The 54,668-nt window shown below is 56.4% G+C and carries 55 protein-coding genes; 12 read left to right on the plus strand and 43 right to left on the minus strand.

What is annotated here, in order from left to right; all coding sequences use genetic code 11:
* The 13 genes from uvrC to orn all read right to left on the minus strand — a co-directional run.
* On the minus strand, positions 1-1,397 hold a 1,397-nt coding region (uvrC, locus tag N879_RS07260; RefSeq protein ID WP_022983269.1), incomplete at its 3' end, for an excinuclease ABC subunit UvrC.
* On the minus strand, positions 1,360-2,415 hold the full coding sequence (gene nagZ, locus N879_RS07265) for a beta-N-acetylhexosaminidase (protein ID WP_009455966.1): 1,056 nt from the start codon (positions 2,413-2,415) through the stop codon (positions 1,360-1,362). The genes uvrC and nagZ, both read right to left, overlap by 38 nt.
* Positions 2,412-2,870, minus strand: coding sequence for a holo-ACP synthase (acpS, locus tag N879_RS07270; RefSeq protein ID WP_022983270.1), 459 nt, complete (start codon positions 2,868-2,870; stop codon positions 2,412-2,414). The genes nagZ and acpS overlap by 4 nt, the downstream gene beginning before the upstream one ends.
* A 131-nt stretch (positions 2,871-3,001) precedes the next feature.
* Complete coding sequence (paaK, locus tag N879_RS07275) at positions 3,002-4,315, minus strand: phenylacetate--CoA ligase PaaK (RefSeq protein ID WP_009455971.1); 1,314 nt, start codon at positions 4,313-4,315, stop codon at positions 3,002-3,004.
* Positions 4,316-4,389: 74 nt separating this feature from the next.
* Positions 4,390-4,851: a hydroxyphenylacetyl-CoA thioesterase PaaI gene (gene paaI, locus N879_RS07280; RefSeq protein ID WP_009455979.1), complete on the minus strand. Its 462-nt coding sequence runs from the start codon at positions 4,849-4,851 to the stop codon at positions 4,390-4,392.
* Positions 4,851-5,642, minus strand: coding sequence for a 2-(1,2-epoxy-1,2-dihydrophenyl)acetyl-CoA isomerase PaaG (gene paaG, locus N879_RS07285; RefSeq protein ID WP_009455980.1), 792 nt, complete (start codon positions 5,640-5,642; stop codon positions 4,851-4,853). Before paaG ends, paaI begins: the two co-directional genes overlap by 1 nt.
* A 14-nt stretch (positions 5,643-5,656) precedes the next feature.
* Entirely contained in the window at positions 5,657-7,321 is a 1,665-nt protein-coding gene (gene paaN / locus N879_RS07290; RefSeq protein ID WP_022983271.1) for a phenylacetic acid degradation protein PaaN, read from the minus strand.
* Between the two features lie 83 nt (positions 7,322-7,404).
* A complete protein-coding gene (paaE, locus tag N879_RS07295) occupies positions 7,405-8,487 on the minus strand; it encodes a 1,2-phenylacetyl-CoA epoxidase subunit PaaE (RefSeq protein WP_009455981.1) in 1,083 nt (360 codons plus the stop codon).
* 4 nt (positions 8,488-8,491) lie between these two features.
* Positions 8,492-8,992 (minus strand): 1,2-phenylacetyl-CoA epoxidase subunit PaaD, encoded by a 501-nt coding sequence (paaD, locus tag N879_RS07300; RefSeq protein WP_009455982.1) that lies wholly within the window; start codon positions 8,990-8,992, stop codon positions 8,492-8,494.
* Between the two features lie 5 nt (positions 8,993-8,997).
* Entirely contained in the window at positions 8,998-9,762 is a 765-nt protein-coding gene (gene paaC, locus N879_RS07305) for a 1,2-phenylacetyl-CoA epoxidase subunit PaaC (protein ID WP_009455983.1), read from the minus strand.
* 8 nt (positions 9,763-9,770) lie between these two features.
* A complete protein-coding gene (paaB, locus tag N879_RS07310; RefSeq protein WP_003799192.1) occupies positions 9,771-10,055 on the minus strand; it encodes a 1,2-phenylacetyl-CoA epoxidase subunit PaaB in 285 nt (94 codons plus the stop codon).
* 94 nt (positions 10,056-10,149) lie between these two features.
* Positions 10,150-11,142, minus strand: a complete 993-nt coding sequence (gene paaA, locus N879_RS07315) for a 1,2-phenylacetyl-CoA epoxidase subunit PaaA (RefSeq protein ID WP_009455984.1) — start codon at positions 11,140-11,142, stop codon at positions 10,150-10,152.
* Positions 11,143-11,428: 286 nt separating this feature from the next.
* Positions 11,429-11,974, minus strand: coding sequence for an oligoribonuclease (gene orn / locus N879_RS07320; RefSeq protein ID WP_009455985.1), 546 nt, complete (start codon positions 11,972-11,974; stop codon positions 11,429-11,431).
* 43 nt (positions 11,975-12,017) lie between these two features.
* On the opposite strand from orn, the gene N879_RS07325 reads away from it, so the two are divergent.
* On the plus strand, positions 12,018-13,265 hold the full coding sequence (locus tag N879_RS07325) for a M48 family metallopeptidase (RefSeq protein ID WP_009455986.1): 1,248 nt from the start codon (positions 12,018-12,020) through the stop codon (positions 13,263-13,265).
* Positions 13,262-14,161, plus strand: a complete 900-nt coding sequence (gene rsgA, locus N879_RS07330) for a ribosome small subunit-dependent GTPase A (protein WP_009455987.1) — start codon at positions 13,262-13,264, stop codon at positions 14,159-14,161. Before N879_RS07325 ends, rsgA begins: the two co-directional genes overlap by 4 nt.
* A gap of 78 nt (positions 14,162-14,239) precedes the next feature.
* On the opposite strand, the gene N879_RS07335 is transcribed toward rsgA, so the two are convergent.
* Complete coding sequence (locus N879_RS07335; protein WP_009455988.1) at positions 14,240-14,911, minus strand: NUDIX hydrolase; 672 nt, start codon at positions 14,909-14,911, stop codon at positions 14,240-14,242.
* A 153-nt stretch (positions 14,912-15,064) separates the two neighbouring features.
* A complete protein-coding gene (gene rplS, locus N879_RS07340; RefSeq protein WP_003799181.1) occupies positions 15,065-15,439 on the minus strand; it encodes a 50S ribosomal protein L19 in 375 nt (124 codons plus the stop codon).
* A 272-nt stretch (positions 15,440-15,711) separates the two neighbouring features.
* On the opposite strand from rplS, the gene N879_RS07345 reads away from it, so the two are divergent.
* Together N879_RS07345 and N879_RS07350 are read left to right on the plus strand one after the other, a co-directional pair.
* Positions 15,712-15,987, plus strand: a complete 276-nt coding sequence (locus tag N879_RS07345) for a biotin/lipoate A/B protein ligase (protein ID WP_022983275.1) — start codon at positions 15,712-15,714, stop codon at positions 15,985-15,987.
* Positions 15,984-16,754: a lipoate--protein ligase family protein gene (locus N879_RS07350; RefSeq protein WP_035272697.1), complete on the plus strand. Its 771-nt coding sequence runs from the start codon at positions 15,984-15,986 to the stop codon at positions 16,752-16,754. Before N879_RS07345 ends, N879_RS07350 begins: the two co-directional genes overlap by 4 nt.
* 31 nt (positions 16,755-16,785) lie before the next feature.
* Here the strand turns inward: N879_RS07350 and N879_RS07355 are convergent, their stop codons facing one another.
* The 6 genes from N879_RS07355 to N879_RS07380 form a co-directional block, all read right to left on the minus strand.
* Positions 16,786-16,980, minus strand: coding sequence for a hypothetical protein (locus N879_RS07355; RefSeq protein ID WP_009455992.1), 195 nt, complete (start codon positions 16,978-16,980; stop codon positions 16,786-16,788).
* Between the two features lie 375 nt (positions 16,981-17,355).
* Positions 17,356-17,997: a peroxiredoxin gene (locus tag N879_RS07360; protein WP_009455994.1), complete on the minus strand. Its 642-nt coding sequence runs from the start codon at positions 17,995-17,997 to the stop codon at positions 17,356-17,358.
* A gap of 186 nt (positions 17,998-18,183) precedes the next feature.
* The gene (locus N879_RS07365) at positions 18,184-20,001 is read right to left on the minus strand and encodes an acyl-CoA dehydrogenase (protein WP_022983277.1); all 1,818 of its coding nucleotides are present in this window, start codon (positions 19,999-20,001) and stop codon (positions 18,184-18,186) included.
* A 108-nt stretch (positions 20,002-20,109) separates the two neighbouring features.
* Positions 20,110-21,039: an electron transfer flavoprotein subunit alpha/FixB family protein gene (locus N879_RS07370; RefSeq protein ID WP_009455998.1), complete on the minus strand. Its 930-nt coding sequence runs from the start codon at positions 21,037-21,039 to the stop codon at positions 20,110-20,112.
* A complete protein-coding gene (locus tag N879_RS07375) occupies positions 21,040-21,789 on the minus strand; it encodes an electron transfer flavoprotein subunit beta/FixA family protein (protein WP_009456000.1) in 750 nt (249 codons plus the stop codon). It lies immediately after the preceding gene.
* Between the two features lie 85 nt (positions 21,790-21,874).
* Positions 21,875-22,798 (minus strand): histone deacetylase family protein, encoded by a 924-nt coding sequence (locus tag N879_RS07380; protein WP_026482964.1) that lies wholly within the window; start codon positions 22,796-22,798, stop codon positions 21,875-21,877.
* Between the two features lie 11 nt (positions 22,799-22,809).
* Here N879_RS07380 and mltB point away from each other — a divergent pair, with 11 nt between their 5' ends.
* Complete coding sequence (gene mltB, locus N879_RS07385) at positions 22,810-24,003, plus strand: lytic murein transglycosylase B (protein ID WP_009456004.1); 1,194 nt, start codon at positions 22,810-22,812, stop codon at positions 24,001-24,003.
* Here the strand turns inward: mltB and cysM are convergent.
* The 14 genes from cysM to gyrA form a co-directional block, all read right to left on the minus strand.
* A complete protein-coding gene (gene cysM, locus N879_RS07390) occupies positions 24,000-24,905 on the minus strand; it encodes a cysteine synthase CysM (protein WP_009456005.1) in 906 nt (301 codons plus the stop codon). The genes mltB and cysM overlap by 4 nt on opposite strands.
* 99 nt (positions 24,906-25,004) lie before the next feature.
* Positions 25,005-25,391 carry a ComEA family DNA-binding protein gene (locus N879_RS07395; RefSeq protein ID WP_009456007.1) on the minus strand — a complete coding sequence of 129 codons (387 nt, stop codon included), beginning with the start codon at positions 25,389-25,391 and terminating at the stop codon, positions 25,005-25,007.
* A 116-nt stretch (positions 25,392-25,507) separates the two neighbouring features.
* Positions 25,508-26,506 (minus strand): ADP-glyceromanno-heptose 6-epimerase, encoded by a 999-nt coding sequence (gene rfaD, locus N879_RS07400; RefSeq protein WP_009456008.1) that lies wholly within the window; start codon positions 26,504-26,506, stop codon positions 25,508-25,510.
* Complete coding sequence (gene rfaE1, locus N879_RS07405; RefSeq protein WP_022983278.1) at positions 26,503-27,432, minus strand: D-glycero-beta-D-manno-heptose-7-phosphate kinase; 930 nt, start codon at positions 27,430-27,432, stop codon at positions 26,503-26,505. Before rfaE1 ends, rfaD begins: the two co-directional genes overlap by 4 nt.
* The gene (gene lapB / locus N879_RS07410) at positions 27,429-28,676 is read right to left on the minus strand and encodes a lipopolysaccharide assembly protein LapB (RefSeq protein ID WP_009456011.1); all 1,248 of its coding nucleotides are present in this window, start codon (positions 28,674-28,676) and stop codon (positions 27,429-27,431) included. Before lapB ends, rfaE1 begins: the two co-directional genes overlap by 4 nt.
* A gap of 16 nt (positions 28,677-28,692) precedes the next feature.
* Positions 28,693-29,025 (minus strand): lipopolysaccharide assembly protein LapA domain-containing protein, encoded by a 333-nt coding sequence (locus N879_RS07415; protein ID WP_009456012.1) that lies wholly within the window; start codon positions 29,023-29,025, stop codon positions 28,693-28,695.
* 114 nt (positions 29,026-29,139) lie between these two features.
* The gene (locus N879_RS07420) at positions 29,140-29,499 is read right to left on the minus strand and encodes an integration host factor subunit beta (protein WP_009456025.1); all 360 of its coding nucleotides are present in this window, start codon (positions 29,497-29,499) and stop codon (positions 29,140-29,142) included.
* A 5-nt stretch (positions 29,500-29,504) separates the two neighbouring features.
* Positions 29,505-31,223: a 30S ribosomal protein S1 gene (rpsA, locus tag N879_RS07425; RefSeq protein ID WP_022983279.1), complete on the minus strand. Its 1,719-nt coding sequence runs from the start codon at positions 31,221-31,223 to the stop codon at positions 29,505-29,507.
* Positions 31,224-31,307: 84 nt separating this feature from the next.
* The gene (gene cmk, locus N879_RS07430; RefSeq protein ID WP_009463907.1) at positions 31,308-31,985 is read right to left on the minus strand and encodes a (d)CMP kinase; all 678 of its coding nucleotides are present in this window, start codon (positions 31,983-31,985) and stop codon (positions 31,308-31,310) included.
* On the minus strand, positions 31,982-33,304 hold the full coding sequence (gene aroA, locus N879_RS07435; protein ID WP_009463909.1) for a 3-phosphoshikimate 1-carboxyvinyltransferase: 1,323 nt from the start codon (positions 33,302-33,304) through the stop codon (positions 31,982-31,984). Before aroA ends, cmk begins: the two co-directional genes overlap by 4 nt.
* The gene (locus tag N879_RS07440) at positions 33,301-34,185 is read right to left on the minus strand and encodes a prephenate dehydrogenase (RefSeq protein ID WP_009463910.1); all 885 of its coding nucleotides are present in this window, start codon (positions 34,183-34,185) and stop codon (positions 33,301-33,303) included. Before N879_RS07440 ends, aroA begins: the two co-directional genes overlap by 4 nt.
* 386 nt (positions 34,186-34,571) lie before the next feature.
* Positions 34,572-35,663, minus strand: a complete 1,092-nt coding sequence (pheA, locus tag N879_RS07450; protein ID WP_009463912.1) for a prephenate dehydratase — start codon at positions 35,661-35,663, stop codon at positions 34,572-34,574.
* The gene (gene serC, locus N879_RS07455; protein WP_009463913.1) at positions 35,656-36,765 is read right to left on the minus strand and encodes a 3-phosphoserine/phosphohydroxythreonine transaminase; all 1,110 of its coding nucleotides are present in this window, start codon (positions 36,763-36,765) and stop codon (positions 35,656-35,658) included. Before serC ends, pheA begins: the two co-directional genes overlap by 8 nt.
* Positions 36,765-39,449 carry a DNA gyrase subunit A gene (gyrA, locus tag N879_RS07460; protein WP_022983282.1) on the minus strand — a complete coding sequence of 895 codons (2,685 nt, stop codon included), beginning with the start codon at positions 39,447-39,449 and terminating at the stop codon, positions 36,765-36,767. The genes serC and gyrA overlap by 1 nt, the downstream gene beginning before the upstream one ends.
* A gap of 440 nt (positions 39,450-39,889) precedes the next feature.
* Here gyrA and ompA point away from each other — a divergent pair, with 440 nt between their 5' ends.
* The 3 genes from ompA to gph all read left to right on the plus strand — a co-directional run bounded on the left by ompA (position 39,890) and on the right by gph (position 41,994).
* On the plus strand, positions 39,890-40,486 hold the full coding sequence (ompA, locus tag N879_RS07465) for an outer membrane protein OmpA (protein ID WP_009464175.1): 597 nt from the start codon (positions 39,890-39,892) through the stop codon (positions 40,484-40,486).
* Positions 40,487-40,569: 83 nt separating this feature from the next.
* Entirely contained in the window at positions 40,570-41,292 is a 723-nt protein-coding gene (ubiG, locus tag N879_RS07470) for a bifunctional 2-polyprenyl-6-hydroxyphenol methylase/3-demethylubiquinol 3-O-methyltransferase UbiG (RefSeq protein ID WP_009464176.1), read from the plus strand.
* 6 nt (positions 41,293-41,298) lie between these two features.
* On the plus strand, positions 41,299-41,994 hold the full coding sequence (gene gph, locus N879_RS07475; RefSeq protein WP_022983283.1) for a phosphoglycolate phosphatase: 696 nt from the start codon (positions 41,299-41,301) through the stop codon (positions 41,992-41,994).
* 6 nt (positions 41,995-42,000) lie between these two features.
* On the opposite strand, the gene N879_RS07480 is transcribed toward gph, so the two are convergent.
* Positions 42,001-42,867, minus strand: coding sequence for a LysR family transcriptional regulator (locus tag N879_RS07480; protein ID WP_022983284.1), 867 nt, complete (start codon positions 42,865-42,867; stop codon positions 42,001-42,003).
* Between the two features lie 84 nt (positions 42,868-42,951).
* On the opposite strand from N879_RS07480, the gene N879_RS07485 reads away from it, so the two are divergent.
* Positions 42,952-44,487, plus strand: a complete 1,536-nt coding sequence (locus tag N879_RS07485) for an MFS transporter (protein WP_022983285.1) — start codon at positions 42,952-42,954, stop codon at positions 44,485-44,487.
* Here N879_RS07485 and fdxA read toward each other — a convergent pair.
* The 3 genes from fdxA to N879_RS07500 all read right to left on the minus strand — a co-directional run bounded on the left by fdxA (position 44,484) and on the right by N879_RS07500 (position 46,884).
* The gene (gene fdxA, locus N879_RS07490) at positions 44,484-44,816 is read right to left on the minus strand and encodes a ferredoxin FdxA (RefSeq protein ID WP_009464181.1); all 333 of its coding nucleotides are present in this window, start codon (positions 44,814-44,816) and stop codon (positions 44,484-44,486) included. The genes N879_RS07485 and fdxA overlap by 4 nt on opposite strands.
* A gap of 121 nt (positions 44,817-44,937) precedes the next feature.
* The gene (locus N879_RS07495) at positions 44,938-46,011 is read right to left on the minus strand and encodes a linear amide C-N hydrolase (RefSeq protein ID WP_022983286.1); all 1,074 of its coding nucleotides are present in this window, start codon (positions 46,009-46,011) and stop codon (positions 44,938-44,940) included.
* A gap of 543 nt (positions 46,012-46,554) precedes the next feature.
* Complete coding sequence (locus tag N879_RS07500; RefSeq protein ID WP_009456315.1) at positions 46,555-46,884, minus strand: hypothetical protein; 330 nt, start codon at positions 46,882-46,884, stop codon at positions 46,555-46,557.
* Between the two features lie 100 nt (positions 46,885-46,984).
* Here N879_RS07500 and N879_RS07505 point away from each other — a divergent pair, with 100 nt between their 5' ends.
* Positions 46,985-47,794, plus strand: coding sequence for a hypothetical protein (locus tag N879_RS07505; protein WP_022983287.1), 810 nt, complete (start codon positions 46,985-46,987; stop codon positions 47,792-47,794).
* 43 nt (positions 47,795-47,837) lie between these two features.
* Here the strand turns inward: N879_RS07505 and N879_RS07510 are convergent, their stop codons facing one another.
* Entirely contained in the window at positions 47,838-49,913 is a 2,076-nt protein-coding gene (locus tag N879_RS07510; protein ID WP_022983288.1) for a catalase, read from the minus strand.
* Positions 49,914-50,162: 249 nt separating this feature from the next.
* Between N879_RS07510 and N879_RS07515 the strand changes: the two genes are divergently transcribed.
* Positions 50,163-51,287: a metallophosphoesterase gene (locus N879_RS07515; protein WP_009456311.1), complete on the plus strand. Its 1,125-nt coding sequence runs from the start codon at positions 50,163-50,165 to the stop codon at positions 51,285-51,287.
* A gap of 22 nt (positions 51,288-51,309) precedes the next feature.
* On the opposite strand, the gene N879_RS07520 is transcribed toward N879_RS07515, so the two are convergent.
* Together N879_RS07520 and N879_RS07525 are read right to left on the minus strand one after the other, a co-directional pair.
* Positions 51,310-52,086: a DNA alkylation repair protein gene (locus N879_RS07520; protein WP_009456309.1), complete on the minus strand. Its 777-nt coding sequence runs from the start codon at positions 52,084-52,086 to the stop codon at positions 51,310-51,312.
* Entirely contained in the window at positions 52,083-52,571 is a 489-nt protein-coding gene (locus N879_RS07525) for a MarR family winged helix-turn-helix transcriptional regulator (RefSeq protein WP_022983289.1), read from the minus strand. The genes N879_RS07520 and N879_RS07525 overlap by 4 nt, the downstream gene beginning before the upstream one ends.
* Positions 52,572-52,881: 310 nt before the next feature.
* Between N879_RS07525 and N879_RS07530 the strand changes: the two genes are divergently transcribed.
* Positions 52,882-54,165 carry a pyridoxal phosphate-dependent aminotransferase gene (locus tag N879_RS07530; protein WP_009456304.1) on the plus strand — a complete coding sequence of 428 codons (1,284 nt, stop codon included), beginning with the start codon at positions 52,882-52,884 and terminating at the stop codon, positions 54,163-54,165.
* A gap of 58 nt (positions 54,166-54,223) precedes the next feature.
* Here N879_RS07530 and N879_RS07535 read toward each other — a convergent pair.
* Positions 54,224-54,668, minus strand: a 445-nt coding sequence (locus tag N879_RS07535) for a LysR substrate-binding domain-containing protein (protein WP_022983290.1), incomplete at its 5' end; no start/stop codon positions are given.

A 54,668-nucleotide genomic window follows, 5' to 3' on the forward strand; every position in this document is an offset into this window, starting at 1 on the left:
AACACAATGTCGGGCAAAGGCGCCAAACCTTCGGCAACCCGCGAGAAACGTCGGTTCAGCACTTGGCGCATGGCCGCATAATCATCGCCGGGCGTGATGCCTGCAATGTTGTAGCGGCGATAAAGCGAGTTCTGCATCTCGTGGTGTTTATAAACCACACACGAGGCTTGGGTGGCCTCCCCTGCTGTATGGCTGATATCGAAACATTCGATGTGCAGGGTATCAAGCTGGGCCTCATCCAGGTCCAGTTGCAGTGCTTCGGCCAGGGCTCGGGTACGGTCAGCGCGAGCGGTGGATTCGCTCAGCACACGGGCCAAGGCCAGGCCGGCATTCTTGGTGGCCTGCTCCAGCCAGATCTTGCGTACCCCTTGGGGGCGCACCACCACACGCGCCTTCACACCGGTTTGCTCAGCCAGCAATGGCATCAGGTCTGCATCGGGCAAAGCGTGCGAACAGACCAGAACCGGCGGCATGCGGCGCTCCAGATAGTGCTGGGCGATAAACGCGGCCAGCACATCGCTAGGGGTGTCATCGTTGATTTGGGTGGGGAAGAAAGCACGGTCACCCAAGTGACGGCCGCCACGCACCATGGCCAGGTTCACACAGAACTTACCACCGGCGTTCAGCACCACAATAATGTCTACGTCTTCCTTGCCTACCTGCTCCATGCTTTGCTGCTGCAGTACGGCGGACAGGGCTTTCATCTGGTCGCGCAAAATCGCTGCCTGCTCGAAATCCAGCGAGTCCGAAGCCTGCATCATGCGCTCTTGCAGCTCGCCCAGAATTTCAGAGGTATTCCCGTCCAGAAAGCTGATGGCGCGCTGCACATCCAGCTGATACTGCTCGGGCGCGATCAAGTTCACACAGGGGGCCGAACAGCGCCCGATCTGATGCAGCAAACAGGGACGGCTACGGTTGGCGTACACGCTGTCTTCACAGGTCCGCAAACGAAACACCCGTTGCAGGATCTGAATGGTTTCACGCACTGCCCAGGAGTTGGGATAAGGGCCGAAAAAATGCCCTTTTCCGCTGGTACTGCCCCGGTAATAGGCAATACGCGGCGCCTGGTGGGCGCTGATCATCAGGTAGGGGTAGGACTTGTCGTCCCGGAAAAGAATGTTGTAGCGCGGCCGCAGGCGCTTGATAAGGTTGTTTTCCAGCAGCAAGGCCTCGGCCTCGCTGCGGGTAACGGTTACCTCGATGCGCGCGACGCGCGCCACCATATGGGCAATACGGGGACTGCTCAGCGTTTTCTGGAAGTACGAGCTGACACGGCGCTTGAGATCACGCGCCTTGCCCACATACAGTACCTCGCCCTGTTCGTCGATGTGCCGGTACACGCCCGGCAGATTCGGCAAATCAGACAGATAGGATTTTAGATTGAAGTCCGCGGGCATATTGATAGTGTTCATCCGCTTGCAAAGCGTCCCAATCCAGGGCTGGCGTCGTCGGCATCAAACGACGAATGCGGTTTTGCGATTCCTCGGAAATCGTGAAATCCAGGCGCGAGAGCAAGTCGTCGGCCAGATCAGGACGATTGCATACCAGCACCATGTCGCAACCGGCCCCCAAGGCGGCCTGAGCACGTGCCAGGATATCGCCCACGACAGTGGCGCCTTCCATGGTCAGGTCGTCGGAAAAAATCACGCCGTCATAAGCCAGGGCCTTGCGCAGCACACGCTGAATCCAGTATGACGAAAAGCCGGCTGGCAGCGGGTCCACTTTGGAATAAATCACGTGAGCAGGCATCACCGAAGGTAGCTGCAAGGTGCCCAGCCAGCCGTAAGGAGCAGCATCCTCGTCCAGAATCTCTTCCAGCGTACGATCGTCAACGGGAATCTCGTGATGCGAATCTGCCTCTACACCGCCATGGCCAGGAAAGTGCTTGCCGCAGGCAGCCATACCGGCCTTGTTCAAACCACGGATCAAGCCGGCTGCCAACATGGAGACGGCACGGGGATTACGGTGGAAAGAGCGATCACCAATCACCTTGCTGACACCCCAGTCCAGATCCAGTACCGGCGTAAAGCTCATGTCCACGCCGCAAGCGCGCAGCTCGGCCGCCAGCACATAGCCCGTATCGGCGGCAACAGCAGCGGCCTTGACCGCATCGCGCGTCCACAGTTGACCCAACTGGCTCATGGCGGGCAGCGTGGTAAAGCCATCCTCGCGGAAACGCTGTACCCGCCCCCCCTCGTGGTCCACGGCGATCAGCAAAGGCTCATCCCGCGCTTCGTGAATGGACTGGCACAGGGCGGTCAGCTGAGCACGATTTTCAAAGTTGCGGCTGAACAGGATCACGCCACCGACCAGAGGGTGGCGCAGGCGCTCACGCTCCTGATCCGTCAGGACCATGCCCTGCACGTCCACCATGACCGGGCCCGGAGGCAGCACTGCTTGCGAGGAAGAACTCATTTAGTATCAGACTCAGCTAAGGATAAGGAAGGAATGGCAGGCGCTTTGGCTTCCAGCACCACAAAGGCCATGGCCATATCGGATTCATCTGTCAGGGAAATATGAACGGCCCCGAAGCGGGCGTCAAACCAGTCTTGCAACTCAGCAGACAGGCGCACTACCGGGCGGCCACCAGGCGCGTTCAAAGTTTGCATGCGTGACCAGGCCATAGGCATGCGCATGCCCAGCCCCACCGCTTTGGAAAAAGCTTCCTTGGCTGCGAAACGGGTGGCCAGATAGCGCAGGCCGCGCACCGGGTCGCGTGCCTGACGGCGGGCATAGACCTCTCGCTCCTGCTCGCCCAGAATGCGCTTTACAAAGCGATCACCATGACGAGCCAAGGCGCGCTCGATCCGCTCGATACGGATCAGGTCGGTGCCGATGCCGGCAATCAAACCGGACGGTATTGGGGGCATGATGTCATCAGAAAAAATACTGCAAAAGCGGCCTGAGCCGCCTACCAGCTTGCAATGATACCGTGAGAGCGCGGAATACAAAAACGGCCCTGCCAGAGCAGAGCCGTTTTTTTGACGTCAATCCGCCAGACTTAGAACGCGCGCTTGTCGATCACACGTTTGGCTTTGCCCGTCACAGTACGCTCGACCATGCCGGAGGACTGCACACGAATTCGTGCGCTGACACCGATAAAGGTCTTGATGGAGTGGCTCAGACGACGGGCCATTTGCTCGCGCTCGGCGTCGTTCAGGTGATTGAACTCGGGACGCACTTCAACCAGAATTTCCAGTTCGTCCATATTGCCGTTACGGCTCAATACCAACTGATACTGGGCGGCCAGCTCGGGCATCTTCAGAACCAGTTCTTCGACCTGGGTCGGGAACAGGTTCACGCCACGCACAATGACCATATCGTCGCTGCGGCCCGTAATCTTGCCAATACGGCGCATGCTGCGCGAAGTGGGCGGCAACAGTTGTGTCAGGTCGCGAGTGCGGTAGCGAATGACGGGCATGGCTTCCTTGCTCAGCGAGGTAAAGACCAGTTCACCACTTTCACCCTCAGCCACAGGCTCGCCGGTTTCAGGGTTGATGATTTCGGGGTAGAAATGGTCTTCCCATACCACTGGGCCGTCCTTGCTTTCCACACACTCCATGGCCACGCCCGGGCCCATCACTTCGGACAGACCGTAGATGTCCACGGCGTCAATGCCAGCGCGCTGCTCAATATCCAGACGCATCTGGCCGGTCCAGGGCTCGGCACCAAAAATACCGATACGCAAGGAAGTGTCGCGTGGGTCCATCCCCTGACGCTCGATCTCTTCGACGATATTGCAGAAGTACGAAGGGGTAACCAGAATCACGTCGGGACGGAAATCCTGAATCAACTGAACTTGTTTTTCAGTCTGACCACCGGACATGGGAACCACAGTACAACCCAGGCGCTCGGCACCGTAGTGCGCACCCAGACCGCCAGTGAACAGGCCGTAGCCGTAAGCCACGTGGGCAATATCACCGGGGCGGGCACCGGCCGCCCACATGGAACGGGCAAACAGATCGGCCCAGGTGGAGATGTCATTGGCGGTATAGCCCACCACGGTTGGCTTGCCCGTGGTGCCACTGGAAGCATGCACGCGTGCTACCTGTTCACGGGGAACCGCAAACATCTTGAAGGGGTAGTTGTCACGCAGGTCCTGCTTGGTCGTGAAAGGGAACTTGGAAATGTCCGACAACTGCTTCAAATCGTCGGGGTGCACGCCCGCTTCGTCAAATTTCTGCCGATAGTGCGGCACATTCTCGTAAGCATGCTTTAGCGTCCATTTCAGACGCTCCAGCTGCAAGTTGCGGATTTCGTCAACACTTGCATGCTCAATGGCATCGCGGCCAACCTGTTCTTTAATTGCTGTCATGGTGTACTCCTGCCCTGCCGCTGGTGTGGTACTTCCGACCCCCCCGGGTCTACAGGGTATGTATCGTCAAAAAATTATTTTTTTTCAATCCCGCCCAGTACCGTGCCATTCAGCCGGTACGAGCGCCCACGGAACAAGGCAACGCGCTTGTTGTTCTGGTTGACCACCTCGATGTCATACACCCCGGTGCGACCGGCCAGGGAGGCCTCGACCGCACGAGCGGTCAGGACGTCCCCTTCAAAGGCAGGAGCCAGGTAATCGATAGTGCAGCCGGACGCAACAGTCGGTGCATTGCGAGAATTGCAGGCAAACGCAAAGGTGCTGTCAGCCAACGCAAAAATGAAACCACCGTGACAGGTCTTGTGCCCGTTGAGCATGTCGGCGCGCACCGTCATGCTCATGTCGGCCTTGCCCGGTGCCACGCTATCCAGGCTCAGGCCCAAAGCCTGAGATGCCTGGTCATTGCCATACATATGGTCACTGACCTGCTCGGCCAGTGCTTGTGGGTCTTCAACAGCCATTGCGTTGCTTTGCATTACTTTCCTTTAAATTGGGGGGCACGCTTGCCCAGGAATGCATTAACACCCTCGCGGTAATCCTCGGATGCACCCAGTTCACGCATCAAGTCGCGCTCCAGATCCAACTGTTGATCAAGCGAATGGGCATCACTGGCATAAATCGCTTTCTTGGCGTATGCCAGACCTTTGGTCGGTGCCTGCGCAAAATGGGCAGCCAGTTCGTTCAGGCGAGCCTGGAAAGCGTCATCGTCCACGCATTCCCAGATCAGGCCCCACTGCGCTGCCTGCTCGGCCGAGAGCTTGTCACCCAGCAAAGACAGGCCCATCGCGCGTGCCGTGCCCACCAGACGAGGCAGGAAGAAGGTACCGCCAGTGTCAGGCAGCAAGCCCAGGCGGCAGAATGGCTGGATGAAGCTGGCCGAACGAGTGGCGATCACGATGTCGCCGGCCAGAGCCAGGTTCGCGCCAGCACCGGCGGCCACACCATTGACACCCACCACCACAGGGGCCGCCAGCGCACGCAGACGGCGCACCAGCGGTGCGTAGAATTTTTCAATGGTGGCACCCAGATCCACGGGGGCATCGCCCGCGCTCATCTGACGCTCGGACAGGTCCTGGCCGGCGCAAAAGCCACGGCCATTACCGGTCAGAATCAGCACACGCAGATCCGCGCACTGTTCTACTTTATCCAGAGCCTGAGCCAGCTCGCCGTGCATATCGGCCGTGAAGCTGTTGAGCTTGTCGGGACGATTCAAGGTAATGCGTGCTACGCCATTTTCCAGCTGAAATTGAATACTTTGGTCAGTCACCTGGCCACCCTCCTTTAGAAATGCCAGCGAGTCTGAACGACGCGGAAGCGGTTAGCAACGTAGGCCGAATCCGACAGAGATGCGTTGGCAGCCGGGTTGGCGCCGGTGCCGTGGAAGTCGCTATAGGCTGCGGTCTGGTTGATGAACACAGCGCCGGTCAGGTTCAGGGACAGGGATACGCCGGAACGCTCGGCCATGCGCTGAATCTTGGCGGTCACGGCATCGTCGGTGCTGTAAGCCGACAAGGTCAGTGCGCCGTGCTCGATCACGTTGCGACCTGCCACTTCAATGCTTTGCTCGGTCGAATCGGTTTGCACCACAAAAACGATGGGGCCGAACCATTCTTGTTGAATCTCGGGCTGATCCACACGGGCCTGCAAGACCAGCGGTGTACGTACGCGGGCACCGGGGAATGCGGGGTGTTCCAGCGTCTGGCTATCAGCCAGGATAGGCATGCCCAATTGGCGAGCCTGATCAATACGCTGTGCGCAGGCTTCGTTTTGCACGGCACCCGTAATTTCAACGGCACGGGCCGGATCGGACACCAGCTTTTGCACTGCCTGGGCCAGACCTTGAGCCACTTCGTCAAAGCTCATCACGCCATCGGCAGTACGGATACCGTCACGAGGCACGTAAATGTTTTGAGGGGCGGTACACATCTGGCCGGAGTACAGCGCAAAGGAGAACGCCAGGTTGCGGGCAACCGCCTTGAAATCCTCAACCGAATCAATAATGACCTGGTTCACACCGGCTTTTTCGGTGTAGACCAAGGCATGGCGAGCATTTTCTTCCAACCAGTTACCGTTCTGGCTGCTGCCGGTAAAGTCGATCAGCTTGACGGCCTTGTTCAGTGCCAGTTGCTGGGCGGTGTCTTCCGATGGCTCGTGAGCGGCCAGCAAGACCACATTAGGATTGAAGCCGGCTTCGGCCAGCACTTCGCGGGCGACAGCAACGGTAATGGCCAGAGGCAGAATCGCGCCAGGGTGCGGCTTCACAATTACGGTGTTACCGGTTGCCAGCGAGGCAAACAGACCGGGGTAACCGTTCCAGGTCGGGAAGGTGGAGCAACCAATCACCAGACCAATGCCACGGGGCACGACTTTGAACTGTTTCTTCATCTGGATAGGATCGTGCTTGCCCTGGGGCTTGATCCAGTCAACCAGACCGGGGATACGGGACATTTCCTGCCAGGCATAGGCCACGGCTTCCAGCGCACGTTCCTGAGCGTGAGGGCCACCGGCCTGGAAGGCCATCATGAAGCCCTGACCCGTGGTGTGCTGCACAGCGTGAGCGATCTCGAAGCTGCGCTGATTCAAGCGATGCAGGATTTCCAGACAAATACCCACCCAGGCTTGCGGGCCAGCATCGCGCCAGCTGTCCAACGCCAGTTGCGACTGAGCCAGCAATTGGTCCACCGGCACTTTGGGGTAGCTAATGCCCAGATCAAAACCAAAAGGCGATTGCTCGTTGCCGACTTCACCTTGTGCGCCTTCCAGCGTCAAGGGAAAGGCTTTGCCACGGTAGGCTTCAAAAGCAGCCTGACCATCCTGAGCCGCGGTTTCACCGTAGGCGCGCGGGCTGGGATTTTCAGGATAAGCGCTCCAGAAGTTGCGCTCCAGAATACTGCTCAAAGCCTGATCCAGCGTTGCCTGATGCGTCTTGAAAAAATCTGCTGCCATACAATGTGCTCCTGAAACTAGTAGGACGCCAAGCTGGGAAGCTGGCGTCCAGATTCTTGAAAAACCGCTATTTTGCTGCGGTCTTAGGTTTCCTGATCGAAGTCAATCACCACCCGGTCGGTAACCGGAAAGCTTTGGCAACTGAGCACGAAACCGCGGGCTACTTCGTAATCTTCCAATGCAAAGTTGGCGTCCATGTCCACTTCGCCCTCTACCACTTTGCAACGGCAGGTAGAACAAACCCCACCTTTACAGGAGTAAGGCAATTCCAGCCCTTGCTCCAGTGCCGCGTCCAGAATGCTGCTGTTGCTTTTGCTGATAGTCAGGTTGCGGGTAATGCCGTCCTGAATCACGGTCAGCTCGCACTCTTCCTTGCCCGGAGCCTTGCGAGACTCTTCGCCCGTACGCAGTGCACGTGGGCCTTTGGGGGCGCCGAACAGCTCGAACTTGATCTGGGATTTTTCCAGGCCGTTTTCCTGCAAGGCAGCAACCACCTGCTCGCTCATGTCCTGGGGACCACACACAAAGGCCACGTCCACACTGGCTGGATCAAACCATTGCTGCATCAGCTGACGCACTTTTTCGCCATCCAGACGGCCGTTGAACAGGTCGATATCCTGCGTTTCCCGGCTCATGATATACACGATGGAGAAACGTTCCATATAGGTGTTTTTCAGGTCCTCGATCTCTTCGCGGAACATGATGGCCGAGGAAGCACGGTTACCGAAAAACAGCGTGAAAGTGGACTTGGGCTCGGTATCCAGCGCGGTTTTTACCAGCGACAGAATCGGTGTAATGCCACTACCGACCGCAAAGGCGGCGTAACGGTGGGCCTGGCTGGGATCAAAGTCCACGGTGAAGTTGCCATCAGGCGGCATCACTTCCAGGGTGGCGCCCGCTTCCAGATGACTATTGGCCCAGGTGGAGAAAGCGCCATCATTCACACGCTTGATCGCCACGCGCAGCAACCGATCGTGCGGAGCCGCACAGATCGAGTAGGAGCGGCGCAATTCCTGGCCATCCAGGTGAGTGCGCAAGGTCAGGTACTGACCGGGACGAAACTGAAACACATCCTGCAAATCCTCGGGCACGGTAAAGGCCACCACCACGGCGTCGCGGGTGCTGCGGGAGACCGAAGCCACAGGAAGAGAATAAAACTGACTCATAGGACTAATGCGCCTTAAAGTAATCGAATGGTTCACCGCAGCTGATGCAGCGATACAGCGCTTTACAGGGTGTGGAGCCAAACTGGCTGATCACCCGTGTATGCGTGGAGCCGCATTGAGGACAGGCCACCACGGGCGCCTCGGGCTGACGCAGCAAACCAGAAATATCAACCGCACTTTGGGCCGGAGGAGCGATACCGTAGTCGCGCAAGGCCAGCTTGCCCTGCTCGCTCATCCAATCGGTCGTCCAGGCCGGTGACAACTTGGTATCCACCCGAACCTGCTCGATACCGGCCTGTTGCAAGGCCTGTTCAATCGAGTGGCTCATCTCGTACATCGCCGGACAACCGGAGTAGGTCGGTGTGATGGTGACCACACACACGTCCTGCTCCCAACTCACGTCACGCACAATGCCCAGGTCCAGCAGGGAGATCACGGGGATCTCCGGGTCTGGAACCGTGGCCAGCACTTGCATGACCTGCTCGGTGCTCCAGGTCTGTGTCATGGCGATCACCAAGTGGCGTCAGGATACATACGTGGCAGGTGCTGCATTTCTGCCAACAGAAACCCTAACGCTTCCGTGTGACGGCCTTGCGGACCACCACGGTAGGCCTTGTGCTGAGCATCCTGCTCGGCCGGGCAACGCAAGGTGGCGCGCTCCAGCGCATTCTGGATGTACTCCAGGCAAGGCTGCCACAGGCTGGCCATCAACGGCACAGCCTGACGCTGAGCCAGTTCCTCGGTGACCTCGTCATCCAGGAACAGCTCACCCAGGTAGAACCAGGCATCATCAATGGCTTTTTGCATGCGCTTGTGGCTTTCCGGGGTGCCATCACCCAGGCGCACGATCAAGTCGGTCGAGCGGCGCAGGTGATACAGCGCTTCTTTATGTGCCTTCTGGGCAATCTCGCGAATCTGCTCGTCGCTGGATTCGATCAACTGCTCCAGCAGGAAGCAATGCCAGGCATCAAACAGGAACTGACGTGCCAGCGTGTCGCCGTAGTGACCATTCTCGCGCTCCACCAACAAGTAGTTGGTGTACTCGTGGACGTCTCGGTGATAGGCAAGACGATCTTCGTCCCGGCCCTGACCTTCGGTCTCACCTGCCAGTGTCAGCCACATACGGGCCTGACCCAGCAAGTCCAGTGCCGTATTGGCACAGGCCAGTTCTTCTTCCAGAGCCGGGCCGTGGCCAGTCCACTCACCCAGGCGCTGAGCCAGCACCAGGGTGGAATCGCCCATGCGCAGGGCGTAGGAAAACAAAGCTTTGTCCATACCAGTTCCTACATATTGATGCCGTCAGGCATGGGGAAAAACGTAGGGTGACGGTAGACCTTGGTGTTGGATGGCTCGAACAGCGGGCCTTTGTCACCAGGGCTGGAAGCAGCGATATCGGCTGCACGTACGACCCAGATGCTCACGCCTTCGTTACGGCGGGTGTACACATCACGGGCATTGTTAATGGCCATTTCGGCGTCCGGAGCATGCAGGCTGCCTACGTGCTTGTGGGCCAAGCCATGCTGGCTGCGAATGAAAACTTCCCACAGGGGCCAATCGTTCTTGCTCATAACTGAAAATTCCTTGCTGTGCAGCGGCGCTGTCAAAGCGCCTGCTGCGAATCGGATCGAATCAGAAACCGTGCTGGTTTCCTGGCCTTCTTGATCAGGCCACCTTGCGGACGGCTTCCTGCTTTTGGGCATGTGCATCCAGTGCATCACGGAACCAGGCGCCGTTCTCGTGGGCCTGGACTCGGGCTTCGAGTCGCTCACGATTACAGGGACCATTGCCCTTGATCACCGCCCAGAATTCTTCCCAGTCGATCTCGCCAAAGTCGTAGTGACCGCGCTCTTCGTTCCAGCGCAGATCAGGGTCAGGAATGGTCAGACCCAGGTACTCGGCCTGAGGCACGGTCTGGTCCACCATCTTCTGGCGCAGTTCGTCGTTGGAGAACAGCTTGATCTTCCACTGCATGGACTGGGCGCTGTTGGTGGAGTCAGCATCCGAAGGACCGAACATCATCAAGGCAGGCCACCACCAGCGGTTGATGGAGTCCTGAACCATGGCCTTTTGCTCCGGCGTACCGTGCAGACACATCTGAATCAGCAGGTCGTAACCCTGGCGCTGGTGGAAAGACTCTTCCTTGCACACGCGCACCATGGCGCGGGCATAAGGACCGTAGGAGCAGCGGCACAGCGGAATCTGGTTGATGATGGCCGAGCCATCGACCAGCCAGCCGATCATGCCGATATCGGCCCAGTTCAATGTTGGATAGTTAAAAATACTGGAGTACTTGGCTTTGCCCGACAGCAGATCGTCGACCAGCTTGTCACGGCTTACGCCCAGCGTTTCGGCCGCGCTGTACAGGTACAGACCGTGACCGGCCTCGTCCTGCACCTTGGCCATCAAGATGGCTTTGCGCTTGAGCGAAGGGGCGCGAGTAATCCAGTTACCTTCGGGCAGCATCCCGACAACCTCGGAGTGCGCGTGCTGAGAAATCTGGCGAACCAAGGTTTTGCGATAGGCTTCGGGCATCCAGTCCCTGGCTTCGATGCGGACACCCTCATCGATGCGCTCTTGGAACCGACGCTCTTCGTCGGACATCTGCTCGATATCCTGGACCTGCTTGACGCCTGTCTCTACAAGTTGTGCATACATGACCATCCCCGGTAAGAGTGCAGAAAGCGCCCAAACAAATTTGTTTCGACGCAAACCATATACACTTCATTATTTAATACGAAAAATGTGATGTCAATCGCAAAACCGTATCATATGGCCTTGAAGCAGATACTTTAAGGGTAAATACTTAGACGTAAAAAAACCGAGGTGCGACAAATCGCTATCCTCGGTTTTGATCCTGCCAATGTGTCCCCGCCTACAGCTGCAGCACGCTCACGAACCGTGCTGGGACCCGCATCCCTTCCGCCCTGCCTGCCCTTCCCGTTTACAGACGGATGAAGTGCTCGCGGTAGTGTTTCAGCTCGTCAATGGACTCGTAAATATCAGCCAAGGCCTCGTGGCGGCTTTGCTTGACGAAACTTTTAACCACTTCAGGCTTCCAACGCAAAGCCAGTTCTTTCAGAGTGCTGACATCCAGATTGCGATAGTGGAAGAAAGCCTCCAGACGAGGCATGTAGCGGTACATGAAACGACGGTCCTGGCTGATGGTGTTGCCACACAGGGGCGACTTGCCGGCCGGTACGTGCTCTTTCAGGAATTCCAGCAACTGATCCTCGGCTTGCGCTTCGGTCAGGGTAGAAGCTTTGACCTTGTCGATCAGGCCGCTACGGCCATGCGTACCCTTGTTCCAGGCGTCCATGCCATCGAGCAATGCATTGCTTTGATGAACCACCAGAACCGGGCCTTCCGCCACCAGAGTCAAGTCTGCTTCTGTTACCACGACCGCAACTTCGATGATGCGCTCTTTGTCCGGATCCAGTCCTGTCATCTCCATATCGAGCCAGACCAGACGCTGTGTATGAACCGCCATATAATCATTCCTCAAAACGCCCATTTTACATATAGCCGCCTACATGCTGACTTTGTTGTTCATTATCTTTCTGCTTGCAGACGTTTTGCTGCGCTTTTATTTAGGCCTGCGGCAGATCCGGCACGTTTATCGTCATCAGAACGAGGTGCCGGCCGAGTTTTCCGAACGCATTGGCCTGCATAGCCATCAACGTGCGGCACGCTACACCATCGCACGCACCCGGCTGGGTTTAAGCGAGCGTCTGGTAGAGGCCCTGGTCTTGCTGGGCTTTACGCTGCTGGGCGGTCTGCAATGGCTGGATGTCACGCTGGGCAACTGGATCAGTCATGAACTGCTGCGTCAGCTAACCCTGATTGGCGCTGTCCTGGCGATTATGGGTGTCGTGGGCCTGCCTTTTGCCTGGTATCGCAAGTTTGTACTGGAAGCGCGCTTTGGTTTTAACCGCATGAAGCCTGCCCTGTTCTTTGCCGATACCGCAAAAACTCTGATCATCGTCCTGATTCTGGGTACACCCTTGTGTGCCGCCCTGCTCAGCCTGATGGATTGGGCCGGCCCGTCCTGGCCCTGGTACGGCTGGGGTCTGTGGCTGGTTTTCAATCTGCTGGTGCTGTGGCTGTACCCGCGCGTTATCGCCCCTATTTTCAATACCTTCAAACCACTGGAAGATGCCAGCCTGCGTGAACGCATCAATGCCCTGGCGCAACGTTGCGGCTTTCAAACCAACGGCTTGTATGTGATGGATGGCTCGCGCCGCTCCGCCCATGGCAATGCGTACTTCACCGGCCTGGGTCGCCAAAAGCGCATCGTGTTTTTTGATACCTTGCTGAACAAGCTGCAGCCCGAAGAAGTAGAAGCCGTGCTGGCGCATGAGCTGGGCCACTTCAAGCATCGCCATATCCAGCGCCGTCTGCTGATCAGCGTATTCACATCCCTGATCTTTTTTCTGCTGGCCGGCTGGGCCTGGGGCAAGGTGGGCTTTTATACCGGGCTGGGCGTGATTCCCCAGTTAGGTCGCCCCAACGACGCCCTGGCCCTGATCCTGTTCTTTATGGTGGTGCCTACCTTCACCTTCTGGATGGGCCCCTTGAGCGCCCTGCTCTCGCGCCGGGACGAATATCAGGCCGACAGCTTTGCCGCCCAGCACAGCCAGGCCCAGGACTTGATCAGCGCCTTGCTCAAGCTCTATAACGACAATGCCGCAACCTTGACGCCCGACCCTATGCACTCTGCCTTTTACGATAGCCACCCCAACGCGATTGATCGCATTCGACACCTGAAAAGCCTGGCATGACATCTAAATACCTTAGCGGTCTGGTGACCGCCGCCCATGGTCGTCACTACTTTGTCGAACTGCCTGATGGCGAAACGATCAAGTGCTTCCCTCGTGGAAAAAAAGCCGGGATTGCGGTTGGCGATCAAGTCGATGTGTTGATGCAGGCCAAAGGGGAAGGCTCTATTGAGGCGGTGCAAGAAAGGCGCAATCTGCTATATCGCTCTGACGACTTCCGCACCAAGCAGTTTGCCGCCAATATTGATCAGCTTCTGATTGTGGTGGCACCAGAACCCGTTTACTCCGAAGACTTGCTGGGACGCGCCCTGGTCGCGGCCTGGAGTGTGGATATTGAGCCGGTGATTATTCTGAACAAGGCCGATCTGAGCACCCACCTGGAACGGGCACGCACCAAGCTGGCCCCTATCGCCGCCCTGGGCGTCCCTATTCTGGAAATGGTGGCGCTGGAGCCAGAACAGACACGGGAAGCCCTGGCTCCCTGGCTGGCGAACAAGCGCACATTGCTGCTGGGGCAAAGTGGCATGGGTAAATCCACCCTGCTCAATGCTCTGGTCCCGGATGCCGGCGCACTGACCCAGGAATACTCGCAAGCCTTGGGTGCGGGCCGACACACGACCACCAGCACCCGCCTGTATCACCTGCCCAATAGCGGCGACCTGATCGACAGCCCCGGCTTCCAGGCCTTTGGCCTGTCGCATATGACACAGGAAGATATTGCGCACGGCTTCCCCGATTTCCGAAAAGCGGTGGAGTCTTGCCGCTTTTATAACTGCACCCACAGGCATGAACCGGGCTGTGGCGTGCTGGCGGCCATCGAAGCCGGCAGCATTCACCCTGAACGGCACGCGCTATACCAGCGTTTGCTGGCCGAGCACGAAAACAAGCCACGTTATTAGGGGAACAAGGGGCAAAGCAAAATGCCCCTTTTTTGTGAAGGCGGAATACGCTGCAAAGCGCCCGCCTGTCAGACCTGATTACAGGCTTTTGGCGTGAGTGTCTCCACCGGCAGACAACTGCACCCAGGCAGCCGACAAGTGGTGGTAAAGATTACGGATCAAGACCGCCGTGGCACCCCAGATAAAGTAGGGCCCCCAAGGGATGGAGAAGTAGTAACGCCCTGCCCCGTCCGGCAAATCGGCGTGATGCAATTGATGACGCTGCGGGTCCAGCAGGACCGACAAGGGCACTTCAAAGACCTCGGCCACTTCAGAGCTATCGGGCAACACCTGAAAACCCTCTTGCAGCTCGCCAATAATGGGGCGCATCGCAAACTGGGTACTGGTGACAAAAATAGGATGCTGACCCAGATAACGCACAAAGCGCGGCTCGATGCCGATCTCTTCCTGGGTTTCACGCAAGGCGGCTTCGACCGGCCCCAGATCCGAGGCTTCAATACGTCCGCCGGGAAAACTGATCTGCCCTGCATGATTGTGCAAGTGCATGGCCCGACGCGTAAAAATAACGGTGGGCCCTTCGGGGCGCTGCATCACACCAATACAGACGGCGGAGCGCACATTCATGGAACCGGGCAAAAACTCTGGATAAAAGGAGCTGCGAAACAAAGGCTCGACCTGCCACTGTATGGGCTGGGCAAAAGCGCTACGTAGAAAATCCAGTTGCTGGGCCTGAGCAGGCAATTCAGGCAAAGAGTCTAATGCAACCAGAGGCTGGCTGCGAGGGTCGAATCCAGGAACGATAACGGGCCTGATACGAGGCTTATCCATAAGAACTGGTATGTGATCCCACATAAAAACAAAGGCACCCGCCTGGGTGCCTTTGCATCGCTGTTCGCTTGGGAATTAGTTACCCGAACGACGAACGAGTTTTTCTTTGATGCGAGCGGCTTTACCCGAGCGATCGCGCAGATAGTACAGTTTAGCACGACGCACAGCGCCACGACGCTTGACTTCGATGCTGGCGATCTGAGGGGAATACAGCTGGAATGTACGCTCAACAGCTTCGCCCGAAGAAATCTTGCGAACGATGAAAGAAGAGTTCAGACCACGATTGCGACGGCCGATAACCACGCCTTCGTAAGCCTGGACACGCTTACGCGTACCTTCAACCACGTTTACGTTCACAACAACAGTGTCACCAGGACCGAACTCGGGAGGCAGCTTGCCACCGGTCAGGCGCTGGATTTCTTCTTGCTCAAGAATAGCGATCAAATCCACGATTGACTCCAAAACCATCGTATCAGCCGCACACATTATAAAAATCGCGCTGACAGAGGATGAAAAAATGATTAGCCCATGATTCTATCAGCAAAAAGCCTGAATTACCAAGCTTTTTGACTGATCGGGGCTTCGTTTCCCGGCGTTTAACTACGCTAAAATACGACACTTTGGGCACGATGCCCCCGTATTAAACGCAGCAAAGGCGGAAATTTACTCGATTCGCCCTCCCCTTGGCAAAAAGGGGCCGACCTTATCAAAGGACACAGTCTATGCATGCTGAATACAAAGTCCCTGGCGGCAAGCTGGTCGTGATCGATCTGGATGTCAAAGATCATATGATCGAACAAGCACGATTGAGCGGCGACTTTTTTCTGGAACCTCCCGAAGCACTGGGCCTGATCAATCAAGCCCTGCAGGGCCTGTCCGTCAACAGCAGTGCTGAAGAAATTGCGGCTCATGTTAGCCGCGCCCTGCCTGCCGACATCGAAATGTTCGGTCTGGACCCGCAGGCCATTGGCGTGGTCGTGCGGAGGGCCTTGGCATGATGAGCTGGAACGAGTTGCCCTGGGAACTGGTCCATATGGAGCCGCAACCCGCTGCCCTGCATATGGCCCTGGATGAAATCATCACCCAGGAAGTCAGTGAAGGCACCCGCGCCCCCACCCTGCGCATCTGGGAGTGGCAAGAAGCGGCAGTGGTGATTGGGCGTTTCCAGTCCCTGCGCAATGAAATTGAAGCCGAGGCAGCTGCCCGTCACGGTATACGCGTCGTGCGCCGTATCAGTGGCGGTGGTGCCATGTTCATCGAGCCAGGCAACACCATAACGTATTCGCTTAGCGTACCCAAGCAGTTTGTAGCCGGCATGACGTTTCAGGAGTCCTACGAGTTTCTGGATTCCTGGGTGATCGAAGCCCTACGGGAAATTGGTATTGATGCCTGGTACCAACCGCTGAACGACATTACCAGTGCTGGTGGAAAAATTGGCGGCGCCGCACAAGCACGCCGTGGCAATGCTGTATTGCACCATGTGACCATGGCCTACGATATTGATGCTGACAAGATGCTGGAAGTCCTGCGCATCGGTAAGGAAAAACTCTCGGACAAAGGCACCACCAGCGCCAAGAAACGCGTGGACCCTATCCGCAGTCAAACCGGCATGAGCCGCGAGGCTGTGATTGAAGCCATGCTGGACGTGTTCCGCAAAAAGACGGCACTTCAACCCCGCACACTGGAAACACCCACACTGGAGCAGGCCGAAAAACTGGCACGGGACCGTTTCCTGTCAAACGACTGGACACAACTGGTGCCCTGATCGCCCCTTGGAACAGCACAAGGGCGTGGCCTTAAAACCCGCCCATGCTGCCCAACCACAACAAGCCAGGAATACTGGCACCCCACACGGCAACCAAACACACATCCATGACCTTGGCCTTGAAAGACAGAGGCTTGGTGAACGGACTGGACGAGGCTGCGGAACGGACTGGGCCACGGAAACGAGGAGTGGCTTGAGGACGGTAATGACGGCTTGGACTGAGCATGGCTAACTCCGATTACTGTTTTCTTATACAGTACTGTACTTAAAACCAGCTTTTAGTGCAATTAGTACCTGCGCGAATGTTGCGCCTTGTCCACTGATGCGCTGAACCCCAGTCCTGAAGCCAGCTGCAGTCAATTTCTTACCAGGCTTGGCTTGCCTGCCCTCTCCCCTCCGCAGCTGGAAAACTGTGATTACCCCGTGGTTTTATACAGTAGTTCTATGCCGTAATTGTGATCCCCAGAAACCCTTGAAAAAACACCAGGACATGCGCTGAGCCCAAGCGAGAGCTGCCTACCTGGAAAGGCTGTACCCATAAAAAAGCCCTCGTGCCATAAGCAGGAGGGCTTTTTGTCTGAGCCTAAAGACCAAGTGGCAATTACTTGTTAGGCTGAGGCGTCACACGCAGGTAAGGACGGATCTCGGTGTAGCCTTTGGGGAATTTCTGCTTCAGAACTTCCGGATCTTTCAGGCTGGGAACGATGATCACGTCGTCGCCGTCTTCCCAGTTCACTGGCGTGGCCACGCTGTGGCTGTCGGTCAGTTGCAGGGAATCGATCACGCGCAGGATCTCGTTGAAGTTGCGGCCCGTGCTGGCTGGGTAAGTGATGATCAGACGCACTTTCTTGGCCGGGTCGATGATGAACACCGAACGCACAGTCACGGTGGTGCTGGCGTTGGGGTGAATCATATCGTACAGATCCGACACCTTGCGGTCAGCATCAGCCAGGATGGGGAAGTTAACGGTGGTTTTTTGTGTTTCGTTGATGTCATCAATCCACTTGCCGTGGGAATCAACGTCGTCAACGGAAACGGCAATCACTTTCACGCCGCGCTTGGCGAACTCGTCCGCCAGTTTGGCGGTGTAACCCAGTTCGGTGGTGCACACAGGCGTAAAGTCGGCTGGGTGGGAGAACAGAACGCCCCAGCTATTACCCAAGAACTCGTGAAACTTGATGGTGCCAGCGGAGGATTTTTGTTCAAAATCAGGGGCCAGGTCACCCAGACGAAGTGTAGCCATTACGTTCCTCTTTTCGAAATGCAGCCGCGATCAGGAGATCACCGACTTAAATAATCAGGACTAGTCAGATGATTTTGTCAGTATAAAGAGCACGTTTCAAATAATTAAACGTTATATCAATATACCCAAAAAAGGCCCGGCAGCCAAAGAAGCGGCGCGGGCCTTTATGCCTTGGGGCTGATCGAGTTACAGCAGCTCAGTCGACAGGTAAGGAGTCAGCTCCACACCATCCGCTACGGACTGTGCCAAGGCACCGGCACGTGGCAGCAAGTGGCTGGCAAAGAACACGCTGGTCGAGAGCTTGCGGCGCAGGAATGGATCCTGGCTGCCTTCGCTCAATGCTTTCTCCGCAGCCAAAGCGGCACGGGCCATCTGCCAGCCAGTCAGCACATAGCCGGACAGCATCAAGAATGGCACGCTGCCCAGGAACACGGCAGGCAGGTCTTTCTGAGCGTTCATCAAGGTGAACATGGCAGCGCGTTCCACGCTCTTCACTCCGGCTTCCAGACGATCGGCGATCAAGGTCAACGCCGCTTTGTGATCACCGCCTTGAGCCGCACGCTCACGCAGCTTGGCAACAGTTGCACCCAACTCGGGAGCCAAGCCCTGGATCACAGCACCGGCGTCACGCAGAACCTTGCGACCGATGAAGTCATTGGCCTGAATCGCGGTTGTCCCTTCGTAGATAGGCAGAATGCGCGAGTCACGGTAATGCTGGGCCGCACCAGTTTCCTCGATAAAGCCCATACCACCGTGCACCTGCACGCCCAGGGAAGTCACTTCCAGGGACATTTCAGTGCTGAAACCCTTGACCACAGGCACCAGGAATTCGTACAGAGCCTGGTAGCGCTTGCGGGCATTTTCGTCAGCACTGTGACGCGCCTTGTCGTTCACACCGGCAGCAAAGTAAGCCAAGGCACGGGAGCCTTCTGTCAGGGCACGCATTTGCACCAGCATGCGCTGCACGTCGGGGTGATGGGCAATCGACACAGCCTTGCCGCCAGTCAGAGGCGCACCCTGTACACGCTCGTTGGCGTATTCAAGAGCCTGCTGGAATGCACGTTCGGCCACGGCGATACCTTGCACGCCCACCGCGTAACGGGCCGCGTTCATCATGATGAACATGTACTTCAGGCCTTCGTTTTCCTTGCCGACCAGGTAGCCGACGGCACCCTCGCCCACCTCACCCTTGCCTGAGCCGTACAGCAGCACAGCGGTTGGGCTACCGTGGATGCCCAGCTTGTGCTCCAGCGAAGCACACCAGACGTCGTTACGGGCGCCCAGGGAGCCATCGTCGTTCACCATGAACTTGGGCACGATGAAAAGCGAGATCCCTTTCACACCGGCAGGTGCATCAGGCGTACGGGCCAGCACCAGATGGACGATGTTCTCGGCCATATCGTGCTCACCGTAGGTGATGAAAATCTTTTGACCGCTGATGCGGTAGCTGCCATCATCCTGAGGAACAGCACGGCTGGCAACCTGGGCCAGATCCGAACCGGCCTGAGGCTCGGTCAAGTTCATGGTGCCGGTCCAGCGGCCTTCCAGCAAGGGAGGCAGGAAACGTTGTTTCTGTTCTTCCGAGCCAACCATGGACACGGCTTCGATCACGCCGTCGGTCAGCAACGGACACAGGGAAAAAGCCAGGTTGGCAGCATTGATATTTTCACATGCCACGGCGCCGATCAGCTTGGGCAAGCCTTGGCCACCCAGTTCGGCTTCGTGCTGCAAACCCTGCCAGCCAGCTTTTGCAAATTCTTCAAAGGCTTTCTTGAAGCCGGGTGTGGTGGTGACCACACCATCATTCCACTTGGCGCCATTCTGATCACCGGCGCGGTTCAAAGGTGCTACTTCCTGCTCAACGAAGCGGGCGTTCTCATCAATAATGGCATCGATCAACTCGGCCGAGAAATCCTCAAAGCCAGGCAATTCCAGCACACCAGGTAGATCAGCCAGCTCTGTAAGTGCAAAGCGGATGTCTTGGGTGGGTACACGATACGTCATGAACACTCCTACACAGAAACAAAAAGGACCGAAGCCACAATCAGGCCCCTAGGATATACGCACTGAAAAAAAGCCTGCTGGAGAAGTCCCCAGCAGGCCGATGGGCGCTTAGAGCGCTTTTTCTAACTCAGGCACAGCTTCAAACAGATCCGCGACCAAACCGTAGTCGGCCACGCCAAAAATAGGCGCTTCGGGATCTTTGTTGATCGCCACGATAACCTTGGAGTCTTTCATGCCAGCCAAGTGCTGGATGGCACCGGAAATACCCACGGCCACGTATAGCTGAGGAGCCACGATCTTGCCTGTCTGCCCCACCTGCCAGTCGTTCGGAGCATAGCCGGCGTCCACTGCAGCGCGCGAAGCACCCAGTGCCGCGCCCAGCTTGTCAGCCAGACCGTCCAGCAATTTGAAGTTTTCGGCGCTGCCCATACCGCGACCACCGGACACGACCACACCGGCACCCGCCAGCTCAGGACGGTCGCTCTTGGCCACTTCACGGCTGACGAACGTAGAACGGCCCGAATCAGCCACGGCGCTCAGCTCTTCAACAGCGGCACTACCACCCTCAGCGGCCACAGCGTCAAAGGCGGTGGTACGCACGGTGATCACTTTAACGGCATCGCTGGACTGAACGGTCGCCACAGCATTACCGGCATAAATAGGACGGGTGAAGGTATCCGCCGACTCCACGGACAAAATGTCCGACACTTGGGCAACATCCAGCTTGGCCGCAACGCGAGGGGCAATGTTCTTGCCCGAAGCGGTTGCCGGGAACAGGATGTGGCTGTAATTGGAGGCGATGGCCAGCACTTGGGCAGCCACGTTCTCGGCCAGGCCTTCAGCCAATGCAGGGCCATCGGCCAACAGGACCTTGCTGACACCCTGAGCCTTGGCAGCCGCCTGGGCCACGCCAGCAGCCTGGTAGCCTGCGACCAGAACATGCACATCACCGCCGATCTTCTGAGCGGCAGCCAGGGCGTTGAGCGTTGCAGCCTTCAGCTGCTGATTGTCGTGCTCGGCAATAACAAGGATAGCCATTTAAATCACCTTCGCTTCGTTCTTCAGTTTCTCGACCAGTGTGGCAACATCGGGCACCATAATGCCGGCAGCACGAGCTGGAGGCTCAGTCACTTTCAGAGTTTTGATACGAGGAGCCACATCAATGCCCAGCTCTTCGGGAGTCAAGGTTTCCAAAGGCTTTTTCTTGGCCTTCATGATGTTGGGCAGTGTCACGTAACGAGGCTCGTTCAGGCGCAGGTCGGTGGTGATCACAGCGGGCAGGCTCAGTTTCAGTGTTTCCAGACCGCCGTCCACTTCACGAGTGACCGACACGCTGTCGCCCGAAACTTCAACTTTGCTGGCAAAAGTGGCTTGTGGCCAGTCCAGCAAGGCAGCCAGCATCTGACCAGTCTGGTTGGCGTCATCGTCGATCGCCTGTTTGCCCAGAATCACGAGCTGAGGCTGTTCTTTGTCCACCACGGCCTTGATCAGCTTGGCCACGGCCAAAGGCTGCAACTCAGCATCGGTTTGCACCAGGGTGGCCCGATCCGCACCAATGGCCAAAGCCGTGCGCAGCGTCTCCTGGCTTTGTGCAACGCCGCAAGAAAGAGCGATCACTTCAGTGGCTGCACCGCTTTCTTTGAGGCGAGTGGCCTCTTCGACAGCGATTTCGTCAAAGGGGTTCATGGACATTTTCACATTGGCAATGTCCACCCCGGTTTGGTCAGATTTCACGCGCACCTTGACGTTATAGTCAACTACGCGTTTCACGGGTACTAACACCTTCATGTAATGTTCTCCAGTGCAGTCTTAAATAAAAATTATTCTGTTGAAATAAGGCTTTAGAAGAATTCCAAAGCCCGAAGCCACTCGCCTAAAGCCCGGCGAAGGCCTTGATGTGAGCCACCACGCTGCGCCCCAAGGACGAGGGATCGTACCCCCCTTCCAGCATACTGACCAGACGTTGTCCGGCACTAGGCGCACTGGCCTGGACCACCATAGCGGTCAATTCCGCATAATCGGCCTCAACCAAGCTGAGCTGTCCCATTTCATCTTCACGGTGGGCATCAAAGCCGGCCGAGAAAAAGACAATTTCAGGGGCAAACGCCTCTATGCGGGGCAAACAAACCTGTTTGAACAGATCGATAATCTGAGCAGACTTGGTGTAGGCCTCAACCGGTATATTTACCATGTTTTGCGCCGCCGGGTCCTGAAAGGAATCAGGAAAAAACGGGGACTGAAAGAAACTGCACATCAGAACCCGCTCGTCGCCGGCAAAAATCTGCTCGGTTCCATTGCCGTGGTGCACATCAAAATCCACGATCAGCACACGCTTGAGGCCATATTTTTCCATCGCATAGGCCACGGCCACAGCGATATTGTTAAAAAAACAAAACCCCATCGCCCGCGCCCGCTCGGCATGATGACCGGGAGGTCGTACCGCACAAAATGCGCCCGTCGCCCCTTCGTTCATGACGCCATCGACTGCATCCAGGCCCGCTCCGGCAGCGGCATAGGCTGCTTCCAGAGTGTGCGGATTCATCAAGGTGTCCGGATCGATATTGAAATACCCCTGCTGCGGCAATTGCTCTTTGAGCTTTTGCACATAAGCGGCATCGTGTACCCGCAAGATATCCTCATCCGTCGCCAGCCTTGCCTGTCGCTGAGCCAGATAGGATGCCAGACCGCTTGATAGCAGTTGATCGTTTATGGCATCCAGTCGCTGCGGACTTTCCGGATGCCATCGGCCCATCTCATGCAAATGGCATGATGGATGGATAAAATATAGTGTCTCCATGAGGATGGATTATGTTCAGACCCACTCGAATTTTGCAAGCAGTACTGATCGCGCTGAGCACTGCCGGCTGCGCCACAACCACATCCCAAGCTCCGACCACGGACACCAAGCCCAGCAGCGGCGCGGCTTTCCAGACCTCGGCAAAAAAAACCGGCACCGTCGAAATCAAGGCTTTGGCCGAACCCGCGTCCATTCAGGCCGGTGAATCTCGCTCTGGTCGGACACAATTTTTTAAATTAAACGGTGAATTAAACGATGACATTGCGAGCTACGCCCAGGAAGTGGCGACAGTACGCAAGATCCCGCTGGATGTCGTCACCGATATGTTGCAGCAAGCTCAATATAACGAGACCGCCGCCAAATTAATGCGCCCCACCAAAGGGCGCATCAAGCGCAGTTGGGTAACGTATAAAAAGCGCAATGTAGACCCGGCCCGCATTCAAGGTGGCGTCCAGTTCTGGCAAAAACATCGCCTGGCCTTGGACCAGATTTCCAAAGACTATGGTGTACCGCCCTCTATTATTGTGGCCATCCTGGGCGTGGAAACCGTCTACGGCAAAATCATGGGCGACTTCAAAGTGCTGGATGCCTTGTTTACGCTGGGCTTTGCCTATCCGGATGACAGCCGTCCCGAGCGTGGCCAGTTGTTCCGCGATCAATTAGCGGACCTGATCGAATTGCATTATCAAGGCGAGCTGGACGCACGTATTGTTCAAGGCTCGTTCGCAGGCGCTATGGGTATGTCCCAGTTCATGCCCGGCAGCTTGATACGCTATGCCGTCGATGGCGATGGAGATGGCCGTATTGATCTGCGCAATAACCCAGCCGATGCCATGGCGTCGATTGCCAACTTCTTGCGTGCACACGGCTGGGAACCCGGCCTGCCGGTTTTCGCTCCGGTCGAATTGAGCAACGCAAGTAAAGCGATGGTGGACGGCGGCATTTATCCCAAACTTAGTTGGGCACAATTGAATAATGCCGGTGCGACGGTGAAAGGTCAGAGCCAGAACGCAGGCCCCTGGCAGCAGGCTCAATTAGGTGTAGTGAACCTGGTGGACGAGCCACGCAATACCACCGAGTATCGCCTGGGCACGCCCAACTTCTTTGCCATTACCCATTACAACCGCAGTTACTTTTATGCCAGCTCGGTCGCCGATCTGGCTTCCGAACTGGCCAAACAAATGGGCTATGGCAACCCTAATTAATTAAAGATGCCGGTAGACAGGTAACGGTCGCCACGGTCGCACACAATGAACACGATCGTGGCGTTTTCTACGCGCTGAGCAACGCGCATGGCAGCCACCAAGGCACCGCCGGACGAAATACCGGCACAGATCCCCTCTTCAGCGGCCATACGGCGCGTCATGATCTCGGCCTCTTGCTGGCCAATTTCCTCGAACATATCCACTTTGGAGGGATCGTAAATTTTGGGCAGATACTCTTCTGGCCATTTACGAATGCCGGCAATTTGCGCCCCTGGTGCAGGCTGAGCCCCCACCACCACTATGCCGCTGTTCTGGCTGCGCAAGTAATTACCCACCCCCATGATGGTGCCCGTCGTGCCCATGGCGCTGACAAAGTGAGTGACCTGACCATCGGTTTGCTGCCAGATTTCCGGGCCGGTGCTATGCACGTGCGCCGCTGGATTATCCTTGTTGGCAAACTGATCCAGCACCTTGCCCTGCCCTTCAGCCTGCATCTTCAACGCCAGATCACGGGCATATTCCATACCGCCTTGATCCGCAGGCGTCAGAATCAACTTCGCGCCATAGGCTGTCATGGAAGCACGACGTTCCAGCGACAGGTTATCGGGCATGATCAAAATCATTTTGTAGCCACGCACGGCCGCAATCATGGCCAGGGCAATACCAGTATTGCCACTGGTGGCCTCGATCAAGGTGTCTCCCGGCTTGATATCACCGCGGCGCTCGGCCTCCTGAATCATGGAACTGGCAGCACGGTCTTTCACCGAACCGGCAGGGTTATTGCCTTCCAGCTTGGCCAACACAACATTACCGCGTGCCTGCCCAAACTCGCCTGGAATACGCTGCAAGCGAACCAAGGGGGTTTGGCCAACGGTATCTTCAATGGTGGGATAGTTTTTCATCGATCAATCTCTTACCTTGAGCAAGAAGGCAGCCAGCTCGTACTGACTGCCCATGCAGACTAAACAAACTACTAGCTTAAAGCGAGTCTACGCCCAGGGCTACGGCTTTCTTCTTATATCCGCATCGACCGTATTGGAAACCGCCTTGCTGGCGGCTTTGGCAGGCTCCACTTTCAGGCCCGACTGCTCCATCGTAACGATCTTTTTCGCGCCTATCCCTTTGACCCGGTCCGCCAAATCCTGCAAAGAGTCGAAAGGGCCACCCCGCTGGCGCTCCTCCAAAATCAACTCGGCCGTGCGGGGGCCTATACCTTTAATTTGCTGCAATTGTTGAGCATCAGCCGTATTCAAATCCACCGCGGCAGCCAAGTTCCAGGGCCCCAATAAGCATAGGGCAAGCAGAAAGCGAAGAACGGACGCACGCCAACCTTGCATTGAGTGCAACCAGCGATGGGAAACGGGGGAAAAGATCAGGGAGGTAGACATGATAAAGGCTCCTTGGAAAGAAGCCTTTATGGTGCTGCCTGGGTGAATGCAAAAGCGGGCCGGAGACCGCATTTAGCCATGCGTGGCAGCCCGCATGGACGTTAAAGCCCTACTGCTTAGCGCAGAGCCCCCGACTGCAGCAGACGGCGTACGTACTCAGCGACACCCGTCTGTACATCGTGGAAAGGCTTGTCGTAACCAGCCGCACGCAGCTGTGTCAGGTCTGCCTGGGTGTGGCTTTGATAACGGCCTTTCAGATCATCGGGAAACGGGATGTATTGCAGAAACTGCTGCGTCACCAACTCTTCCAATGTCAGGGCAGGCAAGCCATCATACTCACGCAAGGTGTTGACGACGGTCTGGGCTACATCATTGAACGGCTGGGCACGCCCCGAACCGCAGTTAAACACGCCCGACTGCTTGTCCTGACCCAGGAAATGCAGATTCACCGACACGACATCATCAATAAAGACGAAGTCACGTTGCTGACCACCATCCACATAGCCATCCCAGCCACCAAACAAGAGCACATGACCGTCGCGACGGTATTGCAGCATATTGTGATAAGCCACCGAGGCCATACGACCTTTGTGCTGCTCTTGTGGACCATAGACATTGAAGTAACGCAGGCCGACCACTGGTGCACGCAGACTATCCAGATGACGACGCAGCACTTGATCGAACAGAAACTTGGAATAGCCGTAGACGTTCAACGGCGCTTCGTTGCTGAGGTCCTCGGCATACAAGGGACCCGCACCGTAAACAGCGGCGGACGAAGCATACAAGAGAGGAATACGCTTGGCCTGGCAGTACTCGAAGATTTCCAGCGTCACGCGGTAGTTGTTGTCCATCATGAACTGACCATTGCGCTCGGTCGTATCCGAACATGCGCCCTGGTGCAACACAGCTTCAATATTGGAGAACTCGTCGCGCGCCAACCGGGCACGGAAATCGTCCTTGTCCATATAGTCGGCAATTTGGCCATGCACCAGATTGACGAACTTGTCGCCATCGCTCAGGTCGTCCACCACCAGAATGTCAGTCACACCCTGCTGGTTCAGGCCTTTCACCAAATTGCTGCCAATAAAGCCAGCGCCACCGGTCACTACGATCATGCCAATTCCTTTGCCGTCACAATGGACGTACCCAATTTTCCGACCACGATACCACCCGCGCGGTTCGCCCAGCGCATGGCCTGCAACCAGTCCAGACCCGCCGCTCGCATCACCGCCAGCGTTGCCAATACCGTGTCCCCGGCACCCGAGACATCGAACACCTCTTGTGCCTGCGCATCCACATGCTCACGCCCCTGCTCGGTGAACAAGGTCATCCCTTGTTCGGAACGGGTAATCAGCAAGCATTCCAAATTCAGCTTGCGACGCAAATCTTGAGCGCGTCGCATCAAATCATCTTCATCTTTCCAGGCGCCCACGGCTTCCTGCATTTCCGAACGATTCGGCGTCAGGATAGTGGCACCTTGATAGCGCTCGTAGGTTTTACCTTTGGGATCGACCAGAACAGGAATGTTCTTCGATCGTGCCAACGCAATCAAACTTTCTACCTGGGCCAAAGCGCCTTTCGCATAGTCCGACAAGACCAGCACCTGATGCTGATCCAGCAAGTCGCTCATGTTTTGCTGCAACTGATCCAAAGCGCTGCTGGCCGGGCTTTCTTCAAAATCCACGCGCAGCAATTGTTGCTGACGCCCCAGCACGCGCAGCTTCAGCGATGTGGGCATGACCGGATCTTGCACCCAATGCGCCTGAACATGGTCCGCTTCAGCCAGTTCACGCACGGTCTTGCCCGCTTCGTCCTGCCCAATCACGCCCAAGAGACTGGCCTGGGCACCCAAAGCGGCAATATTGCGTGCCACGTTGGCGGCACCACCCAGACGGTCCTCTACCCGCCCCATCTTGACCACAGGAACGGGGGCTTCGGGGGAGATACGATCCACATCGCCAAACCAGTAACGGTCCAGCATGACGTCACCCACGACCAGCACACGGCTGGCAGCAACAGCCTCACCAGGGAAGGTCATCATTTCAGCTCCTCAAGGCGGCGAGGCGCATAGGTTTCCCAGGAGTTGCAGCCGGGACATTGCCAATAGAAATGGCGAGCCTCAAAACCGCAAGAACTGCAGGAATAACGATCCAGACGCTGGGTGTGACGATGTATCAAGGAACGCAGCAGGCTTAAATCCGCACCTGCAATAATCTGATCGACACCGACAGCCTCCGCGCCTTCGGTACTTTCCTTGCCCTGCCCTTGATCCTGGAGTTCAACTTCCAGCATCTTGTCCAGACCCAACAGAGAAGGATGGGCACGCAAAGCATCACGCGCAAACGCCCAAGCCTGCAAATGGCCTTCCTGTTCGCGCAGAACACGGAACAGCACATTGAAAATATCCAGGCTGGGATGCTGCTGATAATGACTGCGCAACATGGCAACGCCCTCTTCGCCCCGACCCAGCTTGCGGTAACTGTCCAGCAGCTCGGTCGCGTACAGGCCCACATATTCAGGCGCGCTGCTCAAAATGGAAACCAGGTAAGCCCGCTCCTGCTCGCTCTGGCCTTGCATACGCGCCACACGAGCACGCAAACCGGCAACCCGCGCCTGAGAAGCATACATGCCTTGGCCCGTGCCCAGCTTGCGAATGGCATTATCCGCCTCGTCCAAAGCTTTGGCGGCACGTTCAAAATCAGGCTGCTTGCCTTGCAACGCCCCTTCAGCCTGCTCACACTGGTAATGCACCAGTTGCGGCACAGGCTCATCGACCAAGGCACGCAAACGGCGCACCGCTTCAATGGCACGCGGCCAATCGTGCTCGGACTCATAAATACGGATCAAGGCGCGCATGGCCGGAATAGCAAAGCGCGTTTCACGCACCGCTTCAAAAGCGGCCTCGGCCCGGTCCAGCATGCCAGCTTTCAGGAAATCCTGGGCAATCTGAAACTGGGCATTTTCACGATCTGCGACCGGCAGATCAGCGCGCGACAGCAGACTTTGATGCACTCGGATGGCGCGCTCCATTTCACCACGACGGCGAAACAGGCTACCCAGTGCAAAGTGCAGCTCGGTGGTTTCGGGGTCCAGCTTGGCCACTTCCACAAAGGCGTCAATGGCACGATCCGGCTCTTCATTGAGCAGGAAGTTCAAACCCTTGAAATAGGAGTCCGGCAAGGTGCGAGTTTCGGACATCATCTGTCGAAAATCCACCCGCGCGGCGACCCAGCCCAAGGCAAATAGAATTGGTACAAAAACCAACCACCAGGTTTCAAAATCCACTGTTTACTCCAAGGACTTACAAAGGCGCCAGCGGGGCGACGGTCTCGGGCGCCACAGCAGCCGTATTCACGGGCGATTGCTGCGCTTGCTCCAGTCTGTCTTGCAGACGGTCCATTTCGCGGCGCAAGCGGTTGACCTCGCGACGGCGGCGCATCACCGCGCCCACCATCAAAAGCAGCCCCAACACCAAACCTAAAATAAACGCGGCCAGCATTACGACGATCAGCGGAACGTCTTGAATAATATGCTCGGCGAAAAAGCTGACTTGCACCGGTTCCGTGTTTTTCAGTGCGAACAGAAGCACGATCACAAAAACGAGCAGACGCAGTACCCAGACTAGATAGCGCATTTTTAGGGCTCCAACAGTGTTTTTATAATGTCTGATTGTACGTGCAAGCGGAATTTAGCGCACACGCAAAACAGGCCCTGAAAAGGGCCTGTGTAATCAGTATGCAAGTAGGTCTTAACCGTGACGGACTCTCGCATTGAGCTGCTCGAAGGCAGACGACTGGTCGTCTGCTTCGATTTGCTCTTGCTCGAGAAAGACAGAATCGACTCGCTCGCGCAATTCCTTGCCGGCCTTGAAGTGCGGCACCTGTTTACCAGGCACCATCACTTTTTCACCCGATTTGGGATTGCGCCCTACCCGCGGCGAGCGGCTAGAGAGCGAAAAGCTGCCAAACCCTCGGATTTCGATCCGTTGACCGCTGGCCAGGGCCTGGGTCATAGAATCCAAAACCGTTTTCACGGCGAAATCCATATCGCGCAGAGCCAGCTGCGGATAGCGGCTGGCCAACAACGCGATCAGCTCAGACTTTGTCACGCTGATTAACCGTCGTCACGTTGCTGCTGGTCCAGCTTGGCACGCAGCAGAGCACCCAGATTGGTCGTACCGGACGAAGCGCTGGCTTCGGTCAGGCGGGCCATGGATTGAGCGGTTTCGGCGGTATCACGAGCCTTGATGGACAACTGAATCGAACGGGTCTTGCGATCCACGCTCAAGATCATGGTTTCGATTTCCTGACCTTCTTTCAGAGCCGTCGTGGCATCTTCAACACGGCCCGAGGAGATCTCGGAGGCGCGCAGGTAGCCTTCAACGTCCAGCGACAGAGTTACAACAGCACCCTTGGCTTCCACGGACTTGACGACGCCGCTAACCACGGCACCCTTGTCGTAGGTTGCTACGAAGTTGTTGAACGGATCGCCTTCCAGCTGTTTGATACCCAGGGAAATGCGCTCTTTGTCGGTGTCGATGCCCAGAACCACGGCGTCAACTTCGTCGCCCTTCTTGAAGTTGCGAACGGCTTCTTCGCCAGTCTCGGACCAGGACAGGTCGGACAGGTGAACCAGACCGTCGATGCCGCCAGGCAGACCAACAAACACGCCGAAGTCGGTGATGGACTTGATGCCACCGCGAACCTTGTCGCCGCGCTTGAAGTTGATGGCGAAATCTTCCCATGGGTTGGCACGGCACTGCTTCATGCCCAAGGAGATACGACGACGATCTTCGTCGATTTCCAGAACCATGACTTCGACTTCTTCACCCAAGGTCACAACCTTGCGTGGGTCAACGTTCTTGTTGGTCCAATCCATTTCGGATACGTGAACCAGACCTTCAATACCGTCTTCCACTTCAACAAATGCACCGTAGTCGGTCAGGTTGGTAACCTTGCCGAACAGACGGGTGTTTTGTGGGTAGCGACGTGCCAGACCGATCCATGGATCTTCGCCCAGCTGCTTGACGCCCAGGGAGACGCGGCTCTTTTCCTGATCGAACTTGAGGACCTTGGCTTCGATTTCCTGACCCACCTGCAGAACTTCGGATGGGTGACGAACACGGCGCCATGCCATATCGGTGATGTGCAGCAGACCGTCGATGCCGCCCAGATCCACGAACGCACCGTAATCGGTGATGTTCTTGACGATACCTTTGACGATAGCGCCTTCGGACAGGGTTTCCAGCAGTTTCTGACGCTCTTCGCCCATGGAGGCTTCCAGCACAGCGCGACGCGACAGCACGACGTTGTTACGCTTGCGATCGAGCTTGATGACCTTGAATTCCAGGGTCTTGCCTTCGTATGGCGTGGTGTCCTTGACAGGACGCAGATCAACCAGCGAACCGGGCAAGAAGGCGCGGATGCCGTTGGTCATGACGGTCAGACCGCCCTTGACCTTACCAGTGATGGTACCGTTGACCAGTTCGCCGGACTCAAGCGCTTGCTCGAGGGACAACCAGGCCGACAGACGCTTGGCGCGGTCGCGGGACAGAATGGTGTCACCGTAGCCGTTTTCGAAGGCGTCGATTGCCACGGAAACAAAGTCACCAGCTTGAACTTCCAGTTCGCCCTGATCGTTCAGGAACTCTTCCAGAGGGATCAGTGCTTCGGACTTCAGGCCAGCATTGACCAGAACGTAGTTGTGGTCAATACGCAGAACCTCGGCGGAGATGACTTCGCCGCTTTTCAGGTCTTGGTTTTTAATGCTTTCTGCAAACAAATCGGCAAAGCTTTCGCCGCCCGTTGCGTCTGTGTGAAGGTTAGTGGACATTAAATCAATCCGTTAGCCAAAATGGCCATAAAAAACACACCAGGCAGAACCCGGTGGAGTGAACAAAGCCCGATCAGCACGGGATTAGGCTGTCGGGACCGCAATGCCCGACCAAAGGTCGAGCACCTTATTTACAACTTCCTGGATGCTGAGCTGGGAAGAATCCACAATGTGGGCACCCGGCGCAGGCACAAGCGGAGCATGAGTTCGAGAACGATCACGTTCGTCGCGCGCACGCAAGTCCGCCAAAAGACTCGTAAGATTAGCAGAAATACCCTTTTCGCTCAACTGTTTACAGCGTCTTTGGGCCCGCACCTCCGCATCTGCCAGCAAAAATATCTTTAAAGGTGCGTCCGGGAACACAACTGTGCCCATATCGCGCCCATCGCCCACCAAACCGGGGGCAACGCGAAAATCCCGCTGCCGTTGCAAAAGTGCCTCACGCACCAGAGGCAAGGCCGCCACCTGAGAGGCCAGATTTCCTACCTCTTCCTGACGAATGGCGTCGCTGACGTCATCGCCATCCATGTAGATATGGGGGTAATCAAAATGCACGTTCAGGCTCTGGGCCGCATGCTGGACCTGGGCCTCGTCCTGGACATCCACGCCGCGACGCAGGCAGGACAAGGCGGTCAGGCGATACAAGGCACCGCTGTCCAGCGTATGCCAGCCCAGCCGCTGCGCGACCAGGGAAGCAATCGTCCCTTTACCGGAAGCGGTAGGGCCATCAATGGTTATGACGGGAATGCTCTGCTCTGTCATGCCTGCACCAATTGTTCAAAAACAGAAAAATACTCGGGGAACGTCTTGCTGACACAGCCGGGATCCAGAATGGTGACCGGCACCGGGCCAAAGCTGGCCAGTGAAAAACACATGGCAATGCGGTGGTCATCATACGTTTCGATGCTGGCCGAACGCCATTGATCGGCGGCAATAGGATGCACAGTCAGCCAGTCCGGCCCGGATTCTACTGTTGCCCCCAGCTTGCGCAATTCGGCCTGCATGGCATCAATACGGTCTGTCTCCTTCACGCGCCAGCTGGCGATATTGCGCAAGGTGCAAGGACCATCAGCAAACATGGCCATGGCAGCTGCCGTCATGGCGGCGTCAGGAATATGGTTGAAATCCAGATCAAAGGCCTTGAGCTTGTCGCCCTTGGCTACGCACTCACCAGAAACGATCAGTTCATTGGCATGACGCTCGATACGAGCACCCATGGCTTGGGCCACATCCGCAAACTGAATATCGCCTTGCAGACTTTCTGTACCCACGCCCTGAATACGTAGCGGGCCACCGCCAATAGCTCCCAAAGCAATGAAATACGAAGCGGACGAGGCATCGCCCTCCACCACGTACAAGCCGGGGCTGACATAAGCCGCATCGGCGGGGACAGTAAAGCTGCTCCAGCCGTCGCGCTCCACCTGCACACCGAAACGCGCCATCATGGCCAGCGTGATTTCAATATAAGGCTGAGAGATCAACTCCCCTTCCACCTCGATACGCAAAGGCTGGCCCGTACGAGCAGTCAACAAGGGAGCGGCCATTAACAAGGCTGTCAGGAACTGGCTGGATACCGAGCCTTTCACCGACACACGACGCTGATCAGCCTGTACCAACTCACCAATCGCCAAGGGAGGATAGCCCTCTGCCCCCAGATATTGCACCTCAGCTCCCAGGCTGCGCAGCGCATCCACCAGATCCCCAATGGGGCGCTCGTGCATGCGGGCAATACCGCTAAGGTTGAAGCGACCACCCATCAAGCCCAAAGCAGCGGTCAAGGAGCGGAAGGCCGTACCGGCATTACCCAAAAACAGATCGGCATCGCGGTGCGCAAAAGGAGCCCCACCGTCGATCACTACCGTGCCCTGCCCCAGGTCCTGCACAGCCACGCCCATTTGCTGCAGAGCGGCTATCATGACGCGGGTATCGTCCGAATGCAGCAAGCCTTCCAGGCGTGTTTGCCCTTGAGCCAAGGCGGCCAACAACAGGGCTCGATTGGAAATGCTCTTGGACCCTGGCAATTGCAGTTGTCCGCTAGCGCGGCTGACGGGGTTCAAAACAAGACTGTCGCTTTGGCTCATTGCAAACCACTCCTACTTGCCCAAAAACGGCGCGCCAAGGCAGCACGCTCTAAAAATTCGTATAAAGCCTGACCATCCTGGTCCTGCAAAGCCTGTTCGGCCTGATCCAGGGCCTGACGTACTTCCTGCAATTGACCCAAGACAGCCTCGCGGTTGCTCAGGAAAATATCGCGCCACACTTCGGCTGATCCGGCTGCAATGCGGGTGAAGTCCCGAAAGCCAGTTCCTGCCAAGGCAAAGCGCTGATCCGAGTTGGCACTGGAGGCCACCTGCCACATAAAAACCGAGGATAAAAAGTGCGGCACATGACTGACCGATGCCAGCACTTCGTCATGCGTAGCCGGGTCCATCAACATGACCCGCGCCCCGCAAGCCTCCCACACGGCAATCAAACGCTCGCGTGCGCTGGCACTGTTTTCTTCCAGGGGGGTCAAGATGACGTTGCGACCGTCGTACAGATCAGCACGCGCCGCTTCGGGACCTACGGTCTCCGCACCGGCGATGGGGTGGCCGGGAACAAACTGGCTGATACGATCACCCAGCGCCTCACGCGCCACACTGACCACATCGACCTTGGTGCTACCTGCGTCGCTGATCAAGGTGTCGTCACGCAGATGGGGACGCAAGGTTTTCAATACCGAGGCCATGGCCCCGATAGGCGTAGCCAACACAATCAGGTCCGCTTGCTGCGCGGCTTGCTCAAGCGTGGCGACATCGTCAATCAGGCCCAGTTCTTGGGCACGTCGCAAGCTTTTCAGCTGCCGACCTACGCCCAGCACTTTTCCTACCGCCCCGGAGCGCTTGAGCGCCAGAGCCAAAGAGCCGCCAATCAAACCGACTCCGACGATCGCCAGCACCGGAACCAAGGGCGGCGGCGCCATAGTTTCTGATGACGCTATCATGATTAATTCCGTTCCCTCTCAGGCCGTCCATGCTGCGCGTATTGCGTGAAATAGCACGAGCAAAACCGGGATATTGATGCAGACTTTGCCAGATTGCCGCCCAAACCCCATCAAAGGATTAAAGCAACACGCAAAGCCTCTATTTTGTCTAGCCAGCTCTTGATGACACAGCGCACCAAGCAACTGCGCAAGACAGACCGAAACAAGCAGATCCTGTGCGAGCCACTCGTCCTGACAAGGCATGTCCTGAACAGGCATGTCCTGAACAGGCATGTCCTGAACAGGCACGTCCTGAACAGGCATGTCCCACACAGACAATAAGGCCTTGAGGGGGAAGCCCCCCAGGCCTTTCTTGTTGCTGATGCTTAAAAGTCGTTTACGGGGTAAGAACCCAGAATCTTGAAAAAGGCGACTTGTTTCTTCAGCTCTGCCAAAGCGGCGGCCATGGCTGGCTCGTCACGATGACCGATCAGGTCTACGTAGAAATAATATTCCCACTGCCCTGTCCGCGCAGGACGCGACTCCAGGCGCGTCATGGACACACCATGCACTGCCAAAGGAGACAGCATGTCATAGACAGCGCCAGCCCGGTTGGGCACCGCCAGAATGATGCTGGTCTTGTCATTGCCGCTAGGCAGAGACTCGATATTGCCAATGGCCAGGAAACGGGTGCGGTTGTGCGGATCATCCTGAATACCGGCCTCGACCACACCCAGATTCCAGGCGGTAACAGCCGTATTGCCCGCAATCGCTGCAACCGTAGGATCGGACGACGCAATGCGTGCTGCTTCAGCGTTGCTGGAGGCGGCCTCACGCAAAAGCTGTGGGTAATGCTTTTGCAGCCAGTTCTGGCACTGCGCCAAAGCCTGAGGATGGGCCATCACACGGGTGACGCCTTCCATCGTGCCAGTTTGGGTCAGCAGATTGTGATGCACACGAATCGAGCGCTCGCCCAGGACACGCAAGGGCGAGTTCAGCAGCAAATCCAGCGTGCGGTTCACAGCACCTTCGGTCGAGTTCTCGACGGGCACCATGCCTACTTCAGCCTGACCCACTTCGACGCTGCGGAAAACCTCGTCGAAGGAGTCACATTGCAGGCCATCCAAAGCATGGCCGAAATGCTCGTAGGCGGCCTGCTCGGAAAAAGAGCCCTGCGGGCCCAGATAAGCCACGCGCAATACGCTTTCCAGACCGCGACAGGCAGAAATAATCTGCCCCCACACCGCTTCGACTGCTGCCGGTGTGAACGGGCCATCATTTTCAGACTGCAAGCGACGCACAATACGTGCCTCGCGTTCGGGCTTGAGGATGACTTCCTCTGTATTGAAGTCCTGCTTGATCTTGCCCACTTCCAAAGCCGCACGAGCACGCTCGTTGAGCAACTCCAGGATCTGGCGATCCAGCTCATCAATACGATTGCGCCAAGGGAGCAGGCGCTCAGTTAAGGTATTAGCCATTCCGTCGTTCAAATTCAGTCATGAAATCGATAAGTGCCTGCACACCCTCCAGCGGCATGGCGTTATAGATTGAAGCGCGCATACCGCCCACGCTCTTGTGTCCTTTCAGGGAAGTCAGGCCTGCAGCCGTAGCCTGTTCCAGGAACAGGGAATCCAGGGACTGATCACGCAACAGGAACGGAACGTTCATACGCGAGCGATACGCCGGATGCACGGTGTTGTTGTAGAACTCGGACGCATCCAGAAAGCCGTACAAGGCCTCGGACTTGGCCGCATTGCGTGCCTGCATGGCAGCCACACCACCCTGGCGCTCCAGCCACTTGAACATCAGCCCGGCCATGTAGATCGAGTACGTAGGCGGCGTGTTGAACATGGACTGCTGCTTTTCAATGTTAGCGTAGTTGAACGCCGACGGGCACAGATCCATGGCATGGCCCAGCAAGTCCTTGCGTATCATCATCAAGGCAATACCGGACATGCCGGCATTTTTCTGGGCACCCGCGTAAGCAACCGACACGCGCGAGAAATCGATCGGGCAGGACAGAATGTTGGACGACACGTCAGCAACGACGGGGACATCCAGCTTGGGAATATCATTGAACTCCACGCCACCAATGGTTTCATTGGTGCAAACGTGCAAGTAAGCCGCATCCGGGCGCACATCCCATTGGGAAGGCTCGGGGAACCAGGTCCAGGGCGCCCATTCCTTGCCCTGATCCTGCCACGCCTGACCACTGGTACCGGCAACGTGGATATCACCGTAGCGCTGAGCCTCTTCGCAGGACTTGACCGACCAGCTGCCCGAAAGCACGTAGTCGGCCTTGCCACTGCCATTGCGCTGAATCAGGTTCAAGGGCAAAAGGCCATTCTGGCCTTGTGCCCCACCCTGAACAAACAGCACCGCGAAGTCATCGGGCACGGACAGCAAGCTACGCAAATCGGCTTCTGCCTCGTCACGTACACCCATATAGTCCTTGCTACGGTGGCTCATTTCCATGATGGACATGCCGGTGCCATGCCAATCAGTCATTTCAGCAGCGGCTTGCTCCAGCACTTCCAACGGCAGCATTGACGGGCCTGCCGAAAAATTCCATACACGCATTACTCGTTTTCCTCGCCGGAAGGGTCCGCCTGGTCTTGGGCGGAATCAAGTTGATTATCCTGCTCCTGACCTTCTGGCGCCTGACCCTCTTCGGCCAGCTCAGCGTCGACCTCGTCATCGGTCTCCACCACGCGGTACACACCAGACAGCTCGCTGTCATCGTCCACGCTGATCAAGGTCACACCTTGAGTCGCACGACCCATTTCGCGGATTTCCGCCACCCGGGTACGGACCAGCACACCCGCATTGGTAATCAGCATGATTTCGTCGGTTTCACGGACCAGCACGGCACCCACCACCTTGCCGTTACGGGCCGAGGTCTGGATGGCAATCATGCCCTTGGTGCCACGACCGTGACGCGTGTATTCGCCAATCGGGGTACGCTTGCCGAAACCGTTCTCGGTTGCGGTCAGCACGGATTGGGTTTCGTCTTCGGCCACCAGCAAGGCAATCACGGACTGCCCTTCTTCCAGCGTCATGCCGCGCACACCACGGGCTGCACGGCCCATTGGACGCACATCACCCTCATCAAAGCGCACGGCCTTGCCGGCGTCAGAGAACAACATGACGTCATGGACGCCGTCGGTCAACTGAGCACCGATCAGGTAGTCGCCCTCGTCCAGGCCCACAGCAATAATGCCGGCCTTACGGGGGTTGGAGAAGTCGGACAGCGGGGTCTTCTTGACCGTACCGCGCGAGGTCGCCATGAACACGAACTGATCTTCGCTGAATTCCTTGACGGACAGCACCACGTTGATCTTCTCGCCATCTTCCAGAGGGAACATATTGACGATAGGACGGCCACGCGAGTTGCGTGAACCTTGAGGCACTTCCCAGACCTTGAGCCAGTACACACGGCCACGGTTGGAGAAGCACAGCAGGTAATCGTGGGTATTGGCGATGAACAACTTGTCGATCCAGTCGTCCTCTTTCATGGCGGTGGCTTGCTTGCCACGGCCACCACGACGCTGGGCCCGATATTCGGACAGCGGCTGGCTCTTGATGTAGCCGGTATGCGAGAGCGTCACCACCATATCCATAGGAGTGATCAGGTCCTCGGTATCCAGCTCGGTGGCGTTGTGCTCGATTTGCGAGCGACGAACGTCCTTGCCAGTGGCCGAGAACTCGTCGCGCACGGCGATCAGCTCGTCACCAATAATGGCGGACACTCGGGCCGGGTTGGACAGGATGTCCAGCAAATCAGCAATCTTGTCCATGACCTCACGGTACTCCTGAACAATCTTGTCCTGCTCCAGGCCAGTCAAGCGCTGCAAGCGCATGTTAAGAATTTCCTGGGCCTGCACTTCGCTCAGACGGTACAGACCGTCTGTGTTCATGCCAAATTCAGCACCCAAATCATCCGGACGGTAAGCCTGACGGCCGCCCACAATGGCGCTGGTGTCGGCACGGGCCAGCATCTCGCGCACCAGACCGGAATCCCAGGACCGAGCCATCAGCTCGACACGGGCAACCGGTGGCGTTGGAGCCGCTTTGATGATTTCGATGAACTCATCAATATTGGCCAGGGCCACAGCCAGACCTTCCAGCACATGACCGCGCTCGCGCGCTTTGCGCAACTGGAATACGGTACGGCGAGTAACCACTTCGCGGCGGTGGCTCAGGAAGTAATCCACCAACTGTTTCAGGTTGAGCAGACGGGGCTGGCCATCGACCAGTGCCACCATGTTCATCCCGAAGGTTTCTTGCAACTGCGTGTTCTTGTAGAGGTTGTTCAGCACAACTTCCGGCACTTCGCCCCGCTTCAGTTCAATGACCAAACGCATACCGTCCTTGTCGGACTCGTCGCGGATATCGGAGATACCCTCGATGCGTTTTTCGTTGACCAGCTCGGCAATGCGTTCCTGCAGCGACTTCTTGTTGACCTGGTAAGGAATGGCGTCGACCACGATGGCCTGGCGGTTGCCCTTTTCCATGTCTTCAAAGTGTGTACTGGCACGCATGATGACGCGGCCACGGCCCGTGCGATAGCCTTCGCGCACACCGGACATGCCATAAATAATGGCGCCGGTCGGGAAGTCGGGGGCCGGGATGTATTCGATCAGCTCATCAACCGTGCACTCGGGGTGGCTCAGGCAGTACAGACAGCCGTTGACCACTTCAGCCAGGTTATGCGGCGGAATATTGGTAGCCATACCCACGGCAATACCCGAGCTGCCGTTGACCAGCAGGTTGGGCAGACGCGAAGGCAACAGGGCCGGTTCTTTTTCGCTGCCATCATAGTTAGGCACGAAATCCACGGTTTCCTGGTCGATATCGGCCAGCAGTTCGTGGGCGATCTTGGCCAGACGGATTTCGGTGTAACGCATGGCCGCGGCGTTATCCCCGTCGATGGAACCAAAGTTACCTTGTCCGTCGACCAGGGTGTAGCGCATGGAAAAGTCCTGCGCCAGACGCACGATAGTGGCATAGACGGCAAAGTCACCATGAGGGTGGTACTTACCGATCACATCACCGACGATACGAGCCGACTTCTTATAGGCACGATTCCAGTCGTTATTGAGTTCATGCATGGCGAACAGAACACGGCGATGCACGGGCTTCAAACCATCTCGCACGTCGGGAAGAGCACGGCCCACAATCACGCTCATGGCGTAATCGAGGTAGCTGCGGCGCATCTCCTCTTCAAGCGAAACGGGAAGCGTCTCCTTGGCAAAGGAATCCATAGGTCAATTCTTTATAGATATGGGTTAAGCAGTAAGCCAGCCGTAAACGGACAAGAGGAAATTCTAGCACTTTCACATAGAGGGACGCAGCGTAGCGAGGCGAGAAGGCGGGCGATATGTGATTGAAACGGTCGATTCGTCAAAAATCCATCGTCCACTAATCGTATCGATGATGGATTGAAGAAGCGGCCCCACCCTTTCCCTGTTGCCTAAAACCAACAATAAAAGGAAAGAACAAGGCTAATTCCACGCATCTTCACGAATCGTTCCCCGTCCCCCTCACGCATGTGGCCGAAATGTCTTAAGATTCGACCTAACACGCATGAAACCCAGCGCAAGCAAGTCTTTGTTCCGTTCAAAGGATTGCTATACTGGTTCCGTTAATCAGCGGCAGGGGTTCGCTGCGGTCACTTAACAGCATCAGCTCAACGAGGAGAAATATGAACAAACCCTCCAAAATCGCACTTGTACTCGCCATTGCCGCCGCATCGGCCACTAGTGCAGTTTCCGCACAAGAGTCCGGCGAAGTTAACAACTGGCGCAATCCGTTCGGCGACGTTTGGAAAAACGGCACCAACGAACTGTGCTGGCGCAACAACTTCTGGACACCTGCTACAGGTATTCCAGGTTGTGACGGTGTGCCCGTTGCCCAAGCCCCCGAAGCTCCTGTCGTCGCTCCTACTGTCACCAAAGTGACTCTGAACGCTGACACGTTCTTCGACTTCGACAAATCCACCATCAAGCCAGAAGGCCGCCAGGTTCTGGATCAAGTGGCTGACACCGTTCAGTCCATCGATCTGGAAACTCTGATCGCTACCGGTCACACTGACTCGATCGGCGCTGAAGCTTACAACCAGAAGCTGTCCGAGCGTCGCGCCAATGCTGTTAAAGCATACTTGGTCAACAAGGGCGTACCTGCAGACCGTATCTACACCGAAGGCAAGGGCGAAGCTCAGCCAGTGGCGTCCAACAAGACCCGCGAAGGCCGTGCTCAAAACCGTCGCGTAGAAATCGAAATCGTGGGCAACCGCAAGTAATTCTTGCTGCATCACGTATTTCTGTAGCTAAGGCTACAATTAAGGCTCCGCTTTTGCGGGGCCTTAATTTTTTTGGATGAGCCATGACCGCTTCCACCGTCACTAACGTCAATGTCGATCCCGCAGAGATCGATAAATTCAGTGCACTGGCATCCCGCTGGTGGGACCCTGACAGCGAGTTCAAACCGCTGCACGCCATCAACCCTTTGCGTCTGGACTGGATTCTGTCCTACACCGGCTCCCTGGCGGGCAAGCAGGTATTAGACGTCGGTTGTGGTGGCGGAATCTTGTCGGAAAGCCTGGCTCAGTCCGGCGCCGACGTCACCGGCATTGACCTGGCCGAGCGCTCCTTGAAGATTGCCCGTTTGCACAGTCTGGAATCGGGCGTACCCGTCAAATACGAGATGATCAGCGCCGAAGACATGGCCGATCAGCACCCTGGTCGTTTTGACGTTGTCACCTGCATGGAAATGCTGGAACATGTCCCCGATCCGGGCTCCATCATTGCGGCCTGCGCCAAACTGGTCAAACCCGGTGGCTGGGTCTTTTTCTCAACCCTGAACCGCAATCCCAAATCTTTCTTGTTTGCCATTGTGGGTGCCGAGTACCTCTTGCGCCTGATTCCCAAGGGCACGCACAGCTATGAGGGCTTCATCAAACCCAGCGAGCTGATTTCCTCGGCCCGCCGCAGTGGTCTGGATGCCCTGGCATTGAAAGGTCTGGAATACAACCCGATTACCGAGCACTATCGCCTGTCTGGCGACACCTCCGTCAACTACCTGCTGGCCAGCCGCCGCCAAAGCTAAGCCCTCATGAATAAACTGGTTCTATTCGATTTTGACGGCACCTTGGCCGACTCTGCTCCGGATCTGGCTGCTACGGCCAATCGCATGCGCAAGGAACATGGCCTGCCTGATTTGCCCTACGAAGCGCTGCGTCCCTATGCCTCGCACGGTGCACGGGGGCTGCTCAAGGTAGCGCTGGATATCAATACCGATCACCCCAACTACGCACAATTGCGAGCGCAGTTCCTGCAGGACTACAACGATCACATGACGGAGCTGACCTATCTGTTTGAGGGCGTAGCCCCCATGCTGAAACAGTTAGAGCAGGCCGGCTACACCTGGGGCATCGTCACCAACAAGCTGGAATACCTGGCCCTGCCCCTGATCCGTCATTTAGGACTGGAAGCGGGTTGCGCAGTCACCGTCGGCGGGGATACTACCCAGCACACCAAACCTCATCCCGCCCCCTTGTTGTATGCCGCCGAGAAAACGGGCTTTGATCCCAAAGACTGCCTGTACGTAGGTGATGATCTGCGCGACATCCAGGCAGGTCAGGCTGCTGGCATGGCCACCATGATTGCCGCCTACGGCTACTGCGCTCAGGACGAGAGCCTGAGCACTTGGCAAGCCGATATGACCGTGCATCACGCCTCTGATATCTGGGAAGGCGTACAACGCTGGGCCAACGGTCAGCTTTCCCGCCCTTCCCCACTAGCCTGCTAAACAGGCTTAAGGCAGCAGCTCCGACAGGCGCTGCTGCATCCACACTGCCGCAGGGGGCAAAGTTTGCCCCTGCCGCCACAGCATCCGCACTGGCAAGGGTGGCAAAACCATCTCCCGGCAATGCAACTGCGCCAGCTTGTTGCGCAAGTTTGCATACTCGGCAATATTCAGGGGCAAAATCGCCCAGCCCAGACTATCGGCCACCATATCGGCAATGACATAAAAGCTGTCTGAGCGCCACACACTGGGGCTGACAACCATTTGCTCTGTCCCTTCAATATGAATCAGCAATTGTCGATGTGCCGTCAGCTCTTTACGGCTGACCTGATGCTGACTGGCAAGCTGGTGCGTACGCGCCACACAAATCGCTTGGGGCACAGCGCCGATATAACTTTGCGCGAATGACGCGGCATCAGCACCGCGATCAAACTGAAAAGCCATATCCGAGCGGCCTTCCTGCACATAGTCCATCACCTCGGAAGCGGTTCCGTTCCAGACCGTTAATTCCAGTGCAGGCCAGCGTTCAGCCAGCTCCTTGAGCAGCAGCCGCAAGGGCTCTTGAGGCAAGGCTTCATCCAGAGCAATTTCCAGTCTGGTCGGTTGCCCTTGCGAGAAATCCAGTGCCCGACGATTCAACACGTCTACCTGACGCAACAGAGCCTTGGCTTCCAGCAGCATGATTTCGCCCGGCACCGTCAGGCTTAACGTTCGTCGTGAACGATCAAACAACTCCAGATTCAGATCCGCTTCCAGCAGGGAAATCGAGGTGCTGACGGCTGACTGCACCTTGCCCAACTCTTTCGCGGCCTGAGTCATGGAGCCAGTTTCTGCCACAGCGACAAAATGTCGAATACGTTCCAGTGTCCAATCCATTTATCTATTTTATAGATGCTAATCAACTTTGACTGTTGATAATATTGATAGATCATACTTGCTTTCCTACCGCTCTGGTCTTTTATGCTGCACAGCTCGATTACCCATCAAGCCCACACTGCTCCCCTATCCCCAAGCCGTCGCTGGTTGATCCTGGCAATTGTGTCGGCAGCTCTTCTACTGATTGTGGTGGACATGACGGTGCTCTACACCGCCCTGCCACGCCTGACCCATGATCTGCAGGCCTCGGCCTCGGACAAGCTGTGGATCATCAACAGCTACGCTCTGGTCGTCTCCGGACTGCTGCTGGGCATGGGCACCCTGGGTGACCGCCTGGGTCACAAGCGCCTGTTCCTGTCGGGTCTGGCCATGTTTGGTCTGGCTTCAGTCGCAGCCGCCTACTCTCCGAACCCAACGGCCTTGATCGCCGCACGCGCCTTTTTAGGTGTGGCAGCGGCCATGATGATGCCCGCCACTTTATCGCTGATACGCATCACCTTTCATGATGAGCGCGAACGTGCGGTGGCCTTCGGTGTCTGGTCTTCTATCGCCTCCGGTGGTGCCGCCTTTGGTCCGGTTCTGGGCGGATTCCTGCTGGAACATTTCTGGTGGGGATCAGTCTTTCTGATCAACGTGCCCATCGTGCTGATCGCGTTGCCTATGGGCTGGATTCTGGTGCCCCGCTCCACGCCAGATGCATCGCGCCCCTGGGATATCAAAGGCTCCTTGCTGATCATGGTGGGCCTGGTAGCCAGCACCCTGGCTATCAAGGAAATGGGCAAGCTGCATACGGATTGGGGTTTGACCGCTGCCGCCCTGCTGATCGGCATCTTGTTTCTGAGCTGGTTTGTCCGTCAACAGAACCGCAGCCCTTTCCCTTTGCTGGACTTTGCCCTGTTCAGGGACGCCACGCTAAGCACCGCCGTACTCTCTGCCTTGACGGCCTCAGCGGCCTTGATCGGTATGGAGCTGGTGTTCAGCCAACGCCTGCAATTGGTACTGGGTTTCTCACCATTGGAAGCGGGCCTGGCCATTATTCCCTTGCCGCTGGCAGCCTTTATAGCCGGCCCCTTGGCCGGGCGCCTGCTGGTCGTCATCGGCAGCAAGCGACTGCTGATTGGCGCCCTGAGCTTGGCGGGAGCAGGCATGGCCGCTTATCTGCTGTGGCATAACAGTGCACAGCCTCTACAAGTGATCAGCCTGGTCATGCTGGGCCTGGGCATCGGTGCGGCCATGACGGCGGCTTCCAGCACTATCATGCAAAGCGTGCCGCCTTCGCGCGCTGGTATGGTGGCCTCGGTCGAGGAAATGTCTTATGAACTGGGTGGTGCGCTGGGCGTGACCATTATGGGTAGCCTGCTGTCCTTCGTATATAGCGCCAGCCTGATCTTGCCACAGGAATTAAGTGACCGCGCCCTGGCCTACGACAGCCTGGATCAGGCCTTATTGATGGCAGAAACCATGCCACAGAATCTGGCTCTGACCTTAAGTGAACTGGCCCGTGACTCTTTTGATAAAGGCTATGTCGCCGTACTGGCCAGTTGTACGGCTTTGCTGGTGATGGCGGCCTTGGCGGTCTGGTACTTCCAACGCAACAACAGCCATCAGAAAGCCCATTAATCTTTCTTCAACAGCGCCAGCTTGTCGGTCTGAGTCGCCCAGTATTCATGATCCGGCAAGGGCGCTTTTTGCTGGCTGATACGCTTCCAGGCCGGGTCCTCGCTCAAGGTCCGGTTCAGCTCCACATAGACCTGCTGCTCGGGCGTCACATCCTGATCACTGACAATCGCCCCCACCGGACACTCGGCCACGCAGATGGAGCAGTCAATGCATTCGTCAGGATGAATGACCAGGAAATTCGGGCCTTCAAAAAAACAATCCATGGGACACACCGTCACACAATCGGTGTACTTGCACTGGATACAGGCTTCCGTCACTACATAGGTCATGAAACAGCTACTTCAACAAATAAAGACGGGGCATAGCATAACAGCTGAGCATGAACATCATGTGATCGCTGTCGGCTATGCCCCGGGTATTCAGCCTAGAGTGGCATATACCACTGCCCCATTAAACAGCGGGCGGTTCGGCGGGTTCGAACTTGAATGGCTGGGCTGGTTTGAAGTGGTCCAGCACTTCACCCATGTAGACCTTGCTTTGCTCCGGCCCCAGATCCAGCTTCATCACTTTGCCGGTTTCTGCCGAAAAATCCGCTTTTTTCATATCCACCCAGAATGCACCGGGTGACAGAACCGAATCAAAATAATACAAACTACGTTGATGGTCGAACACCGTGCGCCAGCGTGTCGAGGAGTTGTTGGGCTGACCGGGCACTGTCATGCCATATGGAGTAGAAGCGTTACGTATCACGCTCAACACACTGGCTACGGCCTTGTCATCACTCAGGTTGCGTGGCACTGCATCAATGTAAAAAGAGGCGCGAGCAAAACGATCTGCAGCACGGCTAGTGCCGGGTAACATGTTCATGCCCCCCACCTGTTGCCAGTAATCCTTGATGGCCAATTGCTGATCAAATGTGGGCGAATTGGTCAGAACCTGATATTTACGACTATGGTGGATGTGTTGCTTACCGTCGATATACTCGATAATCGCACTATCCCCTGTGGCATCCGACATGGACAGGTGCAAAGTTGCCAAGCGATCTTCACCTTTGACCTTGGCAGTAACGACTACAAAGGGATTTTTTTCTAATGCAGCAACCGCTTCGGCCACGGTTGCAAAATTATCCAAGACGTACTGTCCCCACAAAGACATGCTTAAGGTCTTATCGCCTTTTTGAGGCGTGGGATATTGGGACTCCACCAGCCACAGCAAGTTGACGTTCAAACCTTTTTCATTGGCCCCGTCGGTAGAAGCAATGTCATAACCCGACGCAATCACGCTGCCGTATTTCGAGGTCCACTCAATGGACGAGGGGCCAGCTTCGCCAGTACGTTTTTCACCGCGAGGAAAAATCCAGAGGTTGGTGCCGACATCCAGCTTCCAGTCCATGGAACGACCGGTAATCACCTGTCCGTTATCACCCAGAAAAACAGCTCGGGTACACGCCTGAGAGGCCGCAGGCACCAAAGCCAGCCCAACTGCGCATGCCAGCAAAGTACGACGACATTTTTTTAGCAACATCTTTCTCTCCAGAGACGGCTAGCCGCCCAATCAATAAAACAAAAAAACCGACTGCTTACACAGCCGATACATTGGACACGGGTGTAACAAAAACAGGATTAGGACATTGCGTCAAGCCAAGTTAAGTCTTGTGGTGCAAGACCGACAAAAACGGAGCATGAAATCCCTTGTTTTGAGAATAAAAACATTTGCTAACTCATGATCGACCGCAATATTATTTTTTCTTCCTGATCGCCTTGAAACTGCGTTTTTCACTCTGAAAACGTGGGTAGCTGCCTTATCAGCCCGCGTATAAATGAACCAAATAAGATCTCCAAACTACACAGGCCTTTTTCTTGTTTTAAAAAACTTAAAAATAGTCATTCAGATCTGAAAACACAGGCGATGTGTGCTCGAAATCTTTTACCCAGAACTGGAAGATCATTAATTACCAGGAATGGCCAAATCCTATCCGTAGGCACAAGGAACGGCATAATGCCTCGACACGGACTTCAATAACATGCAATAAAAAACAGCCCGTAACGGGCTGTTTTGCAAATTCATCTAAAACTCCAGGCAATCAAAAAACCCCGGCAATCCTGCATAGCTATCCATGAGCTGGTCAATGACATAAGCACTATCACGGGTTTCCAGAGCCAGCAGGTTTTCCCGGTAATCTTCTTCAGCCAAGCCAACGGCTATGCGACCCGGTTCGACACGGGCACCGGCCAGCAGCTCGGACAGCTTGGGGTCCTGCATCGCCTCCAGGGCAGCGCGCAAGGCCAGTTCTTCGTCCGTGAAACCAACTTGTCCGGTGCGATCAGCGTGTAACGCCGCTTGCACTAAGGGCAACAAATTATCAATATCTTGCTTGCTAAGGTAAAACACATGCATGACACGTTCTCCACGGGTTGGTGATCGGCTAGTCCAGCATACCGAAAGACACAAGACTGGCGCTAGTGCACCGTCATTTACAGAATTAAAAAGAGGGGCCATGACAATGATGCGTAAACTCACTTATTCCCGCTGGCTATTATTGGGAATCTTGCCACTGGCCAGTCTGGCTCATGCCCAAGTGAGTGCTCAAGGTCCAGACGCCATGTCCGACAGCACGACTTCGCCACACTATGCCGTGCAGATTACACCCTATGCCTGGATTACCGGCTTGTCGGGTGAGTCCTCCCCCTTCAAACGCGCGCCCTCCCTGGATATAGAAAAGTCCTTTTCAGATGTCCTGCACGATCTGCGTGCCGCGGCCTTTCTGAACGCCTGGGTACGTCGAGACCGCTATGTATTCAACAGTGACCTGCTCTACGTGAACACACGCGAAAGTGAAGTAATAGGTGGTTTGCCTTTGGTCGGTGCTGCAGAAGGGACCGTGGACACACGTCTGTTCATGGCCACATTGCAAGGTGGTTACCGCATCTACGACACTGAACAAGCCAGCCTGGACGCACTGGCCGGTTTTTCGTTTTGGGATATACGCACCCGTGCCCATCTGAGTACGGCTGGCCGAACCCGACATCATCAGGAGAGCTTCAATTGGGTGGACCCCATGATAGGACTGCGTGCGTTCTATCGTTTCACCCCGGAGTTTTCCACTCAAGCCCAGATCCACTTGGGCGGCTTTGGCGTGGGCTCGCGCCTGAGCTATCAAGCTACCTTGACCTTGAACTACGACCTGTCAGAGAACTTCTCCATCGCTGCCGGATACAAGATGCTGGATGTGGACTATCGTCGCTCCGGCCATGTCTTTGACACTCGCATGTCGGGCCCCGTGCTAGGGCTGAGCTGGCGCTACTGACGGCACGTGAAAGGGGGCAGCACCGCCCCCTTTTCACAAGACATCAGGCCATACCATCTACCTGATGCCGTCGCTCCCAGAACCGTGAAGACACTTTTTCAAGCAGATCATCACCGGTTTTAATGACGAACACACCCTTGTCTACTGATACGCCCGCCCTGTCCAGCAAGGGCTGGGCTGCGCCGTTATGACCAATTGCTTTCAAGTGTCCATAGGCGTCGGCTACAAAATCCACTGCCGCCTTGTTAGTGCACAGTTTTGAAGCCTCTTCCTGGGTAAGCAGCAAGGCCACCGCATCAAACAGAACCGAGGGCGCACCCGCAATCTTTTCGTCGGCAGCCAAGTGTGTGCCGTCTGACAGCGTCACCCCCCCTACTTGCGGAGCGATAAGCTTGACGGCCACCCCGGCTTCCTGAGCCCCTGTCAGCAGCATTTCCAGCAAGCCCTTGTCAGCTCCGTCCGTTACCAGAATACCCAGCATCCGACCGGCAATCGGCGACTTCTGGGCCAGTATGGACAAGGCTTTGGAAGGTGCCATGTCGATCGGCTCGCGGGCGGGCTTGGCAGGAGGCGGCAAATCCAGCCCCAATCCCTGAGCCGCTCGTTTGGCCAGATCCTCATCAATGACACGCATGTGCGAGAGCACACGCACACGAACATGATTGAGCTGGACCTTGGACAGTTCAAATACCAGCCCGGCAATCAGATGCTCCTGCTCAACTTCAGTCTGAGAGCGATAAAACAATCGGGCCTGGCTGTAATGATCCGAGAACGACTCAGCCCGTACACGCAGTTTTGCGCCATCGTCTACGGTACTGGGGAAGGTGCGAAAGCCATGCGGCTGCGCGCGCGGTCCGCCCGATTCACCCGCCTCCTCCAGGCTATTGGGCTCGTAGGTCGCACGGCCCTTGGGAACCTGCGTCTGCATCATGCCGTCGCGCTGCATATTACTGAATGGGCAGCGGGGTGCATTGATAGGAATCTGATGAAAGTTGACCGTTCCCAGTCGAGACTTTTGCGTATCCAGGTAGGAGAACAAGCGGCCTTGCAGCAAGGGATCATCCGTAAAGTCGATTCCCGGAATGATGTTGGACGGCAAGAAAGCAACTTGCTCGGTCTCTGCAAAGAAGTTGTCGGGATAACGATCCAGAACCATACGACCCACAATTTTGACGGGCAGACTTTCCTCGGGAATGAGTTTGGTCGCATCCAGCACATCGTAGTCCTGCTTGTCAGCCCACTCCTGATCGAAAACCTGCACACCCAGTTCCCACTCCGGGAAGGCTTCGTTTTGAATCGCCTCGTACAAATCGCGTCGTAGATAATCCGAGTCCGCCCCGGAAATCTTGACCGCCTCATCCCACAGGGTGGACTGCAAGCCCTGCTTGGGTTTCCAATGAAACTTCACAAAGTGCGACTTGCCCTTGGCATTCACAAAACGGAAAGTGTGCACACCAAAGCCCTGCATCATGCGAAAGGACCGTGGCAAGGCTCGATCAGACATCAGCCACATCACGGTATGCAAAGACTCGGGCATCAGGGAGACAAAATCCCAGAATGTGTCATGGGCTGACGCTGCCTGGGGAAAGCCCCGGTCCGCCTCGGGTTTGACGGCATGGATCAGATCCGGGAACTTGATGGCGTCCTGGATAAAAAAAACGGGCATATTGTTGCCCACCAGATCCCAGTTGCCTTGCTCGGTATAGAACTTGACCGCGAAACCACGCACGTCGCGTGGTGTGTCTTTGGAGCCTTTAGAGCCGGCTACCGTTGAGAAACGACAGAACACCGGCACCCGATGTCCTTCCTTTTGAAATACACAGGCCTGGGTCAACTCCGGGATTGCTTGCGTGCATTCAAAATAACCATGTGCTCCTGTGCCGCGAGCATGAACAATGCGCTCCGGTATACGTTCATGGTCGAAATGGAATATTTTCTCGCGCAGGACAAAATCTTCCAACAAGGTCGGGCCACGCGCCCCGAAACGCAAGGAATTCTGATTGTCCGATATCGGTACGCCATGATTGGTCGTCAACTCAGCATGGCCAAACTGATGTAACTCCCCGCCTTGCCCCACGGCATCCTGATTGGTTTTGGCTGCGGATTTTTTAGTCACCATATGTCCTCCAATCAAATCAAACGAAAACCCCGTTCCACTGGGGTGCCCTTGGGAAAAAGCCTAGAAGTTTTAATGACTTGATGTGCGAAGCAATCTCTCAAAACGTAATCAAGCATGTCCACCTTTTTTCGTGACGGAGCTGTAACTGTCTGATGAGCGCTGACATCATGCCCACTTCCTCGCTCTATACTGGGCACGCTTTATCGCCTGCTCAAGCGCGGGCTCCCCGTTTCTTTTTGGAATGATTTCGTGTTTCAAGTCGCTGCCCTCGTTTTTGCCCTTTATGTCGCCTGGCGACTGATCAAACCGCTGAAGATCAAACCCTGGATCAAATGGCTGCTCAGCATCTTGGCCGTCGCCGCCACCTTCCACCACTACACCGTAGCGCTGTTCTGGGGCTCACGGGCCTCACCGGAAATTCCCGCACAAGTCATCATGGTCCTGGGCTGGGCTTTCGGGGCAGTCCTGCTGGCCGCCTGCTTTACCTTGATCACCGATCTGGCAGGTTTACTGATGCGCGTTCTGTACAAGCCAGCCGGGCTGCTTCTGTTGCGCTCCTCTACCTTGCGGGGCATGCTGGGCATCGCAGCGGTCAGCCTGTCCGCACTGGGTGTCTGGCAGGCAGTGCAAGTCCCCGAGCTCAAGTCCATCGAAGTAAAGGTCAAGGGCCTGTCCCCCAAGCTGGATGGTTTCAAGCTGGTGCAACTGACTGATCTGCACGCCAGTCGTCTGCTGCAAGGCCCCTGGATACAAGCCATTGTTGATAAAACACAGGCTTTGAAACCGGACCTGATCGTCATTACTGGTGATCTGGTCGATGGCACGGTGAAAGCGCGCCGCGATGACGTCGCCCCCTTGCAAGCCCTGTCTGCCCCGCAAGGGGTGTGGGTGATTGCAGGCAACCACGAGTACTACACCCAGTACCAGCCCTGGATAGAGCACTTCAACAGCCTTGGGCTACGTATGCTTCTGAACGAGCACAGCATTATTGAACAAGACGATGCTGCTTTTGCTTTGGCTGGCATTACTGACAAGTCGGCAGCCGTGCATGGGCAACCCATGCCCGATGTAGCTGCAGCAGTCGCCGGGATCCCTGCTGGCATGCCCATCATCATGTTGGCCCACCGCCCTGACACCGCCAAGGAAAGCGCAGCGGCCGGCACGGCCTTGCAGTTGTCGGGCCATACCCATGGCGGCCATATTGTGGGCATGCACAAGATCGTGCAGATGGCCAATGATGGCTATGTGGGTGGACTGTATCAAGTAGGGGATATGCAGTTGTACGTCAGCTACGGTGCCGGACTGTGGGCGGGCTTCCCGCTGCGACTGGGGCGCGCCTCAGAAATCACCTTGATTACCTTGCGCGCCTCCTGATTCCCGGACTGGAACCGGAGCATCAAGACACGCTGCGCAGCGCCCGTCGACACAGGCGCTGCACAGCAGCATTATCCGGCGCTTGCATCTGCCATTGGGCACATAGATCATGCACCCACTGCGGCTGATCCTTGGCCGCATCATTCAAGAAATTGGCTACCGAGTCCTGCACATACACACTGCCATCCCGATACAAGAGCTCAAGAATCGGCAACATGCGTTCCGGTTCTTTTTTCAGGATGGCAATATGTGCGCACCACACTCCCCGAGGGCGCAAAGCCTCACACGCAAAGCGACGCAGATATTCCGAGTCTGAGCGCGCCCACTGCTGCAAGCTCTGAATCGACGCATCCAGCTCGGCCACCAAATGAGGACGTACCGCCATCCAGGACCATTCACGCACACCAAAATGCGCATCATCAGCCAAAGGGCGCAGTACCTCCAGGCGCTGAGGCACACTTAAGGATGCACGGGCTCCCACCATAAAGCAGGCCCAGCCCCGCACCACATCAGCCGGGTGATCCGAACAGCGCGTCCAGGCCATCTCGCCATACGTGTCCAGCAAATATTCCCCAATGGCTTTCATGCGCTTGAGAATGCCCAATTGGGCCAGGGTGTCGATGTGCTGTGCACCCTGCTCATCCAAATCCGGAAATACGGTCGCCACCAGCACGCGCTGATCGATGGCCAAGGACTCGGTCAGAGTAAGACCCTGGATTTCCCCTTTGGACAGAGCCAGCAAAATATCAGCCGGTATATCCGCGACCTTGGCATAAGCCTTGCGGTTCTCGATACTCATGACGCGTCTTCTCCACCAGCGGCTTTGTTCAACAAGGCGCTAAGCTGGGTGCACTCCGCCTCGGACAAATGCCGGAACAATTCGCCTATCCACTGGGCGTGAGTTCCTACCAGCGTCCTGGCCAACTCCGCCCCCTGAGGGCTGAGTTTCACCATGACAGAACGCCGATCGGTCTGAGCCGCAAAACGCTGCACCAAGCCCGCTTTCAGCAGCCCATCCACCAGAGTTGTGACAGTCGCCCGCGTCACGCCTGCCCGTTCAGCCAGGATGTGGGAAGGCATCCCGTCGGGTGCTTCCTCCAGCAGGAACAAAAGTACAAAACGGGCCTCACTCAAGCCATGGGGCGCCAACAAGGCGGCGCAGTCCCGATCAATACGGGCAGACAAGGACAGGAGCTGAAAACACAGGGACATGCCCTGAACGTTGACGCCCTTTTGCTGCTCTGCGTGCGAGAGCAAGGCCCGATATTTCGCTTCCAGTTTCATAGTTCGACATCAAATGATTTGATGTCGAATCTTAATATCAGAGCGCTTCAAAAACAAGAAAAATAAAGGAGGGCTGATTTCACATCATGCCAATCCAATCCATAAAGCGGAATATGTCCAGGTAGTAAGGAGCCTATCGACAAAGACAGCCGTTTTTTCGACAAAAGAGTGTCGCCAAAATTCGACAATGCCACATTTTAAGCTTGATGCTTACAAGACAGGCCCACGCATGCGGTAAGGTATAAGGCTGGTCAGGCATCAGCCCTGCACCGTTCATCAGCAGCACACATGGAATCCGATTACCAGCATCATGAATAGCATCAAGAAATCGAGCAAATTGGCGAATGTTTTGTACGATATTCGCGGCCCCATCATGGACCGGGCCAAACAAATGGAAGACGAGGGCCAGCAACTGATCAAGCTCAATATCGGCAACTTGGCGGTATTCGGTTTTGACGCCCCGGAAGAAATCCAGCTCGACATGATCCGCAACCTGCCCAACTCTTCGGGCTACTCGGATAGCAAAGGTATTTTTGCCGCGCGCAAAGCCGTCATGCACTACACCCAGGAACAAGGGATCAAGGGCGTGACGCTGGAAGATATTTACCTGGGCAATGGCGCCTCTGAGCTGATTGCAATGGCCACCAACGCCCTGCTGGACGACGGTGACGAACTGCTCCTGCCCATGCCCGACTATCCGCTGTGGACGGCTGTCACCAGCCTGTCCGGCGGTACACCCGTGCACTACTTGTGTGACGAATCCAAAGGCTGGATTCCGGACCTGGACGATATCCGCTCCAAGATCACCCCACGCACCAAGGGCCTGGTTGTCATCAACCCGAACAACCCCACCGGCGTGCTCTACCCCGACTCGGTGCTACAAGCTCTGGTCGATATTGCTCGCGAATTCAATCTGGTGCTGCTAGCCGACGAGGTCTACGACAAGGTCCTGTTCGACGACATGAAGCACACCGCCATGGCCAGCCTGTCCAACGACGTACTGACCCTGACCTTCAACTCCCTGTCCAAGAGCTACCGCGCATGTGGTTACCGCGCAGGCTGGCTGGTGATTTCGGGCGACAAGAAAGCCGGTGCCGACTACATCGAAGGCCTGAGCATGCTGGCCAATATGAAGCTGTGCGCGAACGTGCCCGGCCAATGGGCCATTCAGACCGCCTTGGGTGGCTATCAAAGCATTAACGATCTGGTATGCGAAGGCGGACGCCTGCGCCGTCAGCGCGATCTGGCTTACGAGCTGATCACCGCGATTCCCGGGGTCAGCTGCGTCATGCCCCACGCTGCCCTGTACATGTTCCCGCGTCTGGATCCCGAGGTTTATCCCATCAAGGACGACCGCCAATTCTTCCTGCAACTGCTGGAAGCCACCCGCGTGATGCTGGTGCAAGGCACGGGCTTTAATTGGCCTCATCCGGATCACTTCCGCATGGTGTTTCTGCCCCACGAGCCGGACCTGCGCGAGGCCATCAACCGCATCGCCAAGTTCCTGAAAGACTACCGTATCAAGCACGGTACAGAACGGCCTGAGTTTGCCCAGGCGACCATTCCAGTCGTAGACAGCGCCGAAGCTGAATAAAAATCGGACTCAATGAAAAAAGCCAAGGATTCATTCTCCTTGGCTTTTTTTCTGGCACTCAAGATACTTGAGTCAATTGCTCCGCAACCCAATCAATAAAGACACGCAGCCGAACATTCGTATGTTTGCTGCGATGAAAAGCCACATACAAGGGCATAGGGTCCATCGTCCAATCCGGGAATAACGCGATCAGGCGCCCTGCTTGCACCGCTTCCTTGGCCAAATACGCCGGCAGGCAAACCAGCCCCAAACCCGCTTCACCCGCTGCCAGATAGGCGTTGCCATCATTCACGGCCAAGCCATAACGGCCTGGCAAAGAAACCCGTTCTTTATCGCGACGCAAGGCATAAGGAAACGGTTTGTTCTGATGCTCCCACAGGTACCCCACCATTCGATGTGCAGACCCGTCCAACTCTTCAGGATGCACAACGGTACCAAACCGCTCCAGATACAAGGGTGCTGCATAGATGGACAGATGCAGCGCCCCCACCCGCTTGGCGATC

Origin of the sequence: Alcaligenes sp. EGD-AK7 (assembly GCF_000465875.3) — a bacterium.
Lineage (GTDB): Bacteria > Pseudomonadota > Gammaproteobacteria > Burkholderiales > Burkholderiaceae_B > Alcaligenes > Alcaligenes phenolicus.

What these genes read in the sequence shown, in the direction of transcription:
- nagZ (WP_009455966.1), bottom strand. Translation starts at nt 2,415, where the DNA reads ATGAGTTCTTCCTCGCAAGCAGTGCTGCCTCCGGGCCCGGTCATGGTG.
- acpS (WP_022983270.1), bottom strand. Translation starts at nt 2,870, where the DNA reads ATGCCCCCAATACCGTCCGGTTTGATTGCCGGCATCGGCACCGACCTG.
- paaK (WP_009455971.1), bottom strand. Translation starts at nt 4,315, where the DNA reads ATGACAGCAATTAAAGAACAGGTTGGCCGCGATGCCATTGAGCATGCA.
- paaI (WP_009455979.1), bottom strand. Translation starts at nt 4,851, where the DNA reads ATGCAAAGCAACGCAATGGCTGTTGAAGACCCACAAGCACTGGCCGAG.
- paaN (WP_022983271.1), bottom strand. Translation starts at nt 7,321, where the DNA reads ATGGCAGCAGATTTTTTCAAGACGCATCAGGCAACGCTGGATCAGGCT.
- paaE (WP_009455981.1), bottom strand. Translation starts at nt 8,487, where the DNA reads ATGAGTCAGTTTTATTCTCTTCCTGTGGCTTCGGTCTCCCGCAGCACC.
- paaD (WP_009455982.1), bottom strand. Translation starts at nt 8,992, where the DNA reads ATGACACAGACCTGGAGCACCGAGCAGGTCATGCAAGTGCTGGCCACG.
- paaC (WP_009455983.1), bottom strand. Translation starts at nt 9,762, where the DNA reads ATGGACAAAGCTTTGTTTTCCTACGCCCTGCGCATGGGCGATTCCACC.
- paaB (WP_003799192.1), bottom strand. Translation starts at nt 10,055, where the DNA reads ATGAGCAAGAACGATTGGCCCCTGTGGGAAGTTTTCATTCGCAGCCAG.
- paaA (WP_009455984.1), bottom strand. Translation starts at nt 11,142, where the DNA reads ATGTATGCACAACTTGTAGAGACAGGCGTCAAGCAGGTCCAGGATATC.
- orn (WP_009455985.1), bottom strand. Translation starts at nt 11,974, where the DNA reads ATGGCGGTTCATACACAGCGTCTGGTCTGGCTCGATATGGAGATGACA.
- N879_RS07325 (WP_009455986.1), top strand. Translation starts at nt 12,018, where the DNA reads ATGCTGACTTTGTTGTTCATTATCTTTCTGCTTGCAGACGTTTTGCTG.
- rsgA (WP_009455987.1), top strand. Translation starts at nt 13,262, where the DNA reads ATGACATCTAAATACCTTAGCGGTCTGGTGACCGCCGCCCATGGTCGT.
- N879_RS07345 (WP_022983275.1), top strand. Translation starts at nt 15,712, where the DNA reads ATGCATGCTGAATACAAAGTCCCTGGCGGCAAGCTGGTCGTGATCGAT.
- N879_RS07350 (WP_035272697.1), top strand. Translation starts at nt 15,984, where the DNA reads ATGATGAGCTGGAACGAGTTGCCCTGGGAACTGGTCCATATGGAGCCG.
- N879_RS07355 (WP_009455992.1), bottom strand. Translation starts at nt 16,980, where the DNA reads ATGCTCAGTCCAAGCCGTCATTACCGTCCTCAAGCCACTCCTCGTTTC.
- N879_RS07360 (WP_009455994.1), bottom strand. Translation starts at nt 17,997, where the DNA reads ATGGCTACACTTCGTCTGGGTGACCTGGCCCCTGATTTTGAACAAAAA.
- N879_RS07365 (WP_022983277.1), bottom strand. Translation starts at nt 20,001, where the DNA reads ATGACGTATCGTGTACCCACCCAAGACATCCGCTTTGCACTTACAGAG.
- N879_RS07370 (WP_009455998.1), bottom strand. Translation starts at nt 21,039, where the DNA reads ATGGCTATCCTTGTTATTGCCGAGCACGACAATCAGCAGCTGAAGGCT.
- N879_RS07375 (WP_009456000.1), bottom strand. Translation starts at nt 21,789, where the DNA reads ATGAAGGTGTTAGTACCCGTGAAACGCGTAGTTGACTATAACGTCAAG.
- N879_RS07380 (WP_026482964.1), bottom strand. Translation starts at nt 22,798, where the DNA reads ATGGAGACACTATATTTTATCCATCCATCATGCCATTTGCATGAGATG.
- mltB (WP_009456004.1), top strand. Translation starts at nt 22,810, where the DNA reads ATGTTCAGACCCACTCGAATTTTGCAAGCAGTACTGATCGCGCTGAGC.
- cysM (WP_009456005.1), bottom strand. Translation starts at nt 24,905, where the DNA reads ATGAAAAACTATCCCACCATTGAAGATACCGTTGGCCAAACCCCCTTG.
- N879_RS07395 (WP_009456007.1), bottom strand. Translation starts at nt 25,391, where the DNA reads ATGTCTACCTCCCTGATCTTTTCCCCCGTTTCCCATCGCTGGTTGCAC.
- rfaD (WP_009456008.1), bottom strand. Translation starts at nt 26,506, where the DNA reads ATGATCGTAGTGACCGGTGGCGCTGGCTTTATTGGCAGCAATTTGGTG.
- rfaE1 (WP_022983278.1), bottom strand. Translation starts at nt 27,432, where the DNA reads ATGATGACCTTCCCTGGTGAGGCTGTTGCTGCCAGCCGTGTGCTGGTC.
- N879_RS07415 (WP_009456012.1), bottom strand. Translation starts at nt 29,025, where the DNA reads ATGCGCTATCTAGTCTGGGTACTGCGTCTGCTCGTTTTTGTGATCGTG.
- rpsA (WP_022983279.1), bottom strand. Translation starts at nt 31,223, where the DNA reads ATGTCCACTAACCTTCACACAGACGCAACGGGCGGCGAAAGCTTTGCC.
- cmk (WP_009463907.1), bottom strand. Translation starts at nt 31,985, where the DNA reads ATGACAGAGCAGAGCATTCCCGTCATAACCATTGATGGCCCTACCGCT.
- aroA (WP_009463909.1), bottom strand. Translation starts at nt 33,304, where the DNA reads ATGAGCCAAAGCGACAGTCTTGTTTTGAACCCCGTCAGCCGCGCTAGC.
- N879_RS07440 (WP_009463910.1), bottom strand. Translation starts at nt 34,185, where the DNA reads ATGGCGCCGCCGCCCTTGGTTCCGGTGCTGGCGATCGTCGGAGTCGGT.
- pheA (WP_009463912.1), bottom strand. Translation starts at nt 35,663, where the DNA reads ATGGCTAATACCTTAACTGAGCGCCTGCTCCCTTGGCGCAATCGTATT.
- serC (WP_009463913.1), bottom strand. Translation starts at nt 36,765, where the DNA reads ATGCGTGTATGGAATTTTTCGGCAGGCCCGTCAATGCTGCCGTTGGAA.
- gyrA (WP_022983282.1), bottom strand. Translation starts at nt 39,449, where the DNA reads ATGGATTCCTTTGCCAAGGAGACGCTTCCCGTTTCGCTTGAAGAGGAG.
- ompA (WP_009464175.1), top strand. Translation starts at nt 39,890, where the DNA reads ATGAACAAACCCTCCAAAATCGCACTTGTACTCGCCATTGCCGCCGCA.
- ubiG (WP_009464176.1), top strand. Translation starts at nt 40,570, where the DNA reads ATGACCGCTTCCACCGTCACTAACGTCAATGTCGATCCCGCAGAGATC.
- gph (WP_022983283.1), top strand. Translation starts at nt 41,299, where the DNA reads ATGAATAAACTGGTTCTATTCGATTTTGACGGCACCTTGGCCGACTCT.
- N879_RS07480 (WP_022983284.1), bottom strand. Translation starts at nt 42,867, where the DNA reads ATGGATTGGACACTGGAACGTATTCGACATTTTGTCGCTGTGGCAGAA.
- N879_RS07485 (WP_022983285.1), top strand. Translation starts at nt 42,952, where the DNA reads ATGCTGCACAGCTCGATTACCCATCAAGCCCACACTGCTCCCCTATCC.
- fdxA (WP_009464181.1), bottom strand. Translation starts at nt 44,816, where the DNA reads ATGACCTATGTAGTGACGGAAGCCTGTATCCAGTGCAAGTACACCGAT.
- N879_RS07495 (WP_022983286.1), bottom strand. Translation starts at nt 46,011, where the DNA reads ATGTTGCTAAAAAAATGTCGTCGTACTTTGCTGGCATGCGCAGTTGGG.
- N879_RS07500 (WP_009456315.1), bottom strand. Translation starts at nt 46,884, where the DNA reads ATGCATGTGTTTTACCTTAGCAAGCAAGATATTGATAATTTGTTGCCC.
- N879_RS07505 (WP_022983287.1), top strand. Translation starts at nt 46,985, where the DNA reads ATGACAATGATGCGTAAACTCACTTATTCCCGCTGGCTATTATTGGGA.
- N879_RS07510 (WP_022983288.1), bottom strand. Translation starts at nt 49,913, where the DNA reads ATGGTGACTAAAAAATCCGCAGCCAAAACCAATCAGGATGCCGTGGGG.
- N879_RS07520 (WP_009456309.1), bottom strand. Translation starts at nt 52,086, where the DNA reads ATGAGTATCGAGAACCGCAAGGCTTATGCCAAGGTCGCGGATATACCG.
- N879_RS07525 (WP_022983289.1), bottom strand. Translation starts at nt 52,571, where the DNA reads ATGAAACTGGAAGCGAAATATCGGGCCTTGCTCTCGCACGCAGAGCAG.
- N879_RS07530 (WP_009456304.1), top strand. Translation starts at nt 52,882, where the DNA reads ATGAATAGCATCAAGAAATCGAGCAAATTGGCGAATGTTTTGTACGAT.